The 55,403-nt window shown below is 61.4% G+C and carries 57 protein-coding genes, 1 tRNA gene, 1 pseudogene and 1 riboswitch (1 of these 60 running past the window's edge); of the genes and pseudogenes, 33 read left to right on the top strand and 26 right to left on the bottom strand.

The genetic code is table 11. The features are described from left to right. Positions 1-255: 255 nt before the first annotated feature. The 3 genes from AC1DOG_RS20310 (at position 256) to AC1DOG_RS20320 (ending at position 3,250) form a co-directional block, all read left to right on the top strand. Entirely contained in the window at positions 256-1,677 is a 1,422-nt protein-coding gene (locus AC1DOG_RS20310; RefSeq protein WP_477930583.1) for an ISNCY family transposase, read from the top strand. A 350-nt stretch (positions 1,678-2,027) separates the two neighbouring features. Next, positions 2,028-2,324, top strand: a complete 297-nt coding sequence (locus AC1DOG_RS20315; RefSeq protein WP_477930585.1) for a hypothetical protein — start codon at positions 2,028-2,030, stop codon at positions 2,322-2,324. 146 nt (positions 2,325-2,470) lie between these two features. After that, the gene (locus AC1DOG_RS20320) at positions 2,471-3,250 is read left to right on the top strand and encodes an ABC transporter ATP-binding protein (protein WP_477930587.1); all 780 of its coding nucleotides are present in this window, start codon (positions 2,471-2,473) and stop codon (positions 3,248-3,250) included. A gap of 110 nt (positions 3,251-3,360) precedes the next feature. Here the strand turns inward: AC1DOG_RS20320 and AC1DOG_RS20325 are convergent, their stop codons facing one another. Further along, the gene (locus tag AC1DOG_RS20325; protein WP_477930589.1) at positions 3,361-5,133 is read right to left on the bottom strand and encodes an ABC transporter ATP-binding protein; all 1,773 of its coding nucleotides are present in this window, start codon (positions 5,131-5,133) and stop codon (positions 3,361-3,363) included. A 430-nt stretch (positions 5,134-5,563) separates the two neighbouring features. Between AC1DOG_RS20325 and rutA the strand changes: the two genes are divergently transcribed. The 7 genes from rutA to AC1DOG_RS20360 all read left to right on the top strand — a co-directional run bounded on the left by rutA (position 5,564) and on the right by AC1DOG_RS20360 (position 10,071). Further along, positions 5,564-6,652: a pyrimidine utilization protein A gene (gene rutA / locus AC1DOG_RS20330; protein WP_477930591.1), complete on the top strand. Its 1,089-nt coding sequence runs from the start codon at positions 5,564-5,566 to the stop codon at positions 6,650-6,652. Next, complete coding sequence (rutB, locus tag AC1DOG_RS20335; RefSeq protein ID WP_477930593.1) at positions 6,649-7,386, top strand: pyrimidine utilization protein B; 738 nt, start codon at positions 6,649-6,651, stop codon at positions 7,384-7,386. The genes rutA and rutB overlap by 4 nt, the downstream gene beginning before the upstream one ends. 26 nt (positions 7,387-7,412) lie before the next feature. Next, entirely contained in the window at positions 7,413-7,802 is a 390-nt protein-coding gene (gene rutC / locus AC1DOG_RS20340) for a pyrimidine utilization protein C (RefSeq protein WP_112430980.1), read from the top strand. Between the two features lie 5 nt (positions 7,803-7,807). Then, the gene (gene rutD, locus AC1DOG_RS20345; RefSeq protein WP_477930595.1) at positions 7,808-8,599 is read left to right on the top strand and encodes a pyrimidine utilization protein D; all 792 of its coding nucleotides are present in this window, start codon (positions 7,808-7,810) and stop codon (positions 8,597-8,599) included. Positions 8,600-8,626: 27 nt separating this feature from the next. Then, complete coding sequence (locus AC1DOG_RS20350; RefSeq protein WP_477930597.1) at positions 8,627-9,142, top strand: flavin reductase; 516 nt, start codon at positions 8,627-8,629, stop codon at positions 9,140-9,142. Positions 9,143-9,253: 111 nt separating this feature from the next. Next, entirely contained in the window at positions 9,254-9,562 is a 309-nt protein-coding gene (locus AC1DOG_RS20355) for a hypothetical protein (protein ID WP_018902382.1), read from the top strand. Between the two features lie 80 nt (positions 9,563-9,642). Then, positions 9,643-10,071, top strand: a complete 429-nt coding sequence (locus AC1DOG_RS20360) for a DUF4864 domain-containing protein (RefSeq protein ID WP_477930776.1) — start codon at positions 9,643-9,645, stop codon at positions 10,069-10,071. A gap of 3 nt (positions 10,072-10,074) precedes the next feature. On the opposite strand, the gene tgt is transcribed toward AC1DOG_RS20360, so the two are convergent. The 5 genes from tgt to coaD form a co-directional block, all read right to left on the bottom strand. Continuing rightward, complete coding sequence (gene tgt / locus AC1DOG_RS20365; protein WP_018902380.1) at positions 10,075-11,205, bottom strand: tRNA guanosine(34) transglycosylase Tgt; 1,131 nt, start codon at positions 11,203-11,205, stop codon at positions 10,075-10,077. Beyond that, positions 11,206-12,288 carry a tRNA preQ1(34) S-adenosylmethionine ribosyltransferase-isomerase QueA gene (queA, locus tag AC1DOG_RS20370; protein ID WP_477930600.1) on the bottom strand — a complete coding sequence of 361 codons (1,083 nt, stop codon included), beginning with the start codon at positions 12,286-12,288 and terminating at the stop codon, positions 11,206-11,208. An 86-nt stretch (positions 12,289-12,374) separates the two neighbouring features. Continuing rightward, positions 12,375-12,884, bottom strand: coding sequence for a peptidylprolyl isomerase (locus tag AC1DOG_RS20375; protein ID WP_113011371.1), 510 nt, complete (start codon positions 12,882-12,884; stop codon positions 12,375-12,377). Between the two features lie 26 nt (positions 12,885-12,910). Next, positions 12,911-13,474 carry a peptidylprolyl isomerase gene (locus AC1DOG_RS20380; RefSeq protein ID WP_018902377.1) on the bottom strand — a complete coding sequence of 188 codons (564 nt, stop codon included), beginning with the start codon at positions 13,472-13,474 and terminating at the stop codon, positions 12,911-12,913. A gap of 25 nt (positions 13,475-13,499) precedes the next feature. Next, positions 13,500-13,994 (bottom strand): pantetheine-phosphate adenylyltransferase, encoded by a 495-nt coding sequence (coaD, locus tag AC1DOG_RS20385; protein WP_112945832.1) that lies wholly within the window; start codon positions 13,992-13,994, stop codon positions 13,500-13,502. Between the two features lie 226 nt (positions 13,995-14,220). Between coaD and AC1DOG_RS20390 the strand changes: the two genes are divergently transcribed. Together AC1DOG_RS20390 and AC1DOG_RS20395 are read left to right on the top strand one after the other, a co-directional pair. After that, positions 14,221-14,397: a hypothetical protein gene (locus AC1DOG_RS20390; protein ID WP_181459357.1), complete on the top strand. Its 177-nt coding sequence runs from the start codon at positions 14,221-14,223 to the stop codon at positions 14,395-14,397. A gap of 159 nt (positions 14,398-14,556) precedes the next feature. After that, complete coding sequence (locus tag AC1DOG_RS20395) at positions 14,557-14,712, top strand: hypothetical protein (RefSeq protein WP_477930603.1); 156 nt, start codon at positions 14,557-14,559, stop codon at positions 14,710-14,712. Between the two features lie 187 nt (positions 14,713-14,899). Here the strand turns inward: AC1DOG_RS20395 and AC1DOG_RS20400 are convergent. The 5 genes and pseudogenes from AC1DOG_RS20400 to AC1DOG_RS20420 all read right to left on the bottom strand — a co-directional run. Next, positions 14,900-15,142 (bottom strand): annotated as a pseudogene (locus tag AC1DOG_RS20400) (GNAT family N-acetyltransferase); the annotation flags it as partial. Between the two features lie 29 nt (positions 15,143-15,171). Next, entirely contained in the window at positions 15,172-15,780 is a 609-nt protein-coding gene (locus tag AC1DOG_RS20405; protein WP_018902371.1) for an ABC-type transport auxiliary lipoprotein family protein, read from the bottom strand. A 16-nt stretch (positions 15,781-15,796) separates the two neighbouring features. Then, positions 15,797-17,167, bottom strand: coding sequence for an MlaD family protein (locus tag AC1DOG_RS20410; RefSeq protein WP_111565061.1), 1,371 nt, complete (start codon positions 17,165-17,167; stop codon positions 15,797-15,799). A gap of 9 nt (positions 17,168-17,176) precedes the next feature. Further along, on the bottom strand, positions 17,177-18,025 hold the full coding sequence (locus AC1DOG_RS20415) for an ABC transporter ATP-binding protein (protein WP_018902369.1): 849 nt from the start codon (positions 18,023-18,025) through the stop codon (positions 17,177-17,179). Between the two features lie 9 nt (positions 18,026-18,034). Next, complete coding sequence (locus AC1DOG_RS20420) at positions 18,035-19,204, bottom strand: MlaE family lipid ABC transporter permease subunit (protein ID WP_477930605.1); 1,170 nt, start codon at positions 19,202-19,204, stop codon at positions 18,035-18,037. Positions 19,205-19,302: 98 nt separating this feature from the next. On the opposite strand from AC1DOG_RS20420, the gene dgcA reads away from it, so the two are divergent. Further along, positions 19,303-20,286, top strand: a complete 984-nt coding sequence (gene dgcA / locus AC1DOG_RS20425; protein ID WP_477930607.1) for an N-acetyl-D-Glu racemase DgcA — start codon at positions 19,303-19,305, stop codon at positions 20,284-20,286. On the opposite strand, the gene AC1DOG_RS20430 is transcribed toward dgcA, so the two are convergent. Beyond that, positions 20,238-21,458: an MFS transporter gene (locus AC1DOG_RS20430; RefSeq protein ID WP_477930609.1), complete on the bottom strand. Its 1,221-nt coding sequence runs from the start codon at positions 21,456-21,458 to the stop codon at positions 20,238-20,240. The two genes, dgcA and AC1DOG_RS20430, sit on opposite strands and share 49 nt — an antisense overlap. Before the next feature lie 170 nt (positions 21,459-21,628). Next, a complete protein-coding gene (locus AC1DOG_RS20435) occupies positions 21,629-22,441 on the bottom strand; it encodes a UDP-2,3-diacylglucosamine diphosphatase (RefSeq protein ID WP_026283711.1) in 813 nt (270 codons plus the stop codon). Positions 22,442-22,695: 254 nt separating this feature from the next. Here AC1DOG_RS20435 and AC1DOG_RS20440 point away from each other — a divergent pair, with 254 nt between their 5' ends. Continuing rightward, a complete protein-coding gene (locus AC1DOG_RS20440) occupies positions 22,696-25,008 on the top strand; it encodes an NADP-dependent malic enzyme (RefSeq protein WP_477930611.1) in 2,313 nt (770 codons plus the stop codon). A 128-nt stretch (positions 25,009-25,136) separates the two neighbouring features. Next, positions 25,137-26,252 carry a DUF2865 domain-containing protein gene (locus tag AC1DOG_RS20445; protein ID WP_477930613.1) on the top strand — a complete coding sequence of 372 codons (1,116 nt, stop codon included), beginning with the start codon at positions 25,137-25,139 and terminating at the stop codon, positions 26,250-26,252. A 13-nt stretch (positions 26,253-26,265) separates the two neighbouring features. Here the strand turns inward: AC1DOG_RS20445 and bluB are convergent, their stop codons facing one another. Next, the gene (bluB, locus tag AC1DOG_RS20450; RefSeq protein ID WP_477930615.1) at positions 26,266-26,952 is read right to left on the bottom strand and encodes a 5,6-dimethylbenzimidazole synthase; all 687 of its coding nucleotides are present in this window, start codon (positions 26,950-26,952) and stop codon (positions 26,266-26,268) included. A 40-nt stretch (positions 26,953-26,992) separates the two neighbouring features. Further along, positions 26,993-27,175: riboswitch (cobalamin riboswitch) on the bottom strand. Positions 27,176-27,200: 25 nt separating this feature from the next. After that, positions 27,201-28,034 carry a TolB family protein gene (locus AC1DOG_RS20455; protein WP_477930617.1) on the bottom strand — a complete coding sequence of 278 codons (834 nt, stop codon included), beginning with the start codon at positions 28,032-28,034 and terminating at the stop codon, positions 27,201-27,203. 273 nt (positions 28,035-28,307) lie between these two features. On the opposite strand from AC1DOG_RS20455, the gene AC1DOG_RS20460 reads away from it, so the two are divergent. From AC1DOG_RS20460 to AC1DOG_RS20475, 4 genes are all read left to right on the top strand, one after another. Then, entirely contained in the window at positions 28,308-30,206 is a 1,899-nt protein-coding gene (locus tag AC1DOG_RS20460) for an LTA synthase family protein (RefSeq protein ID WP_477930778.1), read from the top strand. An 86-nt stretch (positions 30,207-30,292) separates the two neighbouring features. After that, positions 30,293-30,817, top strand: a complete 525-nt coding sequence (locus AC1DOG_RS20465) for a DUF1003 domain-containing protein (protein ID WP_018902359.1) — start codon at positions 30,293-30,295, stop codon at positions 30,815-30,817. 173 nt (positions 30,818-30,990) lie between these two features. Next, entirely contained in the window at positions 30,991-31,413 is a 423-nt protein-coding gene (locus AC1DOG_RS20470) for a TadE/TadG family type IV pilus assembly protein (RefSeq protein ID WP_018902358.1), read from the top strand. Between the two features lie 8 nt (positions 31,414-31,421). Next, positions 31,422-33,149: a pilus assembly protein TadG-related protein gene (locus AC1DOG_RS20475; RefSeq protein WP_477930619.1), complete on the top strand. Its 1,728-nt coding sequence runs from the start codon at positions 31,422-31,424 to the stop codon at positions 33,147-33,149. 50 nt (positions 33,150-33,199) lie between these two features. Here AC1DOG_RS20475 and AC1DOG_RS20480 read toward each other — a convergent pair whose 3' ends face one another. Beyond that, complete coding sequence (locus AC1DOG_RS20480) at positions 33,200-34,573, bottom strand: class II 3-deoxy-7-phosphoheptulonate synthase (protein ID WP_018902356.1); 1,374 nt, start codon at positions 34,571-34,573, stop codon at positions 33,200-33,202. A 318-nt stretch (positions 34,574-34,891) separates the two neighbouring features. Between AC1DOG_RS20480 and AC1DOG_RS20485 the strand changes: the two genes are divergently transcribed. Continuing rightward, complete coding sequence (locus AC1DOG_RS20485; RefSeq protein ID WP_477930622.1) at positions 34,892-36,214, top strand: TadE/TadG family type IV pilus assembly protein; 1,323 nt, start codon at positions 34,892-34,894, stop codon at positions 36,212-36,214. Positions 36,215-36,241: 27 nt separating this feature from the next. On the opposite strand, the gene gor is transcribed toward AC1DOG_RS20485, so the two are convergent. The 3 genes from gor to rpiA form a co-directional block, all read right to left on the bottom strand. Beyond that, positions 36,242-37,627, bottom strand: a complete 1,386-nt coding sequence (gene gor, locus AC1DOG_RS20490; protein WP_477930624.1) for a glutathione-disulfide reductase — start codon at positions 37,625-37,627, stop codon at positions 36,242-36,244. Positions 37,628-37,742: 115 nt separating this feature from the next. Further along, a complete protein-coding gene (locus AC1DOG_RS20495; RefSeq protein ID WP_477930626.1) occupies positions 37,743-38,306 on the bottom strand; it encodes a DUF2059 domain-containing protein in 564 nt (187 codons plus the stop codon). A 15-nt stretch (positions 38,307-38,321) separates the two neighbouring features. Then, the gene (rpiA, locus tag AC1DOG_RS20500) at positions 38,322-39,020 is read right to left on the bottom strand and encodes a ribose-5-phosphate isomerase RpiA (RefSeq protein ID WP_477930628.1); all 699 of its coding nucleotides are present in this window, start codon (positions 39,018-39,020) and stop codon (positions 38,322-38,324) included. A gap of 210 nt (positions 39,021-39,230) precedes the next feature. On the opposite strand from rpiA, the gene AC1DOG_RS20505 reads away from it, so the two are divergent. Together AC1DOG_RS20505 and AC1DOG_RS20510 are read left to right on the top strand one after the other, a co-directional pair. Next, complete coding sequence (locus AC1DOG_RS20505; RefSeq protein ID WP_112945850.1) at positions 39,231-39,926, top strand: HAD family hydrolase; 696 nt, start codon at positions 39,231-39,233, stop codon at positions 39,924-39,926. Between the two features lie 267 nt (positions 39,927-40,193). Then, a complete protein-coding gene (locus AC1DOG_RS20510) occupies positions 40,194-40,562 on the top strand; it encodes a hypothetical protein (RefSeq protein WP_113199405.1) in 369 nt (122 codons plus the stop codon). A 69-nt stretch (positions 40,563-40,631) separates the two neighbouring features. Here the strand turns inward: AC1DOG_RS20510 and lipB are convergent, their stop codons facing one another. After that, the gene (gene lipB, locus AC1DOG_RS20515; protein ID WP_477930631.1) at positions 40,632-41,348 is read right to left on the bottom strand and encodes a lipoyl(octanoyl) transferase LipB; all 717 of its coding nucleotides are present in this window, start codon (positions 41,346-41,348) and stop codon (positions 40,632-40,634) included. A gap of 178 nt (positions 41,349-41,526) precedes the next feature. On the opposite strand from lipB, the gene AC1DOG_RS20520 reads away from it, so the two are divergent. The 11 genes from AC1DOG_RS20520 to fghA all read left to right on the top strand — a co-directional run bounded on the left by AC1DOG_RS20520 (position 41,527) and on the right by fghA (position 51,201). Then, positions 41,527-41,611, top strand: a tRNA-Leu gene (locus tag AC1DOG_RS20520). Positions 41,612-41,742: 131 nt separating this feature from the next. Further along, positions 41,743-42,669 carry a DMT family transporter gene (locus AC1DOG_RS20525; protein ID WP_477930633.1) on the top strand — a complete coding sequence of 309 codons (927 nt, stop codon included), beginning with the start codon at positions 41,743-41,745 and terminating at the stop codon, positions 42,667-42,669. A 96-nt stretch (positions 42,670-42,765) separates the two neighbouring features. Further along, the gene (locus AC1DOG_RS20530; protein ID WP_477930635.1) at positions 42,766-43,473 is read left to right on the top strand and encodes a hypothetical protein; all 708 of its coding nucleotides are present in this window, start codon (positions 42,766-42,768) and stop codon (positions 43,471-43,473) included. Positions 43,474-43,578: 105 nt separating this feature from the next. Further along, complete coding sequence (locus tag AC1DOG_RS20535; RefSeq protein ID WP_477930637.1) at positions 43,579-45,588, top strand: acetyl-CoA carboxylase biotin carboxylase subunit; 2,010 nt, start codon at positions 43,579-43,581, stop codon at positions 45,586-45,588. Positions 45,589-45,686: 98 nt separating this feature from the next. After that, the gene (locus AC1DOG_RS20540) at positions 45,687-46,958 is read left to right on the top strand and encodes a zinc metalloprotease (protein WP_477930639.1); all 1,272 of its coding nucleotides are present in this window, start codon (positions 45,687-45,689) and stop codon (positions 46,956-46,958) included. 134 nt (positions 46,959-47,092) lie between these two features. Next, positions 47,093-48,220, top strand: coding sequence for an S-(hydroxymethyl)glutathione dehydrogenase/class III alcohol dehydrogenase (locus tag AC1DOG_RS20545; RefSeq protein ID WP_113011352.1), 1,128 nt, complete (start codon positions 47,093-47,095; stop codon positions 48,218-48,220). Next, positions 48,217-48,681, top strand: coding sequence for a GNAT family N-acetyltransferase (locus AC1DOG_RS20550; RefSeq protein ID WP_477930641.1), 465 nt, complete (start codon positions 48,217-48,219; stop codon positions 48,679-48,681). The genes AC1DOG_RS20545 and AC1DOG_RS20550 overlap by 4 nt, the downstream gene beginning before the upstream one ends. A gap of 222 nt (positions 48,682-48,903) precedes the next feature. Next, on the top strand, positions 48,904-49,482 hold the full coding sequence (gfa, locus tag AC1DOG_RS20555; RefSeq protein WP_477930643.1) for an S-(hydroxymethyl)glutathione synthase: 579 nt from the start codon (positions 48,904-48,906) through the stop codon (positions 49,480-49,482). A 154-nt stretch (positions 49,483-49,636) separates the two neighbouring features. Beyond that, positions 49,637-49,879, top strand: a complete 243-nt coding sequence (locus AC1DOG_RS20560; protein ID WP_477930645.1) for a hypothetical protein — start codon at positions 49,637-49,639, stop codon at positions 49,877-49,879. A gap of 19 nt (positions 49,880-49,898) precedes the next feature. Next, positions 49,899-50,366 (top strand): YaiI/YqxD family protein, encoded by a 468-nt coding sequence (locus AC1DOG_RS20565; RefSeq protein WP_477930647.1) that lies wholly within the window; start codon positions 49,899-49,901, stop codon positions 50,364-50,366. Between the two features lies 1 nt (position 50,367). Then, a complete protein-coding gene (gene fghA / locus AC1DOG_RS20570; protein WP_477930649.1) occupies positions 50,368-51,201 on the top strand; it encodes an S-formylglutathione hydrolase in 834 nt (277 codons plus the stop codon). Between the two features lie 96 nt (positions 51,202-51,297). Here fghA and AC1DOG_RS20575 read toward each other — a convergent pair whose 3' ends face one another. The 6 genes from AC1DOG_RS20575 to AC1DOG_RS20600 form a co-directional block, all read right to left on the bottom strand. Continuing rightward, positions 51,298-51,690, bottom strand: a complete 393-nt coding sequence (locus AC1DOG_RS20575) for a DoxX family protein (RefSeq protein ID WP_112945859.1) — start codon at positions 51,688-51,690, stop codon at positions 51,298-51,300. Between the two features lie 125 nt (positions 51,691-51,815). After that, positions 51,816-53,348, bottom strand: coding sequence for an acyl-CoA carboxylase subunit beta (locus AC1DOG_RS20580; RefSeq protein ID WP_477930652.1), 1,533 nt, complete (start codon positions 53,346-53,348; stop codon positions 51,816-51,818). Between the two features lie 23 nt (positions 53,349-53,371). Next, a complete protein-coding gene (locus AC1DOG_RS20585) occupies positions 53,372-53,842 on the bottom strand; it encodes a hypothetical protein (RefSeq protein ID WP_477930780.1) in 471 nt (156 codons plus the stop codon). 75 nt (positions 53,843-53,917) lie between these two features. Then, positions 53,918-54,727, bottom strand: coding sequence for an ATP12 family chaperone protein (locus AC1DOG_RS20590; protein WP_477930654.1), 810 nt, complete (start codon positions 54,725-54,727; stop codon positions 53,918-53,920). A gap of 8 nt (positions 54,728-54,735) precedes the next feature. Continuing rightward, a complete protein-coding gene (locus tag AC1DOG_RS20595; protein ID WP_477930656.1) occupies positions 54,736-55,389 on the bottom strand; it encodes an HAD-IA family hydrolase in 654 nt (217 codons plus the stop codon). An 8-nt stretch (positions 55,390-55,397) separates the two neighbouring features. Next, positions 55,398-55,403: the end of an RluA family pseudouridine synthase gene (locus AC1DOG_RS20600; RefSeq protein ID WP_018902332.1), read on the bottom strand. It continues 987 nt past the right edge of the window; the window shows 6 of its 993 coding nt (coding positions 988-993); its start codon lies beyond the right edge, outside the window; its stop codon occupies positions 55,398-55,400.

Here is a 55,403-nt window from a genome sequence, read left to right on the forward strand (position 1 = left end):
ACCCCGTAAATGCCTCGGCTACAAGACACCAGCCGAGGTGTTTATGGCTCATTTGCAAGAAGGAGGGTGATCCCCTACCCTGAAGTACAGGCACGGCGCACTTGGGTTAGCTTCTCCACGGCTATTTAGTAATGCGACAGTTGGGCCAGTTAGAGATGCGACAGTCTCGCCTCTCGGCGCACTGGTCAAAGCCAACGTTGGGAGCAAGGATGACGATCTTCAGCCTGGTCGAGACAATGAGCGGTCGGAGTCGTCATGTCCTTTTTGATCATCATGTCGCGGAACGAATTGTATCGCCTCGAACTCATCCAGAAGATCCGTGAGGAACGCCTGAGCGTCGTCCAGGCGGCCGAACGGCTCTCCCTCAGTCGAAGCCAAGTCCATCGGCTGCTGCAGGCCTATGACCGGGATGGCCCGGCCGGGCTCGTTTCGAAGAAGCGATCACGGCCGAGCAATCGGCGCCACAGCGAGGAGTTTCGCAATGCGGCGCTGGATTTGATCCGCGAACGCTATCTGGATTTCGGTCCGACGCTGGCGCGTGAGAAGCTGATCGAGCTGCACCATATCTCTGTCGCCAAGGAGACGCTGCGACAATGGATGACCGAGGCTGGTATCTGGGTCTCACGCAGAGAACGCAAGAAGCGGGTTTTCCAGCCACGCGGCCGGCGTGATTGCTTTGGCGAACTGGTGCAGATCGATGGCTCGCATCACTGGTGGTTCGAGAACCGAGGGCCAAAATGCGCCCTGCTCGTCTATATCGATGACGCCACCGGCAAGCTGCTGCATCTACGGTTTGCCGGCTCGGAGAACACATTCGACTATCTTCACGCGACCAAGGCCTATCTGCAGCAATGGGGCAAACCGCTGGCTTTCTATAGTGACAAGCACGGTGTTTTTCGTTCGACCCATGCGTCGGAGAAGGACCGGACGAGCGGCCTGACGCAATTCGGCCGGGCGCTTTATGAGCTGAACATCGACATCATCTGCGCCAACACCCCGCAGGCCAAAGGCCGAGTGGAACGCGCCAATCAGACATTACAAGATCGGCTAGTGAAGGAGATGCGGCTTCGCGGCATCGACACGATCGAGGCTGCCAATGCTTATGCGCCTGAGTTCATTGCGGATTTCAACGCGCGTTTCGGCAAGCCGCCGCGCAATCCGAAGGACATGCACCGGCCGTTGGCCAACCATGAGAACCTTGATGGCGCCATGTGCCGCAAGGAGGTACGCACGCTGTCGCAATCCCTGACGCTGCGTTACGACAAGGTGCTGTTCATTCTCGATCCGACCGAGATTTCCAGGCCGTTGGCAGGCCGGAAGGTGATTGTCTGCGATTATCCAGACGGACGGCTTGAGATCATGCACGAGAGCTTTGCCCTGCCCTACAAAACCTTTGACACATTGCGCTCGGTGCATCGCGCCGAGGTCGTCGACAACAAGCGTCTGGACGACATGCTGTCTGTTGTCGCGGAGATGCAGGCCGGGCGTGAGCAGCAGCGCAGCAGAAGCGGCCCTCGCCGCACTGGGCAGACGGATCATATGTTCGGCATTCGCGACGGCAGCACGGCGAACGGCTATCAGAAGCGTGGCCGCAAACCGAGGACAGATTACATGAAAGATCCGGCGGTGATTGCGCGGCGCCAGAAAGCACTGGCTCGGATGGAAGCTGCGGAATGAATGGGTGTGGAGATAGTGTCCAAGCTAAAGCCGAACGGGTGCCCCTCACCCGCCCCCGCTCCGCCCTTTCAACCCCGGCCAGCCGGTCGGATCGCGGGCTGATCCGAGCAGCCAGTGTCGCGTTTCTAAATGGCTGACAACGTCGCAGCCCTATTCAGCTTTGACTTTTTGTCGCCGGGTGCATTCTATTTTCAGATGCAACGAAGATAATAAAGTCCATGCTTCCATTTAAAAGACTGCACGCCCTGTTGTTGTCAGCAACTGACCCTCACCGCTTGTGCCGGCGCCCGTAGCAGCCTTTTAGATGTACATGTACAGTCTCGCCTGCATGAGCGTTGAAGGACAACCGCGTGTCGTCATCCATACTTGATTTGTCGAAGCTGAGAGATATCGGCTGGTCGATGTGGGATCCCATCGGGCTCATGCCCGACGGGTGCACATGGCGCGACGATGACGCAGCCGGTTTCGAGGACGAATATGACAGCTACCTTCAGAACGCCGCCGCGCAGCTTCGCCAAGGTGCGCCGGCCGCTGAAGTCGTCAACTACCTGGTGAAGGTCGAAACTGTCTTAATGAGCATCTCTCAAAGACCCGACACAATCCTCAGGGCACGAGCAGTGGTTCAGGCAATTCTCTCAGAGGCTTGAGACGCGTCGTTCGCCCCAGAACGAAATACTATGCACCGCCCTATTCCCGTCGCCGCATAAGTTGACATCGCCGGTGAAGTTTTGCAGTTACATCCGTGCGATCCGGATGTCCGGCGTCGCGTCACATGCAGCCGGAGATGCCAATCATGCCCGCCGAATTTCTCAGTCTGTCGCAGATCCACTACGAGGCCAGCAAGAAGCATATCTTGCGCGGTGTCGATCTGACGCTTGAGGCCGGCCGCGTCTATGGGCTGGTCGGGCCAAACGGGTCGGGCAAGAGCTCGCTCCTGAAGACCATCGCCCGCCAGGTCGATCCGACGTCGGGCGCTGTTGCGCTTCAGGGAAAGCCGGCGGCAAGCTGGGGCGGGCGCGCTTTCGCCCGCGAGATCGCCTATATGCCGCAGTTCACCCCCGCCACCGATGGCATGACGGTGCGCGAGCTGGTCGCTCTCGGCCGTTTCCCCTGGCACGGCACGCTCGGACGCTTCACCCAGGCCGATCGCGATCTGGTCGAGGATGCGATCCGGCGCACCGATCTCGAGCGCTTCGCCGACAGTCTCGTTGCGAACATGTCGGGCGGCGAGCGCCAGCGCGCCTGGATCGCCATGATGCTGGCGCAGAACGCCAGCTGCCTGCTGCTCGATGAACCCACCTCCGCACTCGACCTCGCCCACCAGGCGGGCGTCTTGTCGTTGCTGCGCGAGCTGAGCCACGAGCGCGGCCTGACGATCGTCGTCGTCCTCCACGATATCAACCTCGCCGCGCGCTATTGCGACGAGTTGGTGGCGCTGAACGACGGCAGGATTTCGGCGCGCGGCAAGCCTAGCGAGATCGTTCAGTCGGACGTGCTGAAGTCGGTCTTCGGCGTCGAGATGGGCGTCTTCCCGCACCCTGTCAGCAACGAGCCGGTCAGTTATCTGCTCTAGCGTAAAGACGCGTTCAGTCTGCCGACCGTGTAACAGCATAGGCGGCCAAGCCTCAGATTAAATGAGACAATCAAGATCCTCACCTTAGGTGAGGATTTCAGCGCCAAAACCTACGCAAGCTTCTTCGTATCCGGCGCCCCATCATCGTCGGGGGCGCTCGTCTGCTGCGCCATATGCAGCCGCCGATAGGGGCCTGCGCGCCGGAGCAGGTCACGGTGGCTCCCCTCTTCGACCACCCTACCCTTGTCGATCACGCAGATCCGGTCCGCCTCGGTGATCGTCGCCAGCCGGTGGGCGATGACGAGTGTCGTGCGGCCTTGAGACAGCTCGGCCAACGATTGCTGGATGGCCCGTTCGGTCTCCGTGTCCAGCGCCGACGTCGCCTCGTCGAGAATGAGGATCGGCGGGTTCTTCAGGAAGATGCGGGCAATCGCAAGTCGCTGCTTCTGACCGCCGGAGAGCTTGACGCCGCGCTCGCCGATGATGGTATCCAGTCCAGCCGGCAGACCGGCGATCACCTCGTCGAGACGCGCCCGGCGGGCCGCATCAAGGATATCGGCTTCGGTCGCGCCCAGCCTGCCATAGGCGATGTTTTCGCGCATGGTGCCTGCAAACAGGAACACGTCCTGTTGCACGATCCCTATGCTCGAGCGCAGCGACGCCAGCGTCATCTGTCTAATGTCGACGCCATCGATGGAAATGGCGCCGCTGGTGACGTCATAAAAGCGCGGCAGCAGCGAACAGACGGTCGTCTTGCCGGCGCCTGATGGCCCGACGAAGGCGATCGTCTCGCCCGCCTTGATCGTCAGGTCGAGCCCGTCGAGGATCGGCTTTCCTGTCTGGTAGGCGAAGCGAACGTCGCTGTAGCGAATGTCGCCCGTCAGGCGTGGCATGTTTCGGGCGTCCTTGATATCGGCGATATCGGGATCGGTGTCGAGAAACGCCGTATAGCGCTGGAAGCCGGCGATCCCCTTCGGATAGGTCTCGATGACCGAATTGATCTTGTCGATCGGCCGGAAGAAGACGCCGACGAGAAGCAGGAAGCCGACGAAGCCGCCGGCCGAGAGTTCGCCTCGGGTGACGTACCAGGCGCCGACGAGCATCACGACCACCTGCACGAAGCGCATCGAGAGATAGGAGAGTGACGTCGAGGCTGCCATCGCCCAATAGGCCTGCAGCTTGGTCGAGAGATAGCCGGCATTGTTGACGGCGAAGAGCTTGCGCTCGTGGTCCTCGTTGGCGAAGGCCTGGACGACGCGAATGCCGCCGACCGTCTCCTCGATGCGGGCGTTGAAATCCGCCACGCGGCCGTAGAGCGAATGCCAGGTCTTCGTCATGCGGCGGCCGTAGCGCGTCGTCACAAGGGCCGTCAGCGGCACGATCAGCGCGGTCACGATCGCCAGCGGCGGATGTTCCCACCACATCAGAATAAAGGCGCCGACCAGCGTCATCACGGCGATGAAAATGTCTTCGGGGCCGTGATGCGCGACCTCGCCGATCTCTTCGAGATCCTTGGTCAGCCGCGCCACGAGATGGCCGGTCTTTTGGTTGTCGAAATAGGAGAAGGAGAGCTTCTGCAGATGATCGAACGCCCTCGCCCGCATTTCCGTCTCTATCTTCAGGCCAAGCATGTGGCCCCAATAGGTGACGATCACCTGCAGCCCGGCGTTGACGACATAGATTGCAAGCAGCCCGACCGCGGCCAGTCCGATCAGACCCAACTGGCCTGTCGGCAGCAATCTGTCGATGAACATCGTCACGGCAACGGGAAAGGCAAGCTCAAGCAGCCCTGCCGTCACCGCGCTGCCGAAATCGAGCACGAACAGCCCCCGGTGCGGCTTGTAGTAACCAGCGAACCGTTTCAGCAGCGACGATGTGCTCATCCGCGAGCCTCCCAATTGACATAAAAAGTTTGCGGCGCGCCATCGGGCGCTGAATGCAACTGTGTGGAAGACAGTGCGTCCTGGCAAAGGCCAGCCGCTTCAAGAATTTGCCCGATATCCAAATCCGGCTTCAAAAAGTCAAGTTACTTCTTGGTGAGGCCGCGTCTCGCGGTTGTAGGCAATAGTCGCGACGCGCGGACTTGCAGAATATTTAGGCGCTATCGCGTGCGGCTAAAAATTTGAGCAGCATTGTCTGCTTTTTCGGCATGAAATTTATCGTTCGGTAAAAAATTGACCAAACGATAAATAAAGCATGCTCAGCGATACCGCATCACTCTGATTTTATTGACGTTTATGAATCTGGCACGCCACCTGCATTGAAAATGCCGAACCAAGTCCTTGGCCGCATTGCCTCAAGAGGAGAGCAAATATGGAAATCGGTGTTTTCATTCCGATCGGAAACAATGGTTGGCTGCTGTCGGAAAACGCGCCGCAGTACAAGCCGAGCTTCGAGCTCAACAAGGAGATCACGCTGAAGGCCGAGAAATACGGCTTCGATTTTGCCTTGTCGATGATCAAGCTCCGCGGCTTCGGCGGCAAGACGGAGTTCTGGGACTACAATCTGGAATCCTTTACGCTGATGGCCGGCCTTGCCGCCGTCACGTCGAAGATCAAGCTGTTCGGCACGGCTGCGACGCTGGTCATGCCGCCGGCGATCGTCGCGCGCATGGCGACCACGATCGACAGCATTTCCGGCGGTCGTTTCGGCGTCAATCTCGTCACCGGCTGGCAGCGGCCGGAATACAGCCAGATGGGCCTGTGGCCGGGCGACGACTATTTCGGCGACCGTTATGAATATCTCGGCGAATACACGACCGTCCTCAAGGACCTTCTGACGACGGGCCAGTCCGATCTCAAGGGCAAGTTCTTCCAGATGGACGATTGCCGGATGAAGCCGGTGCCCGAAAGCGTGAAGCTGATCTGCGCCGGCTCGTCCGACAAGGGCATGGCGTTCTCCGCCGCCTATGCCGATTACAGCTTCTGCTTCGGCGTCGGCGTCAACACGCCCACGGCATTCGCCTCCACCAACCAGCGCCTTCTCAACGCAACGGCAAAGACCGGACGCGACGTGCGTTCCTTCGTGCTGACGATGGTGCTTGCCGAGGAAAAGTCGGAAGACGCCTGGGCGAAGTGGGAGCATTACAAGGCAGGCGCCGACGAAGAGGCGATCAAGTGGCTCGGCCTGCAGAGTGCCGCCGATACCAAGTCCGGTTCCGACACCAATGTTCGCCACATGTCGAACCCCGTCTCGGCGGTCAATATCAACATGGGCACGCTGATTGGCTCCTATGAGGAGGTCGCCGCCATGCTCGACGAGATGGCCGGGGTACCCGGCACCGGTGGTGTCATGCTGACCTTCGACGATTTCGTCGAAGGCGTCGAGAAGTTCGGAAAATACGTCCAGCCGCTGATGAAGAGCCGCCGCCACGTGACCGAAATGCTGGAGGCCGCCGAATGAGCGTCGCACCCGTTGGATACGAGGCGCCGCGCGAGCGCACGCAAAGCGTCACCCTCCCCGCCCGCCCCGAGCCGATCACGCTGAAGCCCAGCGAGACAGCCGTCGTCGTCGTCGACATGCAAAACGCCTATTCGACGGAAGGCGGCTATGTCGACCTCGCCGGCTTCGACATCGCCGGCGCCAAGGGCACGATCGCCAACATCAAGAAGACGCTCGACGCCGCGCGTGCCGCGGGCGTCCAGGTCATCTATTTCCAGAACGGCTGGGACAAGGATTATGTCGAGGCCGGCGGTCCGGGCTCGCCCAATTATCACAAGTCGAATGCGCTGAAGACGATGCGTCAGCGGCCGGAACTGCAGGGCCAGCTTCTGGCAAAGGGCACATGGGACTATGCGATCGTCGACGAGTTGCAGCCGCAGCCGGGCGATATTCTGGTACCGAAGACCCGCTACAGCGGCTTCTTCAACACCAACATGGACAGCGTGCTGCGCGCTCGCGGCATCCGCAATCTCGTCTTTGTCGGCATCGCCACCAATGTCGGCGTCGAGAGCTCGCTCCGCGATGCCTTCCACCTCGAATATTTCGGCGTGATGCTCGAAGACGCCACCCATCACCTCGGGCCTGATTTCATCCAGCAGGCGACCGTCTACAACGTCGAGAAATTCTTCGGCTGGGTCGCCACCGTCAACGATTTCTGCGGCGTCATCTCACAAGCAGCGCCCACCGAAGCCTGATTAAGAACAATAGAAGAGGACACATCATGCCAAAATCGATCATCGTCCCAGAGGGAACCCAGAAGCCGATCGCCCCCTATTCGCCGGGCACGCTTGCCGACGGCATCGTCTATGTCTCCGGCACCCTGCCCTTTGACAAGAACAACGATGTCGTCCATGTCGGCGATGCCGGCGCCCAGACCCGCCATGTGCTCGAACTCATCAAGTCGGTGATCGAGACGGCCGGCGGCACGATGGAGGACGTGACCATGAACCACATCTTCGTCACCGACTGGGCCAATTACCAGGCCGTCAACGCCGTCTATGCCGAATATTTCCCCGGCGACAAGCCGGCCCGCTACTGCGTCCAGTGCGGCCTGGTGAAACCAGACGCGCTCGTCGAGATCGCAACCGTCGCCCATATCGGCAAGAAATGACGAGCATGCATTACGACATACATGGCCAGACCCATGCCGGTGCCAGGACCGTCATCCTGTCATCCGGCCTTGGCGGCGCAGCAAGCTACTGGGCACCGCAGATCGAGGCGCTCTCAGGCGATTTCCGCGTCATCACCTATGATCATCGCGGCACCGGCCGCACCGGCGGCGAGGTGCCCGAGGCGGGCGGCATCGCCGCCATGGCTGACGATGTGCTGGAGATCGCGCTGGAACTCGGCATCGAGCGTTTCGATTTCGTGGGCCACGCGCTCGGCGGACTGATCGGGCTCGATATCGCGCTCCGCCGCCCCGACATGATCGGCCAGCTCATCCTCGTCAACGCCTGGAGCAAGGGGGACGCGCATTCCGGCCGCTGCTTCGATGTCAGGATCGAGCTGCTGGAGCGGTCGGGCGTCGAGATGTTCGTCAAGGCGCAACCGCTCTTCCTCTATCCGTCGGTCTGGATGTCCGAGAATGCCGAGCGTCTCGATACAGAGGAGCGCCACGCCATCGCCCATTTCCAGGGCAAGACCAACATCCTGCGTCGTATCGCGGCTCTCCGGGCCTTCGATCTCGACGACAGGCTGTCGGATATCGCTGCCCACACGCTGGTCATGGCCACCCGCGACGACCTTCTCGTCCCCTACACCCGATCGGTGCGCCTCGCCGAGGGACTGCCGCATGCCGAACTGGCTCTGACCGACTTCGGCGCCCACGCCGTCAACGTGACGGAGGCCAAGACGTTCAACGACACCATGCTGCGCTTCCTTCGTGACGCGAGATCCGAAATCCGCTAGGACCCCGATATGCAAGCATCAGCCAAAATGATCCCACAAGCGCCAGCGACAGTCGCGGATGCTGTTCCCGACCAGCGCAAGCAGGATTACCGCAACGCCATGGCCCGCCTCGGCGCTGCCGTCAACGTCGTCACATCGGATGGACCGGCAGGCCTCGCGGGCTTTGCGGCAACCGCCGTCTGCAGCGTCACCGACGATCCGCCCACGCTCCTGGTCTGCATCAATCGCGGCTCCTCCGCCTATCCGGCCGTGAACGCCAACCGCGTGCTCTGCGTCAACACGCTGTCGCACGCCCATGAGGATCTGAGCCGGCGCTTCGGTGGCAAGACCCCGGTGCAGGAACGGTTCGAAGGCGCCAGCTGGTCGGTGCTGGAAACAGGCGCGCCCGCGCTTGACGACGCGCTGATCTCGCTCGACTGCAAGGTGAAGTCGGTCTCCGATGGCGGCACCCACGACATCCTGATCTGCGAGGTGGTGGCGATCAAGGAGAACGAAGGCGGCCAGGCGCTGATCTATTTCGATCGCCGCTACCACACGATCTGATCCCGCTTATGGAACAAGAGCTTAGGTCAACGCGTTCCCTGCCGGAATTCTGGCTCATCCCGTAACGTGACGTCCCGTCGCGCCACGGGGATGACCATCTCGGAGACGCCGATGCCCTGGATCGCCTTTATCGTTCACTTCTTTGCCGCCGCCATCATGACCAACGGCATTCCGCACTTCGTGAACGGCGTCTGTGGCCGGCCGTTCCGCACGCCATTCGTGCGCATGTCAGGCGCCGGCGAAAGTTCGGCGGAGCTGAACGTCGTCTGGGGCTGGGCGAACTTCGTCGTCGCCTTCCTGCTGTTCGCCAATGTCGGGCCGCTCTATATCGGCACCCCGATCGACACGATCTTCATCGCCGCTGGCGTGCTTGTCGCCGGTCTGATCCTGTCGCGAATATTCGCACGCGGCCGGCTCTGATTGCCTCTTTCCTTGCGCGCTGAAAGCCCTACAATTCAAGGGGTGGCGGCTATAGCCACGGGATAGTGAGAGATATGCCGATGCGCGCCTTCTTCGCAGTCCTCATCCTTAGTCTCACCGCGATTTTCACGCTGTCGTCGGCGCGCGCGGAAGACCCGCTGGATACCACGCGGTCGATGATCGAGGCGCAGATCAAGGCCTTCCTGCAGGACGATTCGGAAGCGGCCTATTCCTATGCCGCTCCTGGTATCAAGGCCGTCTATCCCGACAAGAACGTCTTCTTTGCCATGGTCAAGAAGAGCTACGAGCCGGTCTATCACCCAGGAAACTACGCCTTCGGCCGCAGTCGCTCGATCGACAACGGCGCGATGATCTACCACGAGGTGCTGATCTCCGGCCGCGACGGCAAGGACTGGACGGCGATCTACCAGGTCATCCGTCAGCCGGATAGCAGCTATAAGATCGGTGGCGTCCAGATCCTTCCTGATACTGAAAGCAAAGGTATCTGAGCCTCAGACCGGGTCGATATCGCCCTTAGCCCATTCGGCTTCCGTCTCTGCCATGAAGTCGGCGAAGCGACCTTCGGCGATCGCCTTGCGGATGCCCTGCATCAGTTCCTGATAATAGGAGAGATTGTTCCACGAGAGCAGCATGCCGCCCAGCGCCTCGTTGGAGCGCACGAGATGGTGCAGGTAGGCGCGTGAATAGTCGCGCGTCGCCGGGCAGCTCGACTGCTCGTCGAGCGGGCGCATATCCTCGGCATGGCGGGCATTGCGGATATTGACCTTGCCGCGGCGCGTAAAGGCCAGGCCGTGACGGCCGGAACGCGTCGGCATCACGCAATCGAACATGTCGATCCCGCGCGCCACCGAGCGCAGCATGTCCTCGGGCGTGCCGACGCCCATGAGATAGCGCGGCTTTTCAGTCGGCAGGACCGGCAGCGTCTCCTCGAGCATCTTCAACATGACAGCTTGAGGTTCGCCGACTGCGAGACCACCGACCGCGTAGCCCTTGAGGTCGAGATCGGCAAGCGCGGCAGCCGAGCGTACGCGCAGTGCCGGAATATCACCGCCCTGCACGATGCCGAACATTGCCTTGCCCGGCTGGTTGCCGAAAGCGACCTTGCAGCGCTCGGCCCAGCGCAGCGACATCTCCATGGCGCGTTCGATCTCGCGCGGCTCGGCCGGAAGCGCAACGCACTCGTCGAGCTGCATCTGGATATCGCTGTCGAGCAGCCCCTGGATCTCGATCGAGCGCTCCGGCGACATGTGGTGCAGGCTGCCGTCGACATGGCTCTTGAAGGTCACGCCCTGCTCGTCGAGCTTGCGCAGACCCGACAGCGACATGACCTGGAAGCCGCCGCTATCGGTCAGGATCGGCCCATCCCAGCGGATCAGCTTGTGCAGCCCGCCAAGCCGCGCCACGCGCTCTGCCGTCGGCCGCAGCATCAGGTGATAGGTATTGCCGAGAATAATATCGGCGCCGCCCTCGCGCACCTGGTCGAGATACATCGCCTTGACGGTGCCGACGGTGCCCACGGGCATGAAGGCCGGCGTGCGGATCGTGCCGCGCGGCATGGAGACTTCGCCGAGGCGCGCGCCGCCATCGGTCTTCTTGAGGGTGAACTGGAAGTTCTCGGTCATCTAGTCTTTCCGGAAAAGAAGGCTGGAATCGCCATAGGAATAGAAGCGGTAGCCTGTGGAAATGGCATGTTCATAAGCTGCGTGCATGGTCTCCAGGCCGGCAAAGGCCGAGACCAGCATGAACAGCGTCGAGCGTGGCAGGTGGAAGTTGGTCATCAGCACATCGACCGCCTTGAAGCGGTAGCCCGGCGTGATGAAGATGCCGGTGGCGCCCGCCCAGCCCAGGATCTCGCCGCTGTCCTGTGCAGCGCTCTCGATCAGCCGCAGCGAGGTGGTGCCGACGCAGATGATCCGCCCGCCCCTCGCCTTCACGGCATTGAGCTTGGCGGCCGTCTCGCCGCTGACATAGCCGCTCTCGAGATGCATCTTGTGGTCGTCGGTGTCGTCGACCTTCATCGGCAGGAATGTGCCGGCGCCGACATGCAGCGTCACGAAATGCCGCTCGATGCCGGCCTTATCGAGTGCCGCGAAGAGTTCGGGCGTGAAATGCAGCCCGGCGGTGGGCGCTGCGACAGCGCCGTCCTCGCGGGCATAAATCGTCTGATAGTCGGCGCGGTCGCGCTCGTCCTCGGCGCGCTTGGCGGCGATATAGGGTGGCAGCGGAATATGGCCGACGGAATGGATCACTTCGTCGAGCGCAGGACCCGACAGATCGAAGGCCAGCGTCACCTCGCCGCCCTCGCCCTTTTCTTCCACTGTGCAGTCGAGCGAGCCGAGAAGGCAGCTTTCGCCACCGTGGCCGAAGGCGATCCGGTCGCCGACCTTGATGCGCTTGCCGGGCTTGGCAAAGGCCTTCCAGCGATTGGCGCCGACGCGCATGTGCAGCGTCGCCGAAACCTGCTGGCCACCCGCGCCCTCGCGATGCCGGATACCTTCGAGCTGCGCCGGAATGACCTTGGTGTCGTTGAACACAAGCGCATCCCCCGCCTTCAGGAAGGACGGCAGGTCGGACACACGGTGATCGGAGAGCTGCGTTTCGCCATTGGGATCGACGACCAGCAGGCGCGCGCTGTCGCGCGGCTCGGCGGGCCGCAGAGCGATCCGTTCATCGGGAAGCTCGAAGTCGAAAAGGTCTACGCGCATAGGGGCAGTTCCGGGAAGGCTGGTCCAGGCAAAGCGAAACCCGCCCCGCGCTCTCGCGCAAGGGCGGGTTCCAGCAAACATCACAATCAGACGTCGGCGGCAACCCGCATCGAGACGATCGAATCCGGATCGACGACCGGTTCGCCCTTCTTGATCTTGTCGACGTTGTCCATGCCTTCGATGACCTGGCCCCAGACCGAATACTGCTTGTTCAGCCAGGGAGAATCCGTGAAGCAGATGAAGAACTGCGAGTTGGCCGAGTTCGGGTTCTGCGAACGCGCCATCGAGCAGGTGCCGCGAACGTGGCTGATGGCCGAGAATTCAGCCTTCAGGTCCGGCTTCTCGGAGCCGCCCATGCCGGCGCGACCCGGGTTGAAGCTCTCGCCACCCTTCTTGCCGAACTTCACGTCGCCGGTCTGCGCCATGAAGTCGTTGATGACGCGGTGGAACACGACGCCATCATAGGCCTTCTCGCGTGCGAGTTCCTTGATGCGGGCCACGTGCTCGGGCGCCACTTCAGGCAGAAGCTGGATTACGACATTACCCTTGGTGGTTTCCAGGATGATGGTGTTTTCCGGATCCTTGATCTCAGCCATTCTTAATCTCCTACTGGTCTTGAAACTTACTTCTTGGCGATGGTGACCTTGACCATGCGGTCAGGATTGCTGACTTCGCCGTTCTGGCCTTCGCCCTTCTGGATCTTGTCGACGTTCTCCATGCCGGAGATGACCTTACCGACAACCGTGTACTGGCCGTTCAGGAAGGAGCCGTCAGCGAACATGATGAAGAACTGCGAGTTGGCCGAATTCGGATCCTGCGAGCGCGCCATGCCGACCGTGCCGCGCACGAACGGGGTCTTGGAGAACTCGGCCGGAATGTTCGGCATATCCGAACCGCCGGTGCCGACCTGGTTCTTGTCGAAGCCCTTTTCCATGTTGCCGTACTGCACGTCGCCGGTCTGTGCCATGAAGCCGTCGATCACGCGGTGGAAGGCTACGTTGTCGTAGGCGCCCTTCTTGGCCAGCGCCTCGATCTGGGCAACATGCTTCGGCGCGACATCAGGCGCGAGCTCGATCACGACGGGGCCGCTCTTCAGCTGGATCGTCATCGTGTCGGCGGCGAAGACGTCGCCAACGAACGAAGCGAGATAAAGCACGCCGGCAAATGCAATATAGAAAAGTTTCATGTGAGCTCCGTTTCGGCGAATATGCCTAGGATTTGCGCTTGGATTGAAGGGCTTTCAAGACGGCGGCAGGCACGAATGCACTGACATCGCCTCCCATGCCTGCGATTTGACGGACCAATGTGGCGGTTATGGGCCGCGAGGCCGTGCCGGCGGGCAGAAAAACGGTCTGGATATCCGGCGCCATCTGCCGGTTCATGCCCGCCATCTGCATTTCGTAATCGAGATCGGTGCCATCTCTCAAGCCCCGGATCAAAAGCGTCGCGCCATGCGCACGGGCAGCATCGACCACGAGATTGTCGAAGGACACGACCGAAATATCCGACGTCCGCTCCGGCAACACCTCGGCCAGCGACTGGCGGATCAGCTCACCCTTCTCCTCGAACGAGAAAAGCGGCGTCTTGCCCGGATGAATGCCGATCGCGACGATCACTTTCGACGCAACGTTCAGCGCCTGGACGAGCACGTCAACATGTCCGTTCGTGATCGGGTCGAAAGACCCCGGATAGAAAGCTGTCGTCATTGGCCCCGGCCATTTGTTTCGACGCCTTTTGTCACGGATAAAGCCTTGCCGCAAGTCATTTGCCCCAAGCTCCGCCCAGTGCCGATAGGGGCGCGACCGGTGCTCGCCGGGCGACTGAATGCCGGATGAACGGCCCATTCAAGGCCGCTTCAGCCGCGATCTCTATAACAGGATGCATCAACGCCGCCGGTGCCGACAGGGATCGGTTCACTCCTGGAAACCCACGATGCTCATCCTGCTTGTCATCACCTCGGTCGCACTCTCCCTCGCCTTCGAATTTGTCTACGCCTACATCCTGGAAGTGCGTGACGCGGCATGGGTACGCAGCGACGTGAGGGAACATCACGAGATCGTACGCGTTATGGGTCGCGTCTCCTTTAAACCGATTAGAGAAGACGCATAAACCGATTTAGGAAGATGAACGCCAGATGAACGAGGCATTCAAAGAGGCTTCAGATCGGCGTTGGTAAACGACTTGTCAATGTCCTGCGGAACCAATTCCAAACGGACGCGTTCTTTCAATCGAAGCGTTGCGCAAATAGGCGCTACAAGGAAGATGAATATGCCAAACAAGATTACCATGATTAGCGCAGTATGGATGGTAATGATGACGGGTATGCTTGCAGCAACTGTTGCGCTTTATGATCAGAAGGTAGATGCGTCCAAGGTTTACGGCCCTTATGCTTCGGCCCGTGCGGCTGTCGTGAGCCAATACTAACGGACGTGAAAGCAAAATCCTGGAGGATTGCTTATGTTCACGATCTTGACTGTGCTTACCGCCCTAATCAGCATCATGTTTATCGTATCTGTGGCATCGACCGTGACCGCCCTGCGGCGCGAAACCGAAGAAGATAAGAGACTACATGGCAAGCATAGCGTCTTTTGATCGGCTCTGAGCAGCCCGACATCGTCGCGCGATGCGCCATCTTGCCGGCCCGCTGCCGCAGCAGCCCCATGATAGCCACGGGCTCGTTACCGTCGAAAGCAAGAAAGACGGGATCGGCGAGCAGTCGCCGACGCCATTCATCGTCGGGAAGCTTCGCCCATTCGTCGAAGCTGCTGGCAAAGGCGGATGGCTCCAGGCGCAGCGCCTCGAGCCGGATGCGCTTGAACGCTTCCACATCGTCAGCGCCCAAAATCCGGATCATGCCGCTCTCCCAAACAGCGTCCCGATCGATCAGATCGACTTCAGCGTCCAGTCGACGATCTCGCTGGTGACGCCCGCAAATGCGCGGTCAAGCGCCTTGACGAAGGCCTCGTTGGAGCCGCCGCCAGCAGGTACCGTCTGCGAGAACACCTTCTGCGCCCGCACCGATCCGTTTCGATCGTTGAGGATCTTGGCCGAAATCTCGACCACCGCTTGGCTGCCACCACCGGTGCGGATCTCGAAGGCGCGGATATCGGTCACGACCTGATAGTCGATCGCCAGCCCCTGCCCGGGAACGCCGACGCCACCGAGCTTGCCGGAATTCTCATAGGCCTCGACGAGCTTGGCCTGAACCATGCGCGGAAGCTTGTCGCTCCACTGCGCCTTGGCGAGATACTGAATCTCCGAGGACGACACCTTGATGACGATCTGCTCGCTGTTCAGCGCCTGCAAAGCCGTCGGCTGCTGCACCAGAATCTGGCGCCCCTTCGCCGAAGGGCCGCTGCCGCTGACCGGCGCGGAGAGATCATAGGTATCGTTCTTGGCCGCCGTTCCGCATCCCGACAATGCCAGGGCAAGAAGCGGCAGAGCGAGCATGGTCTTCATAAGACGCGAACGACGCATATCCGACACAGCCATATGTTGACTTCCCCTGTTAACGCCTGGTCCGGCCATCATATTGTTTCACTGTGTCCCCGCCGAAGATCAGTCGCTGCGGGTCCTTGTCGAAATTGCTGATCGCATCGTTCAAATTCTGCACCGTCAAACGTGCATCGTTGATCAGCGCCTGAACGTTCTGCAAGCCGCCGCTCGAGAACTTCTGCAGGTTGTCGGCGATCGGTCCGATGCGGCTGTTCAGATTGTCCGCGACCTTCTTGAACGAATCCAGCGTCTCGCGCGCCTGCGTGAACATCGACTGCGTGCTGTCGTCTCCAAGCAGCGTATCGAGTTTCGCCAGGATACCGTCGACGCGGGTCGATGCGGCATTCAGCTTGTTGGCCATCTGCGTGACGTTCTGGATTGTCGAATCGATGTCCTTCTGGTGCGAATTCACCGTGTTGGCGACATCCTTGATCGAGGCGACCGCCGCGCGCGCATCCTTGGTCGTCTGCGCGATGTCGTCGACGGAACCCTTCACCTTGGCCGGGTCGATCTGCGCCACCAGCGTGTCGACCTTGTCGAGCGTCGCCTGCGCCTTCTTGCCGAAGTCGTTATAGGTGGTGGCCGTCTCCTGGAACTTCTGAATGGCGTCCTTCAGGCCGCCCGAGGCGTCGGCGACATTGCGGCTCACGGTTTCGGCGTTGGAGAGGATCGTATCGATCTTCTTGGCATCAACCGTCTTCACCAGCGATTCGATCGCAGCCAGTGTCGAGTCGACGCGGCCGGACACGTTGCGCACGGTATCGGAAAGCTGGCCTACGCTCTGCAGGAAGCTGTCGATGTTGCCGGAATTCTTGGCCAGCGCATCCGAGAAAGTCTCGGCGTTCTGCAGCGTCTTCGTCAGCGGTCCACGGGCATCCTTGACGAAACCCTGAACCTGGCCGACGGCGTCGTTGGCACGGTCGAGGATCTTGTCGGCGGTGGCAAGCAGGTTGGTGACGCTCGACTGGTCAGCGACGATGACCGCACGCTTGCCCGTCTCCGCCGCCGTCTGCAGGATGTTCTTTTCACCAACGCGGCCACCGGAAAGCTCGACATAGGCAGCGCCCGTCAGGCCCTGGATCTCAAGGATCGCCTTGGTCGTCGGATAGATCGGCGCATCGACGCGCACTTCGGTGAACGCCAGCGAGAACTGCGGATCATCGGCGTCGATCGACAGCGATTGCACCGAACCCACCTGAATGCCGTTGAAGCGCACCGGCGAGCCGACGCTCAATCCGTTCGCCGAGCCCGGAATGCGCACGATGAGCTCGGCCATCGGTCCGCCACGGCCATATTCGGCCATCCAGTAAACGAAGCCGAAGGCAGCCGCGATGACCAGAACCGTAAAGAAGCCGACGATTGTGTAGTTCGCTTTGGTTTCCATCTTATCCGCTCACTTCCCGCGGCTATCTTGCGCCAGCCTGATGTCGGCTGAAGCGTGGCCATCCTGCGGCACGATCGAACGCGCGCGCTTGCCCTTGAAATAAGCCTGAACCCAGGGGTCGTCATAGGCCAGCATGTCTTCGATCGTCCCCTCGACCATAACCTTTTTCTTGCCCAGCACCGCGATGCGGTCGCAGACGGAAAACAGGCTGTCGAGGTCGTGGGTCACCATGTAGACGGTGAGACCGAGCGTATCGCGAAGCTTGGCGATCAGCTCGTCGAATTCCGCGGCCCCGATCGGATCGAGGCCCGAGGTCGGCTCGTCGAGAAAAACAAGTTCAGGATCGAGCGCCAGCGCGCGCGCCAGTGCAGCACGCTTGATCATCCCGCCTGAGAGCTCCGAAGGGTATTTGTCCGCCGCATCCGCCGCCAGACCCACCAGCCGGATCTTCAGATGCGCCAGTTCGTCCATCAGCGCAGGCGGCAGGTCTAGATACTCGCGCATCGGAACCTGGATGTTCTCCTTCACCGTGAGCGAGGAGAACAGCGCACCCTGCTGAAAGAGAACGCCGAGACGCATGTCGAGCGCGTTGCGCTGCGGCTCGTTTAGTTCGTCGAAGTCCTGGCCGAGGATCTTGATCTGCCCGGAGCGGCGCGGCAGCAGGCGCAGCACCGTGCGCATCAGCACCGACTTGCCGGTGCCCGACGCACCGACGAAGCCCAGGATCTCGCCCTTGTAGATATTGAGGTTGAGATTATCGAGAACGATCTTCGACCCGAAGCCAACAGTGACGTCGCGCGCTGAAAGCACGATGTCCCGCCCTGCCTCGTCCTTGGTCGTTGTCTGCTGCTCGTCCACGCAAAATCCCTAAAAATTAATAGCTGCATAGAACATGGCGAATAGCCCGTCCATGAGAATGACCACGAAGATCGCCTTCACCACCGCCGAGGTCACGTGCTGGCCGAGCGATTCGGCGCTACCACCTACCTTTAAGCCCTCGACGGCGGCGACGATACCGATAACGAGCGCCATGAACGGCGCTTTGATCATCCCCGACAGCACGGTCGACAGGGTGATCGCCTCATGCAGACGGGCGATGAAGTTGGCAAACGTGATTCCCGAATAGCCCCAGGCAACGACGGCCGCGCCGAACAGCGAGGCGAAGTTGGCAAGCACGGTCAGAAGCGGCAGCGCAACGGTCAGCGCCACCAGGCGCGGGAAGATCAGCACGCCGATCGGGTTGAGGCCCATGACCTTCAGCGCATCGACCTCTTCGCGCATCTTCATCGAGCCGATTTCAGCCGTGATCGCGCTACCCGAACGGCCGGCGATCATGATGGCGGTCAAGAGCACGCCGATTTCGCGCAATTGCAGGATGCCGACGAGGTCGACGACGAACACTTCGGCGCCGAAATAACGCAGCTGGAAGGCGCCCTGCTGCGCGATAATCGCGCCGATCAGGAAGGACATCAGCAGAATAATCGGCGTGGCGCGAACGCCCATATGGTCGATCTGGTTGATGATCGACGCCGGCGAAACGCCGCTGCCGCGTCCGAATTTCATCTGCGCGCCGCGCACCGCCGATCCGAGGATGTACATCGCCGCGGAAAGATTGTTCCACAGATCGTACATCATCCGACCGATGGGCGCGAAAATCCGCTCCTGCAGCGAACGCAGCAGAACCTCTTCGGACTCGGGCTTCGGACGTTCCTCGGAAAACGATTCGAGCAGCTCGTCGATATGCTGGTTGCTGCCCTCGATATGGACAGTGCCGCCGGCATCCTCGACCTGCTTCTTCAGCCGGCAGAGCAGCCAGACGCCGGCCGTGTCGATATCGGTGATCCCGGAGAGATCGAGCGTAAGGTTCCCGCCCTTGTGGGCCGAAAGCTTGTCGAAATCCTTGAGAACGAGATGTATGTTGGCGCTTCGCCAGTTGCCTTCGAGATGCACGAGCGTATCCGAACCATGAGCTTGGTCGTCCACGTGCAGTGAGGCGGCGTTACGGTTCTCGGACTTCAAAATGCTTGTGTCTCTCAAGGCTTACGGCGACATTGCCGACTCGCGAACATAGCGTCGCGGCGTTGAGGCAATATAACGATGCCGCACCAGATTTCCATGCTTGCAGGATTGCATTTATGCCACGGTCACTTGAAATTCAGACGGACTCTTTTCCGATTGCGGGCACTTTCACCATCTCGCGCGGCACCAAGACGAGCGCGGAGGTGATCCTCTGCACGGTGAGCGAGAACGGCGTCTCCGGCCGCGGCGAATGCGTCCCCTATCGGCGCTACGGCGAGACGATGGAAAGCGTCGGCGCGCAGATCGAAGCCATCAGGCCGCTGATCGAGGCCGGCCTCTCCCGCGCCGACCTGCAACAGGCTATGCCACCGGGTGCCGCCCGCAACGCCGTCGATTGCGCCCTCTGGGACCTTGAGGCCAAGCAAAGCGGCACCTCGGTCGCGGCCATGCTCGGCCTCACCGCCCCGCATTCGCTGACGACAGCCTACACGATCTCGCTCGGAGAACCCGAAGTCATGGCCGAGCACGCCCGCGCCAACGCGGCCCGCGCGCTGCTCAAGGTCAAGGTCGGCACAGGTGACGACGAGAGCCGCATCCGGGCGGTGCGTGCTGCGGCCCCCAACGCCGCCATCATTCTCGACGCCAACGAAGGCTGGCCGGAGGATCGCCTCGCCCACCATCTGCGGGTCGCCGCCGAATGCGGCGTGGCGCTGGTCGAGCAGCCGCTGCCGGCAGGCAAGGACGAGCTGCTAGCCGAGATCGACCGCCCTATCCTCGTTTGCGCCGATGAAAGCGTCCATCACACCGGCGATCTCGCCAGCCTGCGCGACCGCTATGATGCCATCAACATCAAGCTCGACAAGACGGGCGGCCTGACCGAGGCCCTGGCGATGAAGCGCGAAGCTGAGCGGCTCGAGTTTCAGATCATGCTCGGCTGCATGGTGGGAACCTCGCTCGCCATGGCGCCGGCCGTGCTTCTGGCCCAGGACGTGGCTTTCGTCGATCTCGACGGCCCGCTGCTTCTTGCCCGCGATCGCGAACCGGGCCTGCGTTACGCCGGTTCGCTCGTCTTCCCGCCGGAACCGGCACTCTGGGGCTGAAGATAATAGGCGACGATAATCAGCCCTAGCCCCAGCACCGCCGTCAGCGCCATGATGTAGTAGCTCGCCATGCCAAGTGCTGCGTAGATGTAGCCCGACGCGATGGTCATCAGCCCCATGAACATGCCGTTATAGAAGAAATAGGCACCCTGCGCCGACGATTCCTGCGTCGCCTGCACCGAGGCGAGGATCCGCCGTTGCACGCCAGTGTGGACGAAGGCGTAGCTGAAGGCATGTAGGCACTGCAGCAGGAAGAAGCCGACGAAGCCCCACTGCATGGGAAACAACAGCCACCGGCAGACGCAGACCGCGGCGCCGACACGGATGAGCGTCCAGGCATCGAAACGTCGGCTGAGCCGCTTCGATTGGAAGAACACCGTCACCTCCGCTGCGACGCCAGCGCTCCACAACAACGCGATTTCCGTGCCCGAAAAGCCGAGATCCCGCCAATAGATCGTCGCAAACGCCTGCAGCAGCGCGTGGCTCGATTGCTGGATGGCGACGCCGATGAGCAGCACCAGCAGATGCGGCTGCCTGAGCGAACTGCCGGTCGCCTGCTGCAGATCGACAGGCGTGCCGCGCCGCCGCGTCGGCCCGATGCGCGGACAATAGAGCGCCATCACCATCGTCATGACGAAACCGAAGATCATCACGGGCAGAACCATCTGCCCGCCCCAGTTTCCGATCAGCCGCCCGCCGACGAGCGTCGAGGCGATGAAGGCGACAGAACCCCAAACCCGCATCGAGCCGTAATCGAACCCCCAGCGCCGCACGCCGGAGATGACGATCGATTCGACCACGGGCACATAGGGAGAAAAGGTAGCGCCCTGGATGGTGTAGACGATCAGCACCGGCCAGAACGTGTCGGTCCAGTAGAGCGCGATTGCCGTCAACAGCGACAGGCCGCCGGAAAACACCAGCACATCGGCGCGCTCCTTCATCCGGTCCGCGTACATCGCCACGATCGGTGCCACGAGCACGCGCACCACCATCGGCACGGCGAGGATGATGCCGATCTCGTGGTCGCTGAACTTGTGCATCGCCAGCCAGACGGGAAAGAATGGCAACGCGACACCGTTTACAAGCAGTGGCGCGCAATAGGACAAAGCGCTCAGCAGCCGGAAATGGGCGGGCGCGACCTCTGTAAAAGAGGCATTCGTGGCGGGAATCATCGGTGTGACCTGAAAGGAACCTGCAAGTTGCCTAACACGTCACCTTAATGGCAACCAAGGCGAGATGAGGTCGCCCCAAACCGATTTCAAAAATAAGCAAAAACTGTCGCGAAACGGCAACGGCAGCAGCTGCACAATGCCATTTCGCAACAGCGAAACAATTGGTGGTATCAGGCTGCCTGCTGTGCCGGTTCGCGCTTGCGGTGATCTTCGAGCGCCAGCGGAGCCGGAGCGGCAGCGCCGCCCATGGTGCGCCATTCGATCAGCTCGAACGTGCCGTCTTCGTGCTCGGCGATTGCCGTGCAGCTTTCGACCCAGTCGCCGGTGTTGATGTAACGCACGCCGTCCATGTCTTCCATGACGGCATGGTGGATGTGGCCGCAGATCACGCCGTCGGCACCGCTCTTGCGGGCTTCGTCGGCCACCACCTTCTGGAACTCGCCGATGAAGTTGACGGCGTGCTTGACCTGCAGCTTCGCCCAGGCCGAGAACGACCAGTAAGGCATGCCGAGCTTGCGGCGAATGGCGGCGAGCCCGATGTTGATCATGATCGCCATGTCGTAGGCCCAGTCGCCGAGATAGGCGAGCAGGCGGGCGTTGCGCACCACGACGTCGAACTCGTCGCCATGCAGCACCAGATACTTCTTGCCGTCGGCCGCTTCATGCATCATCCGCTCGGCCACTTCGATGCCGCCGAAGTGCATGCCGGGGAAGTCGCGCAGGAATTCGTCGTGGTTGCCGGGGATGTAGACGATACGCGTTCCCTTGCGCGCCTTGCGCAGCAGCTTCTGGATCACGTCGTTGCATTCCTGCGGCCAGTACCAGCTGCGCTTCAGGCGCCAACCGTCGACGATGTCTCCCACCAGGAAGATCGTGTCGGCTTCGTGGTACTTCAGAAAGTCGATCAGGAAGTCGGCTTTCGCGGCTTTCGAGCCGAGATGGACGTCGGAAATAAAGAGCGTACGGAAGTGGCGCGTATCCATATTGTCCTTCACAAGCATACTGCCCGTGCCCCATGCTTCATCTGTACTTCTGAAAACCAGACTCGTGTTTCAGGAAGATGACACGGCCCGGACCAGGGGGACTTCCGTCACAAATCGCCACGACTTTGCCGTCACGGGTTTTTACATTTGTGCTGTTTTAGCAATAGGAATCAAAATTCTCGCTGTTACCGTCTTTCGATTGATGTATTGAAAGCGCTCCAATGAAAGCATGTGCGACAGCCTGGAGCATTACGATGGATCACAGCGACAAACCGAAGACGGACAACAAAGCGGCAGGCGGCAGCCTCGATGAACAGGCCTTGTTCTTCCACCGTTATCCCCGTCCCGGCAAGATCGAGATCCAGGCCATCAAGCCGCTCGGCAACCAGCGCGACCTCGCGCTCGCCTATTCGCCCGGCGTCGCCGCCCCCTGTCTCGCCATCCGCGACAATCCGGAAACCGCCGCCGACTACACCTCGCGCGCCAATCTGGTTGCCGTGATCTCCAACGGCACGGCCGTTCTCGGCCTCGGCAATATCGGCCCGCTGGCCTCCAAGCCGGTCATGGAAGGCAAGGCCGTTCTCTTCAAGAAGTTCGCTAACATCGACGTCTTCGATATCGAGGTCGATGCAACGACCGTCGATCACATGGTCTCAACCGTCGCCGCGCTCGAGCCGACCTTCGGCGGCATCAACCTTGAAGACATCAAGGCGCCGGAATGTTTCGAGATCGAGCGCCAGCTGCGCGAAAAGATGAAGATCCCGGTCTTCCATGACGACCAGCATGGCACCGCCATCATCGTCGCCGCCGCGATCCTGAACGGCCTTGAACTCGCCGGCAAGAAGATCGAAGAGGTCAAGATCGTCGCCTCCGGCGCCGGTGCCGCAGCCCTTGCCTGCCTCAACCTGCTCGTCACCCTCGGTGCCAAGCGCGAAAACATCTGGGTTCACGACCTCGAAGGCCTCGTCTACGAAGGCCGCGTCGAGCTGATGGACGAATGGAAGAGCGTTTACGCTCAGAAGAGCGACACCCGCACGCTGGCCGAAAACATCGGCGGCGCCGACGTATTCCTCGGCCTCTCGGCCGCCGGCGTCCTGAAGCCGGAACTCCTGGCGCAGATGGCCGAAAAGCCGCTCATCATGGCGCTCGCCAACCCGAACCCTGAAATCATGCCGGATCTCGCCCGCGCCGCCCGCCCGGACGCGATGATCTGCACCGGCCGCTCGGACTTCCCGAACCAGGTCAACAACGTCCTCTGCTTCCCTTATATCTTCCGCGGCGCGCTCGATTGCGGCGCCGTCACGATCAACGAGGAAATGAAGATGGCGGCCGTGCGCGCCATCGCCGCACTCGCCCGCGAGGAGCCGTCCGATGTCGCCGCCCGCGCCTATTCGGATGAAACGCCGATCTTCGGCCCCAACTATCTCATCCCCTCGCCCTTCGATCCGCGCCTCATCCTGCGCATCGCGCCGGCTGTCGCCAGGGCCGCGGCCGATAGCGGCGTGGCGCTGCGCCCGATCGCCGATTTCGACGCCTATCTCGACCAGCTGAACCGCTTTGTCTTCCGCTCCGGCTTCGTCATGAAGCCGATCTTCGCGGCGGCGAAGAATGCCGACAAGAAGCGCGTCATCTTCTCCGAAGGCGAAGACGAGCGCGTGCTGCGCGCCGCCCAGGTGCTGCTCGAGGAAGGCATCGCCAAGCCGATCCTGATCGGCCGTCCGCAGGTCATCGAAACACGCCTGAAGCGCTACGGCCTGCGCATCCGTCCGCTGTCTGATTTCGACGTCATCAATCCGGAAGACGATCCGCGCTTCCGCGAATATGTCGAGCTCTATCTGTCGCTGGTCGGCCGCCGCGGTGTCATCCCGGAAGCGGCCCGCACCATCGTTCGTACCAACACCACGGTCATCGGCGCGCTGGCGCTGAAGCGCGGCGAGGCCGATGCGCTGATCTGCGGTCTCGAAGGCCGTTATGAAAAGCACCTGCGCGACGTCCGCCAGATTGTCGGCAAGCGCCCGAATGTCCGTGATTTCTCGGCACTCAGCCTGCTGATCTCGCAGCGCGGCGCCACCTTCTTCACCGACACCTATGTGACGTTCAACCCGACGGCCGAGGAAGTGGCGGAATCCGCCGTTCTCGCCGCCGAGGAAATCAAGCGCTTCGGCATCACGCCGCGCGCTGCCCTCGTCTCGCACTCGAACTTCGGTTCGCGTGAATCGGAAAGCGCCACGAAGATGCGCAATGCCCTGCAGCTCGTCCGCGACACCGCGCCCGATCTGGAAGTCGATGGCGAAATGCACGGCGAGAGCGCGATCTCGGAAACGTTGCGCAAGCGCGTCATGCCGAACACCACGCTGCACGACGAAGCCAACCTTCTGGTCTTCCCGAACCTCGATGCGGCCAACATCACGCTCGGTGTCGTCAAGTCGATGACAGATGGCCTGCATGTCGGCCCGATCCTGCTCGGCGCGGCCATGCCGGCACACATCCTGGCGCCGTCGGTCACCTCGCGTGGCGTCGTCAACATGGCGGCCCTCGCGGTCGTCGAGGCGTCCCAGCCCGCATGATTTGCCTTGGACGCTGAAAATGCGTTAGGCTCTGAGCGGCAGCTTGTTAAGACAAGCAATGTATATCGAAGGGCGGGCCATGGTCCGCCCTTCGCCATTTGGTATTTGCTCACTGACGGGACGATGCCTTGAAACGCCTCACGCTGGCCGCAGCACTCCTGATTGCCCTTTCCGCCCCTGCCTATGCGCAGTTGGCGCCGATCTGCGGTCAGTTGCGCGCCCGCTTGGCAACCATCCCGGAAACGATCGGTGGAGGAACGTCGCCCGAAATACGCCGCTTCGTCAGCGCCATCACCGAACAGAATCTGGAACTGCGCAAGCTGCGAAGCGACCAGCGCCGCAACGGCTGCAGCAGCGGCAGCATGGTGGTCATCGGCGGCGACAATGCAGGCTATTGCGGTGAACTTGAGCAGGCCGAAGCGAAGATGCTCGACAACATCGCCGACCTGCAGATGCGCCGTGACGAGTTGCGCGCGCAAAGCCCGGACGCCCGTCTGCGCAACGAACTCTTCGCCGCACTCGACGAAAACAACTGCAATGCGCCCGTGCAGCAATATGAAGAGCCGCAATATGCCAACCCGCCCAGCATCGACGATCAGGCGATGCGCAGCGACACCTTCATTCCGCTCGGCGGCGAGCGTCAGCGCTCCTACGAGTTCTCGCCCGGCGGTCAGCCTCTGACGCATCTGAACACGATCTGCGTGCGCAGCTGCGACGGCGGCTTCTTCCCCATTAGATCGAACGCCACTTCCTTCGATTTCGCCCGCGACGCCAACACCTGCCAGCAGATGTGCCCGGGGATCGAAACCGAGCTCTACTATCACGACGTCTCCAGCGGGGAGACGGAGAACATGATCTCGGCCTCGACGGGCGCGCCCTACAGCGCCATGCCGAATGCATTCGCCTACAAGAACCGCAAGCCTGGCGAAAAATCCTCCTGCAGCTGCAATCTGCCTGCCTATTACGAACAGATGCGCCGCAACCAATCTGTAAGCGCCCCGCCGCCACAGAGCTCGATCACCACGATCGAGACCCCGAACACCGCCGCCAAGCCCGAAACCCAACCCGCGCCGCAACAGCCCGCACCCCAGGCGCAGGTCCCCGATCGCCCGTACGATCCCAGTGCCGGCAAGGTGCGCCAGGTGGGGCCGCAGTTCCTCGCCGGCGATCAGGGATCGATCGACCTGAAACACCCCGCCATGCCGGGCGCCCAGCCGCAGCAACCGCCGGCACAGAAGCAATAGCAGGCGTCGCGGGCTATGCGCCCTCGCCCCAGCGATCCGTAAACACCAGCTCCTCCAACGGCAGCCGCTGCCGCCATCCCTTCACGGCGAGCTCCGGCTCCTCATAGAGCCGGTCGACATAACCGACACAGAGCCAGGCGACGATTTCGATCCGATCAGGCACGCCGAGCGCGCGCTTCAGATCCGCCTCGTGGAAGATGCTGACCCAGCCGACGCCGACGCCTTCGGCGCGCGCGGCAAGCCACAGGTTTTGCACCGCGCAGACGGTCGAATAAGAATCCATCCGCCTGTTGTGGGTCCGCCCCAGCACCACGTCGCCGCAGCGATCCGGATCGCAGGTCACGCAGATGCCGACGGGTGCCGTGCGAATGCCCTCAAGTTTCAGGGCGCGGTAGGCCTGCTGCCGCTCACCGGAAAACATCTCCGCCGCCTCTGCATTGGCCTTTGCGAAAGCCTCCCACACGGTGGATCGTACGGCCTGGTCGCGCACCACGATGAAATTCCACGGCTGCATGAAGCCGACGGACGGCGCGTGATGGGCTGCAGCCAATAGCCGCCCGATGACGTCATCGGGCACGGCATCCGGAAGGAACTCCGATCGCACGTCGCGTCTGGTCTCGATGGCTCTGTAAACGGCGTCGCGCTCGCTCGCCGAAAAGGCACCGGCTCTCGCAAGAGAGCCAGGTTGGTCTGGTCGCATCGTCAATCCCCAACAACACAACCGGCCGCTGTCCAGGCGGTCAGTCTATGATTGTCGGGCCGGTCTTCTGACTTGGCGTCATCCGTCTGCCACGCCTTCCCGGCAAAGCGCCAGTGGCATCAAGCGGCAGACGTCGGCCTTACAGCGTTGGGCACGTTCCGGTCTTGCACCGAATTCCCGATTCTCCCGCAAGCCTGCGGGCACCCGACGCGCCACCTATGCCGACAAACCGCGCCGGATGCAATCGCTCAGGCCTCGACCGGGAAATATCGGACATAGGCGAACTCGTCACCATCGGGTGACCAGTTCGGAACATTGATCGATCCCTGCCCACCGAAAAGCTCGAACAGCGTCGTGAGATTTCCCCCGTCCATATCCATGATCCGCATCCGCACATGCTTGTCACGCGGATGATCGAAGACATCGGGATCGTAGGAAATCAGCACGACCTTGTCGTTGTTGGGGGACGGATGCGCGAACCAGTTGCCGTAATTGTCGTGCGTCACCTGCTCCACGCCGGTTCCGTCGGGATGGATGCGCCAGATCTGCATCAAGCCGGTGCGGCTGGAGTTGAAATAGATCCAGCGCCCATCGGCCGAATAGTCAGGCCCGTCATTGCGCCCCTCACCGTTTGTCAGCCGCCGCTCTTCGCCGCCGGTCACGTCGATCGTGTAGATGTCGAACAGGTCGCCGCGAATGCCGCAATAGGCGAGCTCCTTCCCGTCAGGCGACCAGCCATGCCAGTAGGACGGATGATTGGTGGTCACCAGCTGCGGCGCCCCACCCTCGATCGGCAGCGTGTAGATTGCCGACTTGCCGAACTCGACCTTGTCTGAGATGACGATACGGGTGCCATCGGGCGAAATCCCGTGGTCGTTGTTACAGGCCGTCGCGAAGCCGGTATCGACATGCTCCACCTTCGCCGAGCCGTCGAGCGCCAGCCGATAGAGCAGTCCTTCGTCGTTGAGCAGCAGATAGCTGCCGTCAGGGGCGTAATTGGGGGCTTCGACCAGTCTCTCGGTCTGCCAGATCACACGGGCCTCGCCCGTCTTGACGTTGTAGATCTCGACGGAACTGCGCATGCAAACTCTCCTCTGACGCGAACATATCCATGACCTACGACAGCTAAATAAGGCACGCAAGGATCGCCCGCGCGCGGCAATAGAGGCTCCATCCGGAGCCCACGCGAAATGAGGCAACCAGCTGCCGAAAAGTTTGTGATCAAAAAAGCGTTAAGCCCACGAAACAACAATGGTTCATCTAGCGTTCATGACGAAGATGTGACAGTTCGATGACGCTATGATGACACCGGAGTTCCGCCATTGATCGCCCAAGTTTTCAAGTCCGGAGCGGCTATGCGCGAGGCGGCTCTCTATGGCGGCGTTGGCGCTGACACCCGCCCATCATCTATCCTGCGCGGCGCAATTGCCGTCGCCCTGACGGCGGTGATGGCGTTGCTTGCAACCTTCTCGGTCGAAGTGATCGCGCGCGGCGGCGCAACCGACGTCGGCGCCTTTCTGTCTTCCACGGCCCGTCCTGGCATGACCACGGTCGTCATGCTGACCATCGTGATGCTCTGCGTCGATGCGATCCTCGGCCGCCGTTTCCTCTCTGCACTGGTCGTGCTGCCGCTCGTGCTCGTGCCGGCGCTCGTCTCCAATCAGAAGCAGCACTACCTCTCCGACCCGCTCTACCCCTCGGACATGCTGTTCGGCCGCCAGATTTTCGAGCTGCTGCCGGTCATGGTCCGCGACCGCCCGATGACGGCTATCGCGGTTGCCGTCGGCATCCTTCTCTCCGTCACCGGCCTCGTGCTGGCGTGGCGCTACGCCTGGCGCCGCCTCCCGAAGATGGCGCGCCGCAACCGTATCCGCAATCTCTGCCTGACGGTTCCCGTCATCGCCGCCTTTGGCTCTCTGATGGATTATTCGCAGTATTCCTATATCCGCGACCGGCTGCAGGTGGTGCCGATGATGTGGGATCAGAAAGAGAACTACCGCAGCAACGGCTTCATTCTCGCCTTCATCTTCAACATCCCGATGGCCGACGTCGCCTCGCCCGCCGGCCTCAATACGCAGGCGCTCGACGCCATTCCCTCGCGCAATTACGGCTATCTCAGCGGCCCGAGCGACAAGCCCGACGTGATCATGCTGATGAGCGAATCCTTCTGGGATCCGACGCGCCTGAAGACCCTGAAGTTCTCCGAAGACCCGATGCCGACGATCCGCGCGGCGCAGTCAGGCCACGTCTTCTCGCCTGAGTTCGGCGGCATGACCGCCAATGTCGAGTTCGAGGCGCTGACCGGCTTCTCCAATGCCTTCCTGCCCTATGGCAGCATCCCCTACCAGCAGTATATCCGCAACGACATCCCCTCGCTCGCCACCTTCTTCCGCGGCGAAGGCTATGCGGCCCGTGCGCTGCATCCGTTCAGTGGCTGGTTCTGGAACCGCAACGAGGTCTACAAGGATTTCGGATTCGAGGAGTTCCGCACCGAAGAAACCATGCCGACCATGGAAAAGCGCGGCATCTTCGCCTCCGACGACAGCCTGATGAAGGAGATCATGCAGGAAGCCGACGGGCTCGACCGGCCCTTCTTCTTCTTCGCGGTCACCTTGCAGGGACATGGCCCCTACGAGGCCAACCGCTACGCCAACAACACGGTCGACTTCACCGGCAATCTGACCGACGCCGACCGCGCCACGCTCGCAACCTACACGCAGGGCGTCAAGGAAGCCGACCAGAGCTTCAAGATGCTGACCGAATGGGCATCCAAGCGTGACCGCGAGACGATCATCGTTCTCTGGGGCGACCACTTGCCGCCGCTCGGCAGCGTCTACACGAATACCGGCTATATGCCCGACCAGGTCGCCACCCGCCGGGCTTCCGTCAGCGTCATGAAGCAGGAGCACGAGACGCCGCTGGTCATCTGGTCGAACCGCAAGGGCGTCAAGCAGAACGTCGGCACCATCAGCCCGTCGCAGTTGCCCTATCACGTGCTGAAATTCGCGGGCTACGAGCACCCGTTCTATACCGGCTTCCTCGGCCGCGTGCAGAAGAAGTACCCGATCGTCGATCGCTATCAGCTGATAACCCGCGACAACACCGCTTCGCCGGACTGGGTTCGCGACGCCAAGACCATCGATCCGCTGGTCCGCGACTATCGCTATCTCCAGCACGATGTGATGTTCGGCAAGGCGCAGACCGTCGAGCGCTTCTTCCCGCAGCACTCCTGGCTGCGAGCAGAGGGCTCTTGAGCACGGCAGACATGCACGTTGCCGCATTGCATTCCTGGCGCATAACGGAATACTCCCCGCCAACATGAGTCATCGGGAGTCGCGCCATGAACAATCTCTCCAGTTTCGTCCACCTGCATTTCGACAAGTCCGCCAACGAACTCGGCGACATCGAAAAGCGGGTGCTGGAAAAGGCGCATGCGCGCAAGATCATCTCGACGGATATCAATGCCGCGCTGAAAGCCGAATCGTCCTTCGGCGAGAGGATGGCCGACAGCATCGCGCGCGTCGGCGGCTCTTGGGCCTTCATCACCACCTTCCTGGTCTTCCTGGCCGTCTGGTGCGTGATCAACACGATCATCCTTTCGACCCGCGCCTTCGACCCCTACCCCTTCATCTTCCTCAATCTCGTCCTCTCCATGATCGCCGCGATCCAGGCGCCGATCATCATGATGTCGCAGAACAGGCAGGCCGAGCGCGATCGCTTCGAGGCGGCGAAGGACTACGAAGTCAACCTGAAGGCCGAGCTGGAAGTGCTGTCTCTGCACCAGAAGATCGACATGCAGGTGATGACCGAGATCGCCGCGCTGCGCGAGGATATCGCCAGATTGACCCAGAAGCTCGGCAACTGATCCCAAGCCGGCGAACAGATTAGCCGGCCACAGGAATAGCGCACCATTTCCGTACACCCTGATATCTTGCAGGTACACGCATGGGGTTTATTAGGTAAGCAAAAATTAAGACGGTTAAATGTATCCTTCGGTTGTCCTCGCTGCGGCGTTGACCATTGCAAGGAGTGCAGTGCATGAGGAATGCCCGACGTCTTCTCGCCAACCGGCAGGGTGCGGCCGCGATAGAGTTCGCAATCGTTGCACCGGTCTTTCTGCTCGTTCTTCTCACCCTGATCGCCTATGGCATCTACCTCAGCGCCGCGCATGCGCTGCAGCAGCTGACGGCGGACGCCGCACGCACGGCGGTGGCCGGCCTTTCCGAGCAGGAGCGCGCCCAGCTCGTCAACAATTACATCGCGCTGTCGACCCTCAACGATCCCCTGATCGACCGCAAGAAACTCCAGGTCACCGTTGCCACCGACCCCACGAACGCCAATCAGTTCACGGTCACGACGGAGTATGACGCCAGCGCCCTACCGATCTGGAATCTCTACACATTCCCGCTTCCCGACACCAAGATCCGCCGCTTCGCCACGATCCGCATGGGTGGTATATGAAACCAGGCATGAGGCGATATCTGGCGGGTTTCAGCACCCGCCGGGATGGCAACATCGCGATCATGGCAGCGCTCTCGGCGCCATTGATCATTTCCACTCTGGCACTTGGAATCGACTTTGGCGCGATGACGTTGCAGCAGCGCCGCCTGCAGCAATTGAGCGATATCGGCGCCATCGTCGCCGCCTCCGACATCAACAACGCCGCCAGCAACCTGGTCACGAACTACCAGCAGAACGGCTTGAACGTCGCGGTAAAGTCAGGCGTGGCTTACGCAACATCGTCTGGAACCAAGCTGCTGAACGCTGCCCAGCTCGACACTTATGATGCCATCGTCCAATACACGCCAGGGATTTATCTGGCCGACCCAGCATTACCTCCGGCGCAGCGTTTCGTGGCCGGCACCCAGCCCTATGATGCCGTCAAGGTTGCGATCCAGCAGAAGGCGCAGCTGACCTTTGCAGCCTCCATCATCCCGCCCCCGACGCTCGGCGCGACCGGAACCGCATCCGCCTCCAAGCTCGCCGCCTTCTCCGTCGGCTCGCGTCTGGCGAGCCTCAACGGCGGCATTCTCAACGCCGTTCTCGGCGGTTTGCTTGGAACCACCGTCTCGCTCAAGGTGGCCGATTACGACGCACTCGCCGCCGCCAATATCGACCTGCTGTCCTATCTCGACCTTCTCGCGACCAAGCTGAACCTTACCGCCGGCACCTACGACGACCTGCTGGCAACCGACATCTCCTATCCGCGCCTGCTCGACACGCTGGCCGCCACGCAAGGGCTGACACCAACCGTCAGCAAGGCGATCACCTCGCTTTCCAAGGGGCTCGGCACCACACAGATCAAGGTCAAGCTGCAGAACCTCATGAGCCTCGGCTCCGTCGGCGAACGCATGATCGGCTCCGGCTCGCATCTGCTGCTCGAGGCAAGCGCACTCGACATCATCTCGGCCAGCGCCTTCGCCGCCAACCAGGGCAAGCAGGTCGGCGTCAATCTCGCAGGCACCGTCCCAGGGCTGACCAGCGTCACGCTGAAGATCGCGATCGGCGAACGCCCCAAAGGGACCGCCTCCAACGCCATCGGCACCACGGGATCGGCCGTCCGCACCGCGCAGATCCGCATTGCCATCGAAGCCGGTGTGACGGGGCTCAGCACCATCGCCGGCATCAAGGTTCGCGTGCCGCTCTATGTCGAGGCCGCCTATGCCGAAGCCAAGCTCGCGAGCTTCGCCTGCCTCGGCGGCGGCCCGAAAAGCGCCAGCATCGGCGTCGATGTCGTGCCAGGGGTCGCCGAGATCGCGCTAGGCGATGTCGATCCGACCGCCATGGCCAATTTCGGCACCAAGCCCCGCGTCACATCAGCCACCATCATCGACGCCCTGCTCCTCAAGGTGAACGCGCTGGCCGATATCAACCTCACCAACACCAGCAAGACGCGCCTGACATTCCAGCCGAACGACATCACCAACAAGGCGATCAAGAATGTCTCGACAAGAGACACGTTGACCTCGGCCGTGCAGTCGCTGATCGCCGGCACCGATATCCAGATCCAGCTGCTGATCCTGACACTCGGAACCAACAAGGCGGTGATGCAGGCAATCGCCGATACGCTGTCGAGCGTCACGACGCCCCTCGACGACGTGCTCTACAACACGCTGCTGATGCTGGGGATCAAGATCGGCGAGGCCGACGTGCGCTTCACCGATGCGCGTTGCCAGCAATCCGTGCTGGTGCAATGAAAAAGCCCGGCGCGATGGCCGGGCTCCTTCGATATCGTTTTTGTTAGCGATTAGCCGTTGACGGCCATCCGCTTCTCGTCGCGACCGCTCTTCATCCGCTCGGAGAGCAGGAAGGCAAGCTCGAGCGCCTGGTCGGCATTGAGACGCGGGTCGCAATGCGTGTGGTAGCGGTCGTGCAGGTCTTCCGCCGTCACGGCGCGCGCGCCACCCGTGCATTCGGTCACGTCCTTGCCGGTCATCTCGATGTGGATGCCGCCCGGATGCGAGCCTTCCGCACGATGGATCTGGAAGAAGCTTTCGACTTCCGACAGGATCCGCTCGAACGGACGGGTCTTGTAGTGGTTGAGCGTGATCGTGTTGCCGTGCATCGGATCGCAAGACCACACGACCTTGCGGCCTTCCTTCTCGACAGCGCGAATGAGGCGCGGCAGATGCTCGGCGACCTTGTCATGGCCGAAGCGGCAGATCAGCGTCAGACGACCGGCTTCATTCTGAGGGTTCAGAACGTCGATCAGGTTCAACAGATCGTCCGCCTGCAGCGTCGGGCCGCACTTCAGACCGATCGGGTTCTTGATCCCACGGCAGTATTCCACATGCGCGTGATCGAGCTGGCGCGTACGGTCGCCGATCCAGATCATGTGGCCAGACGTGGCGTACCAATCGCCCGAGGTCGAATCGACGCGCGTCAGCGCTTCTTCATAGCCGAGAAGCAGCGCTTCGTGGCTGGTGAAGAAATCGGTCTCGCGCAGGCTCGGCTGGTTCTCGGCGGTGATGCCGATCGCCTTCATGAAATCCATCGTCTCGCTGATGCGATCCGCCAGCTTGCGATAGCGCTCGCCCTGCGGGCTGTCCTTGATGAAACCGAGCATCCACTGATGCACGTTCTCGAGGTTGGCATAGCCACCCATCGCAAACGCGCGCAGAAGGTTCAGCGTCGCGGCCGACTGGCGGTAAGCCATGGCCTGGCGTTCCGGGTTCGGAATACGCGCTTCCTCGGTGAACTCGATGCCGTTGATGATATCGCCACGGTAGCTCGGCAGCGACACACCATCGAGCGTTTCGATGCCCGACGAGCGCGGCTTGGCGAACTGACCGGCGATACGGCCGACCTTGACGACAGGAAGCTGCGCACCATAGGTCAGCACGACAGCCATCTGCAGGAAGGCGCGGAAGAAGTCGCGGATGTTGTCCGCGCCATGTTCCGCGAAGCTCTCGGCGCAATCGCCACCCTGCAAGAGGAAGCCGTTACCTTCGGCCACATTGGCAAGATGCTTTTTGAGACGACGCGCCTCGCCTGCGAAAACGAGCGGAGGATACGACGCCAGCTGGGCTTCCGTCGCCGCAACTGCTGCCTGATCCGGATAATCCGGAACCTGCTGGATCGGTTTTTGCCGCCAACTGTTCGGAGTCCAATTCTGTGCCATCTCGTTCACCTGTCTCAGTATCCGGTACCGGCCGGATATCCCGTCTTTAAAATACTGGCGGCTTATAGCCGTTTAGCTTCATCTTGCATAGCGGGGTTCGGCGCGCTTTTGTCCGCCTCATCGCGCCATGCAATGACGCCCTATAAAGGTATTCCCGGCCGCGTTTTCAAACATCTGCAGCGCGCTTAACGTTCGATATACCAAGACGCTTTGTATCTAATTTATGCTTTGACACTAAGGATCGTCCCGTTTTCAGACAGCCGAGCATGATGCTCCCGCTTTTTCAGCCATGACTTTTCCCGTTTCAGGATATTTCCAATGCGTATGTTTGATCGCCTCTTGGCGGATCGATCGGGCAATTTCGGCCTGATTACCGCCCTCCTCGCTGTTCCGCTGATCGGCGCTGCCGGCCTCTCGATCGATTTCTCGCATGCACTCAGCATGCGCACGCAGCTTCAGGCCGCAGCCGATGCCGCAGCCGTCGGCGCCGTCGCGCAAATGTCGCCGGCGATGAAACAGGCGCAGACCATGACCGGCGACGGCCCGATTGCGACGGGCAAGACAGACGCTCAGGAGCTGTTCCGCTCACAGATATCAGGCGAAGCCGCCAACTTTCCGATCGACGTCAGCGTCGATGTCGTGAAGACCGGCAGTGCGCTGACCTCATCCGTCACCTTCCAGACGCGGGTGCCGACCACATTCATGCAGATCCTCGGCCAGAACAGCATGCCGATTTCAGGCACCGCCACCGCGCGCTACGAAACGCCGTCTTACATGGATTTCTACATGCTGCTCGACAACACGCCTTCGATGGGCGTCGGCGCGACGCAGGGCGACATCGACAAGATGCTAAAGGCCACGAAGTCTGGCTCCGACGGCACCTGCGCATTCGCCTGTCACATCGTCTCGACGTCAGGCGTCGAGGACAAGAACAGCTATTACAACATTGCCCGAAACAACAAGATAACGATCCGCATCGACGTGGTCGCTCAGGCGGTCAAGGCGCTGATGGCGAAGGCGACAGACACGCAGACGATGGACAAACAGTTTCGCGTCGCTGCCTACACGTTCGGAAAGACCGCGCAGGACGCCAAATTGTTCAAGGTCGCCGAGATCAACAACGACCTCGGCAAGGTCGCGACGGCAACCACCGCCATTCAGCTGATGAGCATCCCGTACCAGAACTACAACAACGACCAGCAGACGAGCTTTGATAGCGCGCTCTCCGGCATCAAGGACGAGATCAAGGGCACCATTGGCAAAGGCACGAGCGACGCCGACCGCCAGAAAATCGTTTTCTTCGTGGCCGATGGTGTCGGAGATAGCGCCAAGTCGTCAGGCTGCACCAGCCCGCGCGGCGCCAATGGAAACCGCTGCATCGAGCCCATCGACGTAAAGAGCTGCACGGCGCTCAAGGACAAGGGCATCAAGATCGCCGTCCTCTACACGCCCTACCTGCCGCTGCCTGAAAACGGCTTCTACAACGATTGGGTCAAACCTTTCGAAGGCAAGATCTCGACGAAGATGCAGGAGTGCGCAAGCCCGGGCCTCTACTTCGCCGTCAGCCCAACCGACGGCATCGCCGAAGCCATGCAGGCGCTGTTCATGAAGATCGTCAGCACGCCCCGTATTACCAGCTAAGAGGTATCACCAGCTAATAGGCGCGGGTCAGACCCGCACGCCATCCTTCAGACGGTAGCTCGGCGCATACATGGTGACCAGCTCCTCGGCTGCGGTCGGGTGCACGGCCATGGTCCGGTCGAAATCGTCCTTGGTGCAGCCGGCCTTCAGCGTGATGCCGAGCAGCTGCGCCATCTCGCCGGCGTCATGGCCGAGAATATGGGCGCCGATAACCTTGCGGCTTGCCGCATCGACGATCAGCTTCATGATCATCTTCTCGGTACGCCCCGAAAGCGTCGCCTTCATCGGCCGGAACTGCGCGCGGTAGACCTCGACGTCGCTATAGCGCTTGCCGGCCTCTTCCTCGGTCAGCCCCACCGTGCCTATCTCGGGCTGCGAGAAAACAGCGGTGGCGATCGTATCGTGATCGGGCTTTGTCGGGTTGTTCTTGTATTCGGTCTCGATGAAGCACATCGCCTCGTGGATCGCCACCGGCGTCAGCTGTACCCGGTCGGTGACATCACCCAGCGCGTAGATATTCTCGACATTGGTGCGCGAGTAGTCATCGACCACGATGGCGCCCTGCGCATTCATCTCGACGCCCGCCGCCTCGAGCCCGAGCCCATGCGTGTTCGGCACACGACCGATGGCCAGCATAACCACGTCGGCACTCATTGTTCCGTTGTTGAGCGTCTCGACAACAAGCCCGTCCGCACCCTTCGCCACGCTCTTCAGCATGTCGTGGCACTGGATCTTGATGCCCTTGGCCACCATCGCCTCGTGCAGGCCGCGGCGCAGGTCGTGATCAAAGCGCGACAGGATTTCCGCCCCGCGATAGACGAGCGTCGTCTCTACGCCGAGCCCATGGAAGATATTGGCGAACTCGACCGCGATATAGCCACCACCGACAATCACGATCGAGCGCGGCAGCTCCTCCAGATGAAACGCCTCGTTGGAGGTGATGCAGAGATCATGGCCGGGCAGCGCGCCGTGCAGGTTCGGGGTGCCGCCGGTCGCGATCACGATCGTCTTCGCTGTCACCGTCTTGCCGGTATTGACCAGTCGCACGGTGTGCCGATCGACGAGTTCTGCGCGGGTGTCGAGTATCTCGGCGTTGGCGCCCGAGAGCCCCTTCTTGTAGAGCCCCTCTAGCCGGGTGATCTCGGCGTCCTTGGCCGCGATCAGCTTCTTCCAGTCGAACGTGCTTTCGCCGACGGTCCAGCCGAAGCCTGCCGCATCCTCGAAATGCTCGTGATATTGCGAGGCATAGACGAAGAGCTTCTTCGGTACGCAGCCGCGAATGACGCAGGTGCCGCCGTAGCGATATTCCTCGGCGATCGCCACCTTCTTGCCGAGTGCCGCCGCAACGCGTGCGCTGCGCACCCCACCCGAGCCGCCGCCGATGACAAAGAGGTCGTAATCATAGGCTGTCATTGGGAATCTCCGGCAGGAATCGTCAAGTGGAAGGAAGGCTTGATATAGTACCGATGCCGCCAAAAACAAAAGCCCCGGCGAACCGGGGCTTCGTTAATGCGCGATGATGCAAGCCTTACGGCTTGGCAGCAGGCTTTGCGGCCGGAGCTGCCGGATCGGTGCCGGCGGCCGGGGCCGGCTTGATAACCTTGGCAAGCTCGGTGCTGGTCGACTTCTGCAGGTCGCGGGAGATGCCCTGCGCCCAGATGTCGGCGGCCTTGACGGTTTCGCGTGAAGCGATCGGGCCGTCCTTGAGGAGCTTCTGGCCAACCGGCGAGCCGTAGAAGGCGGCAATGGCGTTGAGTTCCTCGACCGTGAACGCCTTGGCGTAGGTCACCGCGGCTTCCTTTTCGAGATCGGCACGACGCGGTGCAAGCGCCAGCGCCTGCTTGTCGACTTCGGCGGTGATCTGGTCCTGGTAGTTCGGCGAATCCTGGATCAGGTCGGCCTTCAGGCGCTCTGCGAGGCCCGGCAGGATATTGTCGAACTGTGTGGTGGCGCCGATCGCGTCGATAGCCGCGCGGGCTGCCTTCAGCTGTTCCGGCGACGCTTCCTGCGCGTGGGCTGCAGAGCCCAGGACAACACCCGAGAGAATGACGGTCGCAGCAGCAAAACGGCCAAAACCTGCAAATTTATTCATGAGTTCCAACTCCTGTTACCTTGTTGCCCGCAGCTCGCGCGCGCCCGCCGGACCGGCGATGATCGCCAGCGCGGCCATATTGAGAAAGAGCCCGTGCTCCACAACGCCGGGGATCGCATTCAACTGAGTTGAAAGCGCCTCTGCATCAGGAATACGGCCAAAAGATGCATCGATAATGTAGTGTCCGCCATCCGTGGTGAAATTGCCGTCGCCGGATTGGCGAAGCGTCAATTCACCTGAAAGGCCAAGCCTTGCGGCCGTCTTTTCGATCGCGATGCGCGTCGAAACGAGGCCGAACATGTTGACTTCGATCGGCAGCGGGAACGCGCCCAGCGTATCCACCAGCTTGCTCTCGTCGGCGATCACGATCATGCGGCTGGAGGTGGCGGCAACGATCTTCTCGCGCAGCAAGGCTCCACCGCCGCCCTTGATCAGCCCGAGCGCCTCATCGACCTCGTCGGCGCCGTCGATCGTCAGATCGAGTTCCGGCAGTTCGTCGAGCGACTTCAGGGGGACGCCGAGCTCGACGCAAAGCCGTGCCGTGCGCTCCGATGTCGGAACACCCTCGACCTTGAACCCGTCCGCGACCTTCTCGGCAAGCAACCGCACGAACTCCTCGGCCGTGCTTCCGGTTCCGATCCCAAGACGCATTCCATGCTCGACATGGGCGAGTGCCGCAGCCGCGGCCTTGATCTTCATTTCGCGGGCGTCCATGCGCCGCTTACTCCCAGTGTTACGTTACGCATTGTTACGTTGGTTGCGTTGTTTACACGGCCAGCCAGTCAAACGAAAGCCAAAATAACGTCGCGCTTTGGAAATCCGAAGCATATGCGCGAGGCCTGCCAAACCGGGTCAAAGCGTTGCTTTTGCGGCCTTCATCGCTTAAGTCGGATGCATCCCAACACTGAACAGGCGAAAACTCCATTGACCCCTGCCCTAGTCGTCTTCGATCTCGACGGAACGCTCCTCGACACCCATGTCGACCTTGTCGACAGCCTCAATTACACGATCGCCGCACTCGATCTTGCGCCGGTCACCTATGACGACCTGACGCACCTCGTCGGCCATGGCGCCAAGGTGATGATCGAGAGGGCCTGCAAGCTGCAGGGGCATCCGCTGGAGCCCGAGAAATTTCCTGATCTGCTCGAACGCTTCATCACGCATTATACGGACAACATGCCGGGCGCGACGGTCCCCTATCCAGGGCTGATCGACGCGATGGATCAGCTGAAAGCCAAGGGATACAAGCTCGCCGTCTGCACCAACAAGCTGGAGGGCCTTGCCCGTACCCTGCTGGAGCGGCTGCAGCTCACCCATTATTTCGACGCCATCACCGGCGGCGACACATTCGCGGTGCGCAAGCCCGATGCCGGCCATCTGCTCGGCACGATCGAGAAAGCAGGCGGCGACCCGAAGCGCACGATCATGATCGGCGACAGCGCCAACGACATCCTCGTCGCGCGCAATGCCGCCATCCCCTCGATCGCCGTGCCCTTCGGCTATTCCGACGTTCCGATCGAAAGCCTGCAGCCAACGCGCATCATCAAGACCTTCAGCGAGCTCACGCCTGCGCTGGTGGACGAACTGATCGACACGGCCGACCTGCGCAACGCTGGCTAACATTATATGTCAAAACAGGGTTGTTTTGGCAGAAAACATCATCTCCCGATTGCCGAGATGGCACCGCGTCACTCGCTGGTTTAGCGAATCGCGAGGCCAATCAAATAGCGATCAAACACAGTCGCGGCGCCGTGATTTCATGTGAAAAAACGTGCGCGCGACTGTCAGATACTCTTCACAATCCGGCCTCAATTGAGGCGCGAACTCGCTCTTGCCGAGGGTTATGTACGTCACATTGTGTGCAACAATGGATTGAGGAGATCTGATATGCGCATTCAATTTGCAGCCGCCGCAGCCGTGCTTACCCTCTGCCTTTCCGGCGCCGCCTTCGCCCAGCCGATGTATTCGAACGACTACAACAACGATAGCGACGGTTTCGCTCCCGTTAAAGTTGCTCCACCGAAGCCCGTCCACTACACGCAGCACAAGGCGCCGGAATATTCCGACGACTACACCAACGACAGCGATGGTTTCGCTCCCGTTCGCGTCGCACCGCCGGTCGACAAGATGTCGACGGCAAGCATCAAGCCACTCCCCCCATGCGCTGACTCGCCGAAAGGTCACGGCCTGCATACGGCAGGTGGTGACAGCGGCGCCTCGCATACCGATGCCTGCCGCGACGTCGGCACCAAGTAGACGCGAAAAAGCGAAAGGGCCGACGGATCGCCGGCCCTTTCTCACTATCAGCACCGTCTGATTCCGCGCTCAGCCGTTCACCGTCTCGCCGAAGACCGATTCGAACGCCTCGCGCAAAAGCACATCCACATCATCCATCGTCACCGGCAGGCCGAGATCGACGAGGCTCGTGACGCCGTAGGCCGAAATCCCGCAGGGTACGATTCCCCCGAAATGATCGAGATCGGGTTCGACATTGAGCGACAGCCCGTGAAACGTCACCCATTTGCGCAAGCGGATGCCGAGTGCCGCGATCTTGTCCTCCGCCACCGTCCCTTCGGGCAGCGGCGGCCTGTCGGGCCGACAGACCCATACGCCGACGCGATCCTCGCGGCGTTCGCCGCGCACGTTCATCTCCCCCAGCGTGCGAATGATCACCTCCTCCAGCGCCGCCACGAAGGCGCGCACATCCTGGCGACGACGTTTCAGGTCGAGCATCACATAGGCAACGCGCTGGCCGGGCCCATGATAGGTGTACTCTCCACCGCGCCCGGTGGCGTGAACCGGGAAGCGGTCGGGCTGCACCAAATCGCGTGCGTCGGCGCTGGTTCCGGCCGTATAGAGCGGCGGATGCTCCAGCAGCCACACCAGTTCGTCGCCACCCTCGGCAATCGCTGCCACTTCCTGCTCCATGATATCCACAGCCTCCTGATAGGGCACCAGCCCATCGGAGATCCGCCAACGCACCGGGCGTGCGCCGGCCTGTGGAAACATGGAAAAATCGAGGTCCGTTCGTAACATAGCCATTCCTTGCGGCCCGCAGCGCCTGTGAGCGCGGGCTTTTTCGAGCATCTATATGGCTCCGAATTGCTGCCTTTACAAACGCTGTCACCTTCTTTGAAAAAATCTGTCACATGGCCCTTGTGTCCCGAAAAACCTTTTGCTACATGCTGCGTCGCCGGCACAAACCGGCACCTACCACGATGCGGTCGTGGCGGAATTGGTAGACGCGCAGCGTTGAGGTCGCTGTGGGGCAACCCGTGGAAGTTCGAGTCTTCTCGACCGCACCATCTCTCTCCTGAGGAGTGAGACCAGCCAGAATACTGGCTCCCGGCGACGCAATATGTCGCCTGCGGCATCTCTTAACGAGAGATTTTATTGTTTATAACGGCTGATCCCAGCCCAATGAAATTTCTCGAAGATGTCCGATAAAACCGACCTGCACAATCCCCTGCAAGGCATGGCGCTGATGGCCGGCGCAATGATCGTCCTCCCCGCCATGGATGCCATCGCCAAGTACATGGCGACGTTCGAAGGCATGTCGCCCGGACAGGTCACCTTCTACCGATTCTTTTTCCAGCTCGTCTGTACGCTGCCGATTCTCTTCATCATGTTCGGCTGGGGCGCGCTGTCGGCCAAGCGTCCCTGGATGAATCTGCTGCGCGGCGCGCTGCATGGGGCAGCCAGCCTCCTGTTTTTCGTCGCCGTCAAATACATGCCGCTCGCCGACGTCTTCGCCATCTATTTCGTCGAACCCTTCATGCTCGCCGGCCTTTCGGCGCTTTTCCTCGGCGACAAGGTCGGCTGGCGGCGTTGGACGGCGATCGTGGTGGGCTTCGGCGGCGCAATGATCGTCATCCAGCCGAGCTATGAAGTCTTCGGCCTCAAGGCGCTGCTGCCCGTCTGCTGCGCCTTCCTTTATTCGCTCTATCTCTTCCTCAACCGCGCCATCGGCAATGCCGATTCGCCGTTGACGATGCAGACCATGGCCGGCATCGGCGGCACGCTCTTCATGTCCGCAGCGCTCATCGTCGGAAATGGCATGGGCGTCGGTGATTTCGACGTCTCGCTTCCGGCATCGCTGCTCGGCCTCGTGCTGCTGCTGATTCTCGGCTCGCTCTCCGGCTATGTGCACATGATCGTCGTCAGGGCCTTCCGCATGGCGCCGCTCTCGCTATTGGCGCCGTTCCAATATTTCGAGATCATCTCCGCCACCATCTTGGGCTACGCCCTGTTCGGCGATTTCCCGAACTTCTCCAAATGGATCGGCATCATGATCATCGTTGCCTCCGGCCTCTTCATCATCTGGCGCGAACGGGTGCAGGCGCGGGCAGCGAAACAGGCCTGAGCCGTAAACACCTTGTTAACTCCGCCTATTGAGAGAACATCAATTCGCTGGCGCTAGAAGAATCTTCGGCTTCATGATGAGGCCTGGAGAGAAAAGATGAGCGAAATTCGACTCGCTTTTCCGGCATGTGTCATCGCCGGAAAGCATCGACTTGGCGTGGAGGATATCGATCTTCTGCGCAGACACAGTTTTCCCGAGGGAATCAGAACCGCCGACGACGTCGTCGTCATGCTGGCACTGAACAACGCCTGCCCCGAGAAATGCCCCGAATGGAACACCTATTTCGTGGAGCAACTCGCGGCCTTCATCGTCCAATATAACTATCCGCAAGGCTCTCTCGACGAAATCAACGTCGCCTGGCTGATGCGCATGGTCGCGACCGATGGTGTCATCCATTCGGCGGTCGAGCTGGAGCTTGTGCTCCACATCATCGAGATTTCGGCCTACGTGCCGGACGAGCTGCGCGCCTTTGCGCTCGATCAGCTGCGCCTCGCGCTGTCGGACAATCGCGGCGCCTATCACAAGAGCCGAGCCATCGATCGCCGGGGAATCACCCGCCAGGATGTGGATTACATCATGCGCATCCTGCGCGCGCTCAGCGACGGCGGTACCATAACGGTACAGGCGCTCACCTGGGCGGTCATGATGCAGATCGGCGAAGAGACGCTACCCGCGTCGAACCATCCGCGCTGGTCGCAGATCGTCTCGGCGCTTGTGCTCACCGACTACGCCGAAGCGCCGCGTCGCACCCGCTGGCTCCGAATCGTCGACGACAGGCTCGGGACAGAGGCAGCCGTCGCCTGATCGCGGCGCTTCTCTCCGTGCCCTATCCGTGCGTGTCCTATCCGTGATTGTGCGTTCCAGTCTTTATGCTTAAGACTCGGAACGCAGGTCACGGGTGGAGTCTTCATGTTCACGAAAATTCTGATCGCCAATCGCGGCGAGATCGCTTGCCGCGTCATCAAGACGGCGCGCCGCATGGGGATTGCGACCGTCGCCGTCTATTCCGACGCCGACCGCGACGCGCTCCATGTCGAGATGGCAGATGAGGCCATCCACATCGGCCCGGCCGCGGCCGCCGAGAGCTATCTCGTTGCCGAGAAGATCATCGACGCCTGCAAAAAGACCGGCGCTCAGGCCGTCCACCCCGGCTACGGCTTCCTCTCCGAGCGCGCCTCCTTCTGCGAGGCGCTGGAGAAGGAAGGCATCGTCTTCATCGGCCCGAAGCCCAAGGCGATCAATGCCATGGGCGACAAGATCGAGTCCAAGAAATTCGCCAGCGCCGCCAATGTCTCCACCGTTCCCGGCTATCTCGGCGTCATCGAAAATGCCGAGCACGCCGAAAAGATCGCCGCCGAGATCGGCTATCCCGTGATGATCAAGGCGTCCGCCGGCGGCGGTGGCAAGGGCATGCGCATCGCCTGGAGCGAGGCGGAGGTGCGCGATGGCTTTGACCGCGCCCGCTCCGAGGCGAAGAGCTCCTTCGGCGACGACCGCGTTTTCATCGAGAAATACGTGGTCGATCCCCGCCATATCGAGATCCAGGTGCTGGCCGATGCCCACGGCAATGTCGTCTATCTCGGCGAACGCGAATGCTCCATCCAACGGCGAAACCAGAAGGTTGCCGAAGAGGCGCCCTCGCCCTTCCTCGATGAGGCCACCCGCGCCGCCATGGGCGAGCAATCGGTGGCGCTCGCAAAGGCCGTCGATTACCAGAGCGCCGGCACCGTCGAGTTCATCGTCGATCGCGACCGCAATTTCTACTTCCTCGAAATGAACACCCGCCTGCAGGTCGAACACCCCGTCACCGAACTCGTCACCGGCATTGACCTCGTCGAGCAAATGATCCGCGTCGCGGCAGGCGAGAAACTGCCCTTCGCGCAGAAAGACATCAAGCTCAACGGCTGGGCCGTAGAAAGCCGCATCTACGCCGAGGATCCCTACCGCAACTTCCTGCCCTCGATCGGCCGCCTGACGCGCTACCGCCCACCGCAGCAAGGCAAGGCCGGCAACGCGGTCGTCCGCAACGACACCGGTGTCTTCGAAGGCGCCGAGATCTCGATGTACTACGATCCGATGATCGCCAAACTCTGCACCTGGGCGCCGACCCGCACTGAGGCCGTCGAGGCCATGGGCGAGGCGCTGGATGGCTTCGTGGTCGATGGCATCGAACACAACGTCCCGTTCCTCTCCGCCCTGATGAAACACCCGCGCTGGCGCGAGGGCCGCCTGTCTACCGGCTTCATCGCCGAGGAATATCCCGATGGCTTCGCGCCCGTAGTGCCCGATCAGAGCCAACGCGCCACACTTGCCGCCATCGCTCTCTCCGCTTCGCTCATCGAAGCCAATCGCCGCGAAACCTTCGCCGACCGGCTGCGCAGAGCCACAGATCCGCTTCGCGATCACTGGTGCGTCCGGCTCGGCGACGACTATATAAACGTGCGCCTGCTAGACGGCCTCGTGACCGTCCCCTTCGAGATGGAAATGGACATCGCCGGGCAAACCTTGAGCGTCGTCACCGACTGGAGACCGGGTGATCCGGTCTGGCGCGGCAAGGTCGGCAAGCAGCCGGTCACCGCGCAGCTACGCCCGATCCTCAATGGCGTCAGGCTCGATTGGCAGGGCCTGTCGGTGAAATCCAAGGTGCTGACACCGCGTCATGCCGAACTCGACCGCCTGATGCCTGTCAAGCTGCCGCCGGATACCTCCAAGCTCCTGCTCTGCCCGATGCCGGGACTGGTCGTCTCGATCGCGGTCACCGAGGGTCAGGAAGTGAAAGCCGGTGAAACGCTTGCCGTCGTCGAAGCCATGAAGATGGAAAACGTGCTGCGCGCCGAGCGCGACCTGGTGGTCGGTGTCGTCAACGCCAAGCCGGGCGAAAGCCTGGCGGTGGACGCCGTCATCATGGAGTTCGCCTGACCCGTTCCGGCACACCAGACCGTCACGTTCCGCTCCGCATTTATTAACGCGTCGACGCTAATATTAACCCATCCGGATCCCGCCGGATGGAGTGAATGATGAGTGTCATGCAATCCGCCCTGCTGCTGCTGTTTATCAATCTCGGCATGCTGTGGCTCCTGATGCGAATGCCCCTGGGGCTGAGAACGCTGCATGTCAGCCGCTCCTTCGATTGCACGCCGGAAACGCTGTGGGCCGCCATGAACCCGATGGGTTCGAACGCCAGTTGGCACCATCAGGTGATATCAAGCCGCCAGATGGAAATGGGCGGCAATGTTGTCGAGCAGACCTACCACTATCAGGACAGAAACAACGCCCCCACGCGCCGCCTGCTCGCGATAGAGCCGCTGGTGGCCCTCGCCCCGAACGCGCAAGGCTTTCAATCGTCCATCGTCGATGACAGCACGCTCGATGCCTCCTTCTGGAAGGACTATCGCGAACGCCGCATCATCCGGCCCACGGCAGATGGCCGCGCGGTCCTGGAAGTCGACCAGACGGACCGCTATCGTGGCCTCGCCTTCCTGATCTTCCGCTACGTCGCGCTCCACCGCGAAATGAAGGCGCTTGATGGCTGGCTGAAGACCGGCATCTCGCAGCCGCAGGGCTATTTCGAACACCCGCTCGTGCAGGTCGCGCTCGCCATCCTGTCGACCCTGCTTCTCTGGCCCTTCCTCGGCCTCACGCAACGCGGCCTGATGATCTCGACCTTCCTGACGGTCGTGATCGCGCTACACGAACTCGGCCACATGGCCGCCTACCGCATGTTCGGCCACACGTCTGTCCGCATGGTCTTCATTCCCTTCCTGGGTGGCATCGCCATCGGCAGCCGGCCCTATCGGTCGCTGTTCGAGGTCGCGACCTGCGCCCTGATGGGAGCCGGCATGTCGGCATTCCTGGTGCCGATCCTGATGCTCGGCCATAGCTTCGCCGATCACGGCATCCTCCCTGCCGCCGCCGACGCGCCGATCCTCGTCTTCCTGTTGATCCTAGGCGCCTTCAACCTGCTCAATCTGCTACCCATGCAGCGCTTCGATGGCGGTCAGGTGCTGCGGCAGATATTCAGGACCCATCGCTCGCAGATCCTGGCGAGCTTTCTGGTCACGCTCTGCATCCTCGCTGTCGGCGCCGAAATCGGGCTTTCGGCCCGCTATCTCGTCATCGGCCTGCTTGTCTTCACCCTCGTCAGCCTCATCGGTGGCGGCTCCTACAAGCCGCGCCAGAAGCTTGAGGAGATGAATGGCGGCGAGCGCATGCTTGTCTCCTTCGGCCTCTACGCCGCCATCGCCATGCACGGCTACGCCGTCATCACCGCCATCGACCGGCTGTTTTGACGCAGATGGTATAAAGACCGGCGCAAGCCGCTCATCTGACAAGGATTTTACAAAGCGGCGCGGCTTTTCCCTTGAGCCGCGCTCCCTACGCGTGCAAAAGTCCGCCCGATCAAATCAGCATATTGGAGACTACCATGGACGTTCGCGCCGCTGTTGCCGTACAGGCAGGAAAACCACTCGAAGTGATGACCGTGCAGCTCGAAGGCCCAAAGGCCGGCGAAGTGCTGATCGAGGTGAAGGCCACGGGCATCTGCCACACCGACGACTTCACGCTCTCGGGCGCCGACCCGGAAGGCCTGTTTCCGGCCATCCTTGGCCATGAAGGCGCTGGCATCGTCGTCGACGTCGGCCCCGGCGTCACCTCGCTGAAGAAGGGCGACCACGTCATTCCCCTCTACACGCCGGAATGCCGCGAATGCTATTCCTGCACCTCGCGCAAGACCAACCTCTGCACCTCGATCCGCTCGACCCAGGGCCAGGGCGTGATGCCTGACGGCACCTCGCGCTTCTCGATCGGCAAGGACAAGATTCACCACTACATGGGCTGCTCGACCTTCGCGAACTTCACCGTTCTGCCGGAAATCGCGCTCGCCAAAATCAACCCCGACGCCCCCTTCGACAAGGTCTGCTACATCGGCTGCGGCGTGACGACGGGCATCGGTGCCGTCATCAACACCGCCAAGGTCGAGATCGGCTCCACCGCGATCGTCTTCGGCCTCGGCGGCATCGGCCTCAACGTGCTGCAGGGCCTGCGCCTTGCCGGCGCCGACATGATCATCGGCGTCGACATCAACCCTGATCGTAAGGAATGGGGCGAAAAGTTCGGCATGACCCACTTCGTCAACCCGAAGGAAGTCGGCGAAGACATCGTGCCTTATCTGGTCAACATGACGAAGCGCCACGGCGACCTGATCGGCGGCGCCGACTACACCTTCGATTGCACCGGCAACACCAAGGTCATGCGCCAGGCGCTCGAATCCTCGCATCGCGGCTGGGGCAAGTCGGTCATCATTGGCGTCGCCGGCGCTGGCCAGGAAATCTCCACCCGTCCGTTCCAGCTGGTCACCGGCCGCAACTGGATGGGCACCGCCTTCGGTGGCGCACGCGGTCGCACCGACGTGCCGAAGATCGTTGACTGGTACATGGAAGGCAAGATCCAGATCGACCCGATGATCACCCACACCATGCCGCTCGAAGACATCAACAAGGGCTTCGACCTCATGCACAAGGGTGAATCGATCCGCGGCGTGGTGGTCTATTGATCACCCAGCCAAACTATACGGTCGACGCGCGGAGGCTCGATGAGCTCTCCGCCGTCGAGCTGTACACTCTGTTGAAAATGCGCGTCGACGTCTTCGTCGTCGAGCAGAACTGCCCTTATCCGGAACTCGACGGAAAGGACGCGGACGCCCTGCATCTGCGCCTCCTGCAGGATGGTGACCTTCTCGCCGCAGCCCGCATCTTCGCACCGGTAGACAAAGATGCACCCGCCAAGATCGGCCGCGTCGTCGTCTCGCCTGATCATCGCGGCAAACGCCTCGGCGACGCGGTCATGCGCGAGGCCATTTCCGTATGCGAAGAGCGCTATCCGCAAGCCCCGATCTACCTCTCCGCCCAAAGCCACCTCTCCCGCTTCTACGGCAGCTTCGGCTTCGAGACGACATCAGAGGAATATCACGAGGACGGAATCCCGCATGTCGACATGGTCAGGGCGGTACGCTGAGCTGACGACCCAAACCAGCGAACCCCACCCTGCGGATTCGCTGGTTTTCACAAGGCCGGTTTGTTAGATTTGTATCTGACATCCGATCCTGCCCAAAAGGGCTCAGGGAGCACTAAGACACACCCACCACGCAATGCGGCACGACTTTGAAATGGCCGGCGGCTTTTTCACAAATCGGTCCTGATTTGGGAGCCATCGGCAGCTGAGGAGGAGAAGCTGAGCATGGCATATCAGGTATCGATACACCCCGCGCTCGATGGCGGGGTCAAGAAAGGCCAGGCGAATTTCGGTGGCGGCACACTCGTCTGCGCCTGCGCCAGCCGCCCGGTCAAGGTGGCGGTCAAGGGCACGGTCGCCCATAACCATGCCTGCGGCTGCACCAAGTGCTGGAAGCCCAAGGGAGCCGCCTTCTCCGTGGTCGCGGTAGCCTCGACCGACAGCGTCACCGTTCTCGAAAATGGCGACAAGCTCGCCGTCGTCGACAAGGACGCGCTGATCCAGCGCCATGCGTGCAAGGAGTGCGGCGTCCACATGTACGGCCCCGTCGAGCGCGACCACGCCTTCAAGGGCCTGTCCTTCGTCCACCCCGAACGCTTCCAGGAACCCGGCTGGCCCGAACCCACCTTCGCCGCCTTCGTCTCCTCGATCATCGAAAGCGGCACGCCACCTTCGGCGATGTCCGGTGTTCGCAGCCGCCTCGGTGAACTCGGTCTTGCGCCCTACGACTGCCTGAACCCGACGCTCATGGATGTGCTCGCGACCTTCGCCGCGAAGAAGGCCGGCACGCTGAAGGAGGCGTGAGGATCAAGCTCACCGTGAAACCCGCTGCGCGCCGGCCGGCGCGCAGCCCACCATTTCATGCCTGTGTCGACATGACATTGCTGGTCTTCAAAGGACCGAATTGCTACATCTGGAGCGACACAAAAGCGTCAACCGCATTCCGTGAGGGATTGAAATGCCACGTCAATTCGACAAGGAAGCAAGTCCGGAGCAATTGGCCGCGCTGTCCGATGACGATATCGATACAATCGACATTCCCGACCTTGACGAACGCTTCTGGGAACGCGCAAAGCTTGACCAGCCTTCGTTCATTGCTGAACTGGAGGCGGCGATCGATGTCGGCCTTAAGAGTGGTCCGTCGGAGCCGATGGAACCCATGAGCGTGCTGATTGCCCGCTTCCGCAAGAACTTGAAATAGAAGACACCGACAAACACCCATGCACCATATCTACGTTGACGCAGACGCCTGCCCGGTCAAGCCCGAGGTCCTCAAGGTCGCCGAACGCCTCGGCATTGAAGTCACCTTCGTCGCCAACTCCGGCCTGCGCCCCTCGCGCGATCCGATGGTGCACAACGTCATCGTCTCCAACGGCTTCGACGCCGCCGACAATTGGATCGCCGAACATTGCGGATCGGGCGACGTGGTCGTCACCGCCGACGTGCCACTCGCGGTTCGTTGCGTCGCGGCGGGCGCCTTCGTCACCGGGCCCACCGGCCGCGTCTTCGACGACACCAATATCGGCATGGCCTCCGCTATGCGCGATCTCGGCGCGCATCTGCGCGAAACAGGCGAAAGCAAGGGCTACAACGCCGCCTTCAGCCCGAAGGACCGCTCCCGTTTTCTCGAAACATTCGATCGGCTGTGCCGCCGCGCCAAGGCCGTCACGCCACCACCAGGAGAATAGAATGAACATCCTATCCCAGGCGACCGCCTTCGGCGGCATGCAGGGCGTTTTCACGCATACGTCCGAGGCCTTGAAGTGTGACATGACCTTCGCGGTCTTCGTGCCCCCACAGGCGATCGAAAAGCCCTGTCCGGTTCTGTGGTATCTCTCAGGCCTTACCTGCACCCACGCCAACGTCATGGAAAAGGGCGAGTATCGCCGCATGGCAGCCGAGCTCGGCCTGATCATCGTCTGCCCAGATACCAGCCCGCGCGGTAACGACGTGCCGGACGAGCTGACCAACTGGCAGATGGGCAAGGGCGCCGGCTTCTATCTGAATGCCACCGAAGAGCCCTGGGCCGAAAACTACCAGATGTACACCTACATCACCGAGGAACTTCCCGCCTTTATCCGCCCGCACTTCCGCATGGACATGGATCGCCAGGGCATCTTCGGCCATTCCATGGGCGGCCACGGCGCCATGACCATCGCGCTGAAGAACCCCGACCGCTTCAAGAGCTGCTCCGCCTTCGCGCCGATCGTCGAGCCTTCCACCGCCGATTGGTCCGCCCCCGCCTTCGAAAAATATCTCGGCGCCGACCGCGCCGCATGGCGCCAGTACGACGCTTGCGCCTTGGTCAAGGATGGCGCGCGCTTCCCGGAATTCCTGATCGACCAGGGCAAGGCCGACGGCTTCCTGGAAAACGGCCTGCGCCCCTGGCTCTTCGAAGAGGCGATCAAGGACACCGATATCAAGCTGACGCTGCGCATGCACGAGCGCTACGATCACTCATACTACTTCATCTCGACCTTCATGGACGATCACCTGAAGTGGCACGCCGAGCGTCTCGGCTGATAAGGCGCCTGAAACACGATCGGCCCCCGAAGGGGCCGATCGGTCGATGCGCTCGTCCCCGACGCATCCGAATTGTCGTCTCGGCAAACGAGCCGATTACGCGTTGCGCTTGTCGATCGCGAATGCGCCCGCGCCTGCGAAGACCAGGAACAGGAAGACAAAGCAGTAGAGGATTGCTTCGGCGCCACCGTTTACGGCAGGGAAGAAGCCGCTTGGGAAGTGCGCCATGAAGTAGGCGACAGCCATCTGGCCAGCGAGGATGAAGGCAACCGGACGGGTCAGGAAGCCGACGAGGATCGCGATGCCGCCGATGAACTCGAGCAGGGCCGCGAACAGGAACAGCGGCGACAGCGGACCGCCGGCACCCTGCGGGATCGGGAAGGCGAAAAGCTTCATCGTGCCATGCTCGATGAAAAGCAGGGCGGTAACAATACGGAGCGCAGCCAGCGCGTAGGGCTGGTACGCGTTGAGGCGTTCGAAACTGGGCATAAGTCTCTCCTTAAGTCATAAGACAGAGGAGCGTTAGCGATCTGGTTGAAAACAGAGAAGTCACGATTTCTGATGCTCCCATCACATCCACTTGATTTTCATCATTTTTCCACGGCATCTTCACCTTAGAGGGGAATATTGTCGTGTTTCTTCCAGGGATTGGTAAGGTCCTTGTTGCGCAGCATCTTCAGTCCGCGCGCCAGCCGACGCCGTGTCGAGTGCGGCATGATCACCTCGTCGACATGGCCACGCTCCGCCGCCACGAACGGCGAGAGGAACCGCTCCTCGTACATCCTGGTATGTTCGGCGATCTTTTCGGGATCGGCGATGTCCTTGCGGAAGATGATCTCGACCGCGCCCTTGGCGCCCATCACGGCGATCTGCGCCGTCGGCCAGGCATAGTTGAGATCCCCGCGCAGATGCTTCGAGGCCATCACATCGTAAGCCCCGCCGAACGCCTTGCGGGTGATCACCGTCAGCTTCGGCACGGTCGCCTCGGCATAGGCGAAAAGCAGCTTCGCCCCGTGCTTGATCAGCCCGCCATATTCCTGCGCCGTGCCCGGCAAAAAGCCCGGCACGTCGACGAAGGTGACGATCGGGATATTGAAGCAATCGCAAAAGCGCACGAAGCGCGCCGCCTTGCGTGAGGCGTCGCTGTCGAGAACGCCGGCCAGCACCATCGGCTGGTTGGCGACAAAGCCGACGGTCGAGCCCTCGATCCGGCCGAAGCCACAGACGATATTCTTGGCGAAACTTGCCTGGATCTCGAAGAAATCCCCCTCGTCCGCCGTCTTCAGGATCAGTTCCTTGATGTCGTAAGGCTTGTTGGCATTGGCGGGCACCAGCGTATCCAGCGACGCATCCGTCTCGGTCACCGACTGGTAACATTCGATCTCGGGCACCGCAGACGTGTTCGATTGCGGCAGCAGATCGATCAACCGGCGCACCTGCAGCAGCGCCTCGACATCATTGTCATAGGCGCCATCGGCGATCGAGGATTTCGTCGTGTGCACCGAGGCACCGCCGAGTTCCTCAGCCGTCACCGTCTCGTTGGTCACGGTCTTGACCACGTCAGGACCGGTCACGAACATGTAGGAGGTGTCGCGCACCATGAAGATGAAATCCGTCATCGCCGGCGAATAGACGTCGCCGCCGGCGCACGGCCCCATGATGACGGAGATTTGCGGGATCACGCCCGAGGCCAGCACGTTGCGCTGGAACACCTCCGCATAGCCGCCAAGTGCCGCCACGCCCTCCTGGATGCGCGCGCCGCCGGCATCATAGATCCCGATGATCGGCGCGCGGTTCTTCAGCGCCATGTCCTGGACCTTGATGATTTTCTCCGCATGTGCCTCGGACAGCGAGCCGCCGAAGACCGTGAAATCCTTGGCGAAGACGAAGACCGTGCGGCCGTTCACCGTGCCCCAGCCGGTCACCACGCCGTCGCCGGCGATCCGGCTCTTCTCCATGCCGAAATCGCTGGAGCGGTGTTCGACGAACATGCCGAACTCCTCGAAGGAACCCTCGTCGAGAATGAGGTCGATGCGCTCGCGCGCGGTCAGCTTGCCGCGCTTGTGCTGCGCCTCGATCCTGGCCTCGCCGCCGCCCTTGCGGGCGATGTCACGACGACGTTCGAGCTCTTCGAGAATTTCCTTCAAGGCGACCTCCCGTTGCGGCGCGATTATTCCGAACCCGGGCTGAGCGTGAAGATCGACCGGATACGCGCTGAGATGTTTTCAGCAAGAATTTCGTCGGATGCGTCCGAAAGGTTCGAGCGGCTGAGCACATCGAATTTCGACACGGCGATCACAGTGCCGTCGTCGACGGAAGCCGCATCGACGGTAACATTCGCAGAACTCTGGCTCTTGTCGTATCCCTGCCCCGTGGTGACGGAAACGACGCGGATGGTGAGCACGACGCGTGGATAGACCTCGGTGCGAACGGTGGCGTTGATCGCCTTGTTGACGCGATCGCCCACGCCCGAAAGCACAGCCGGCGGCACTTTCGGTCCGGATAAGACCACGGCGCTACGCACGTCATAGATCGGCCCCGGCGGCTCCTTCGGCATCAACGAGCCGCAGGAAATGAGCGCCAAACCCGAAACGAGCGCGAGAAAAGACAGTAAAACCTTGGAAATAACCGACTGAAACATATTCATGACGAAAAACCGCGTCCACCCCATTAAGAGTCGCGATCTTCGCCATAAAGACGGTCATGGCAATCTATTTCAGCCCTTCAGTGCCAAAAAAGCACGCGTGGCGGACAGAAAATCGATGAAACGCAGCGCCCGGCGTTCTTCCGCCTCTTCGTCGCTGCCCCAGTGCTCGATCGTCCAGTCTTCTTCGAGATGCGCCAGCGACCACACCTCATTTTCGTCGAGCTCGCCTTCGGCAAAAGCCAGCGCCAGGAGCGCCGATCCCGTCAGCGTCGTGATCGTGTGCAGCACGGCGAGCGCGATCGCATTGTCGTGCTTGCGCAGCGCCGCCGAAAACGCCGCAATCGCGCTCTGCGGCTGCTGCTGGTGCACGATGCCCTCGGCGAGAATGAAGCGCGCGCCGAGCGCGTTCGACGCCCAATCAAGCACCGGATCCCAGAGCTTCGTCTGCCGCGCCACCAGCTCTTCCGGCCCCTCGGCGCGGTAGCAAAGCATGTCGGTGCCGGAAAACCGCAGTATGTCTTCGAAGACCGCCTGCGTGTCCGTTGCAACGCCATCGATCGCCGTGTTGATCAGCTTGGTCAACGGCATGGAGCCCGGGTCGATCTCGTCGCCCTGCGCCTTCCACTCGTCGGCCATCAGCTCGGCAAGCTTGCGTGTCGGAGCCGCGAGGAGATTGCGGGCCGGCGTGCGCACGGCCTTGCCGTCCAGTTCGACGACGAAGCCGGCTTCGGTACCTTGGGGGGCGGTGCCTTGGGCCTCGCTCACCGAGACGTCCTTGTAGAAGCGCTTCGGCAGCGGCTTCTTCATCTGGATCTGCGCGCGGCGGATCGGATCGGGATGGCTCAGCCCCTCGGACAGGTCGTTCAACAGATCACGCATGGCTCACCTCAGGAAAAATGCTTCAGTATATCGGCCGGATGGTAGGCGATCGTATCGGCGCCGGCCGCGACAAGGTCTTCGACGCTTGCATAGCCCCAGGACACGCCGATCGCCGTGGCGCCCGCTGCCTTCGCCATCTGCATATCGTAAATCGCGTCGCCGATCACAATGGTATCGGCGGGATTCATCCCCGTTTCGTTGCAGCATTCAGTCACCATGGCCGGATGCGGCTTCGACGGGCAATCGTCGGCGGTGCGCGACACGATGAAATCGCCGGAAAAGCCGTGCGTCTCCAGAATATGCACCAGCCCGCGACGCGACTTGCCGGTTACGGCGCCGATCAGCACTTCGTCCTTCTCGGCCAGCGTACGGATCAACTCGCTGATGCCATCGAACAGTGGCACGTCGACGCCGGCTTCGGCGCGCACATCGGCGTAGATCGCCTTGTAATGCGCCGTCATCGCCACCGCCTCGTCGTCCACATGCGGCTTGCCCTGCATGCGCGCAATCGCGATATCGAGCGTCAGCCCGATGATCGCCTTGGTCTGCGAGAGTTCGGGCCGGTCATGGCCGAAATGCACGAAAGTGCGTGCCATCACCTCGTGGATCAGCGCGGCGCTATCGACCAGCGTGCCGTCGCAATCGAACAATGCCAGTTTCATGCCTGAACTCATTC

The organism is Rhizobium sp. 01N48, from assembly GCF_056399145.1.

What these genes read in the sequence shown, in the direction of transcription:
- AC1DOG_RS20310 (WP_477930583.1), top strand. Translation starts at nt 256, where the DNA reads ATGTCCTTTTTGATCATCATGTCGCGGAACGAATTGTATCGCCTCGAA.
- AC1DOG_RS20320 (WP_477930587.1), top strand. Translation starts at nt 2,471, where the DNA reads ATGCCCGCCGAATTTCTCAGTCTGTCGCAGATCCACTACGAGGCCAGC.
- AC1DOG_RS20325 (WP_477930589.1), bottom strand. Translation starts at nt 5,133, where the DNA reads ATGAGCACATCGTCGCTGCTGAAACGGTTCGCTGGTTACTACAAGCCG.
- rutA (WP_477930591.1), top strand. Translation starts at nt 5,564, where the DNA reads ATGGAAATCGGTGTTTTCATTCCGATCGGAAACAATGGTTGGCTGCTG.
- rutB (WP_477930593.1), top strand. Translation starts at nt 6,649, where the DNA reads ATGAGCGTCGCACCCGTTGGATACGAGGCGCCGCGCGAGCGCACGCAA.
- rutC (WP_112430980.1), top strand. Translation starts at nt 7,413, where the DNA reads ATGCCAAAATCGATCATCGTCCCAGAGGGAACCCAGAAGCCGATCGCC.
- rutD (WP_477930595.1), top strand. Translation starts at nt 7,808, where the DNA reads ATGCATTACGACATACATGGCCAGACCCATGCCGGTGCCAGGACCGTC.
- AC1DOG_RS20350 (WP_477930597.1), top strand. Translation starts at nt 8,627, where the DNA reads ATGATCCCACAAGCGCCAGCGACAGTCGCGGATGCTGTTCCCGACCAG.
- AC1DOG_RS20355 (WP_018902382.1), top strand. Translation starts at nt 9,254, where the DNA reads ATGCCCTGGATCGCCTTTATCGTTCACTTCTTTGCCGCCGCCATCATG.
- AC1DOG_RS20360 (WP_477930776.1), top strand. Translation starts at nt 9,643, where the DNA reads ATGCGCGCCTTCTTCGCAGTCCTCATCCTTAGTCTCACCGCGATTTTC.
- tgt (WP_018902380.1), bottom strand. Translation starts at nt 11,205, where the DNA reads ATGACCGAGAACTTCCAGTTCACCCTCAAGAAGACCGATGGCGGCGCG.
- queA (WP_477930600.1), bottom strand. Translation starts at nt 12,288, where the DNA reads ATGCGCGTAGACCTTTTCGACTTCGAGCTTCCCGATGAACGGATCGCT.
- AC1DOG_RS20375 (WP_113011371.1), bottom strand. Translation starts at nt 12,884, where the DNA reads ATGGCTGAGATCAAGGATCCGGAAAACACCATCATCCTGGAAACCACC.
- AC1DOG_RS20380 (WP_018902377.1), bottom strand. Translation starts at nt 13,474, where the DNA reads ATGAAACTTTTCTATATTGCATTTGCCGGCGTGCTTTATCTCGCTTCG.
- coaD (WP_112945832.1), bottom strand. Translation starts at nt 13,994, where the DNA reads ATGACGACAGCTTTCTATCCGGGGTCTTTCGACCCGATCACGAACGGA.
- AC1DOG_RS20390 (WP_181459357.1), top strand. Translation starts at nt 14,221, where the DNA reads ATGCTCATCCTGCTTGTCATCACCTCGGTCGCACTCTCCCTCGCCTTC.
- AC1DOG_RS20395 (WP_477930603.1), top strand. Translation starts at nt 14,557, where the DNA reads ATGCCAAACAAGATTACCATGATTAGCGCAGTATGGATGGTAATGATG.
- AC1DOG_RS20405 (WP_018902371.1), bottom strand. Translation starts at nt 15,780, where the DNA reads ATGGCTGTGTCGGATATGCGTCGTTCGCGTCTTATGAAGACCATGCTC.
- AC1DOG_RS20410 (WP_111565061.1), bottom strand. Translation starts at nt 17,167, where the DNA reads ATGGAAACCAAAGCGAACTACACAATCGTCGGCTTCTTTACGGTTCTG.
- dgcA (WP_477930607.1), top strand. Translation starts at nt 19,303, where the DNA reads ATGCCACGGTCACTTGAAATTCAGACGGACTCTTTTCCGATTGCGGGC.
- AC1DOG_RS20430 (WP_477930609.1), bottom strand. Translation starts at nt 21,458, where the DNA reads ATGATTCCCGCCACGAATGCCTCTTTTACAGAGGTCGCGCCCGCCCAT.
- AC1DOG_RS20435 (WP_026283711.1), bottom strand. Translation starts at nt 22,441, where the DNA reads ATGGATACGCGCCACTTCCGTACGCTCTTTATTTCCGACGTCCATCTC.
- AC1DOG_RS20440 (WP_477930611.1), top strand. Translation starts at nt 22,696, where the DNA reads ATGGATCACAGCGACAAACCGAAGACGGACAACAAAGCGGCAGGCGGC.
- bluB (WP_477930615.1), bottom strand. Translation starts at nt 26,952, where the DNA reads ATGCGACCAGACCAACCTGGCTCTCTTGCGAGAGCCGGTGCCTTTTCG.
- AC1DOG_RS20455 (WP_477930617.1), bottom strand. Translation starts at nt 28,034, where the DNA reads ATGCGCAGTTCCGTCGAGATCTACAACGTCAAGACGGGCGAGGCCCGT.
- AC1DOG_RS20460 (WP_477930778.1), top strand. Translation starts at nt 28,308, where the DNA reads ATGCGCGAGGCGGCTCTCTATGGCGGCGTTGGCGCTGACACCCGCCCA.
- AC1DOG_RS20465 (WP_018902359.1), top strand. Translation starts at nt 30,293, where the DNA reads ATGAACAATCTCTCCAGTTTCGTCCACCTGCATTTCGACAAGTCCGCC.
- AC1DOG_RS20470 (WP_018902358.1), top strand. Translation starts at nt 30,991, where the DNA reads ATGAGGAATGCCCGACGTCTTCTCGCCAACCGGCAGGGTGCGGCCGCG.
- AC1DOG_RS20475 (WP_477930619.1), top strand. Translation starts at nt 31,422, where the DNA reads ATGAGGCGATATCTGGCGGGTTTCAGCACCCGCCGGGATGGCAACATC.
- AC1DOG_RS20480 (WP_018902356.1), bottom strand. Translation starts at nt 34,573, where the DNA reads ATGGCACAGAATTGGACTCCGAACAGTTGGCGGCAAAAACCGATCCAG.
- AC1DOG_RS20485 (WP_477930622.1), top strand. Translation starts at nt 34,892, where the DNA reads ATGCGTATGTTTGATCGCCTCTTGGCGGATCGATCGGGCAATTTCGGC.
- gor (WP_477930624.1), bottom strand. Translation starts at nt 37,627, where the DNA reads ATGACAGCCTATGATTACGACCTCTTTGTCATCGGCGGCGGCTCGGGT.
- AC1DOG_RS20495 (WP_477930626.1), bottom strand. Translation starts at nt 38,306, where the DNA reads ATGAATAAATTTGCAGGTTTTGGCCGTTTTGCTGCTGCGACCGTCATT.
- rpiA (WP_477930628.1), bottom strand. Translation starts at nt 39,020, where the DNA reads ATGGACGCCCGCGAAATGAAGATCAAGGCCGCGGCTGCGGCACTCGCC.
- AC1DOG_RS20510 (WP_113199405.1), top strand. Translation starts at nt 40,194, where the DNA reads ATGCGCATTCAATTTGCAGCCGCCGCAGCCGTGCTTACCCTCTGCCTT.
- lipB (WP_477930631.1), bottom strand. Translation starts at nt 41,348, where the DNA reads ATGGCTATGTTACGAACGGACCTCGATTTTTCCATGTTTCCACAGGCC.
- AC1DOG_RS20525 (WP_477930633.1), top strand. Translation starts at nt 41,743, where the DNA reads ATGTCCGATAAAACCGACCTGCACAATCCCCTGCAAGGCATGGCGCTG.
- AC1DOG_RS20530 (WP_477930635.1), top strand. Translation starts at nt 42,766, where the DNA reads ATGAGCGAAATTCGACTCGCTTTTCCGGCATGTGTCATCGCCGGAAAG.
- AC1DOG_RS20535 (WP_477930637.1), top strand. Translation starts at nt 43,579, where the DNA reads ATGTTCACGAAAATTCTGATCGCCAATCGCGGCGAGATCGCTTGCCGC.
- AC1DOG_RS20540 (WP_477930639.1), top strand. Translation starts at nt 45,687, where the DNA reads ATGAGTGTCATGCAATCCGCCCTGCTGCTGCTGTTTATCAATCTCGGC.
- AC1DOG_RS20545 (WP_113011352.1), top strand. Translation starts at nt 47,093, where the DNA reads ATGGACGTTCGCGCCGCTGTTGCCGTACAGGCAGGAAAACCACTCGAA.
- gfa (WP_477930643.1), top strand. Translation starts at nt 48,904, where the DNA reads ATGGCATATCAGGTATCGATACACCCCGCGCTCGATGGCGGGGTCAAG.
- AC1DOG_RS20560 (WP_477930645.1), top strand. Translation starts at nt 49,637, where the DNA reads ATGCCACGTCAATTCGACAAGGAAGCAAGTCCGGAGCAATTGGCCGCG.
- AC1DOG_RS20565 (WP_477930647.1), top strand. Translation starts at nt 49,899, where the DNA reads ATGCACCATATCTACGTTGACGCAGACGCCTGCCCGGTCAAGCCCGAG.
- fghA (WP_477930649.1), top strand. Translation starts at nt 50,368, where the DNA reads ATGAACATCCTATCCCAGGCGACCGCCTTCGGCGGCATGCAGGGCGTT.
- AC1DOG_RS20575 (WP_112945859.1), bottom strand. Translation starts at nt 51,690, where the DNA reads ATGCCCAGTTTCGAACGCCTCAACGCGTACCAGCCCTACGCGCTGGCT.
- AC1DOG_RS20585 (WP_477930780.1), bottom strand. Translation starts at nt 53,842, where the DNA reads ATGTTTCAGTCGGTTATTTCCAAGGTTTTACTGTCTTTTCTCGCGCTC.
- AC1DOG_RS20590 (WP_477930654.1), bottom strand. Translation starts at nt 54,727, where the DNA reads ATGCGTGATCTGTTGAACGACCTGTCCGAGGGGCTGAGCCATCCCGAT.
- AC1DOG_RS20595 (WP_477930656.1), bottom strand. Translation starts at nt 55,389, where the DNA reads ATGAAACTGGCATTGTTCGATTGCGACGGCACGCTGGTCGATAGCGCC.